Source organism: Acinetobacter sp. BZX-2 (assembly GCF_055179795.1).
On record NZ_CM143686.1, the window covers coordinates 461,371 to 517,848 of the forward strand.

General features: G+C 39.5%; 65 protein-coding genes and 1 pseudogene (2 of these 66 cut by a window edge). 50 read left to right on the top strand and 16 right to left on the bottom strand.

Going from position 1 to position 56,478, the window contains the following annotated elements:
* Positions 1-1,659, top strand: partial view of a hypothetical protein gene (locus ACY45D_RS02080; protein WP_463108249.1) — the 3' portion only. The gene continues 708 nt to the left of window position 1, outside the view; the window shows 1,659 of its 2,367 coding nt (coding positions 709-2,367); its start codon lies off the left edge, out of view; it ends in the stop codon at positions 1,657-1,659.
* A gap of 102 nt (positions 1,660-1,761) precedes the next feature.
* Here the strand turns inward: ACY45D_RS02080 and aroE are convergent, their stop codons facing one another.
* From aroE to hemF, 3 genes are all read right to left on the bottom strand, one after another.
* Complete coding sequence (gene aroE / locus ACY45D_RS02085; RefSeq protein ID WP_463108250.1) at positions 1,762-2,550, bottom strand: shikimate dehydrogenase; 789 nt, start codon at positions 2,548-2,550, stop codon at positions 1,762-1,764.
* Positions 2,551-2,692: 142 nt separating this feature from the next.
* Positions 2,693-2,899, bottom strand: coding sequence for a hypothetical protein (locus tag ACY45D_RS02090; RefSeq protein WP_463108251.1), 207 nt, complete (start codon positions 2,897-2,899; stop codon positions 2,693-2,695).
* 308 nt (positions 2,900-3,207) lie between these two features.
* The gene (gene hemF / locus ACY45D_RS02095) at positions 3,208-4,149 is read right to left on the bottom strand and encodes an oxygen-dependent coproporphyrinogen oxidase (protein ID WP_463108252.1); all 942 of its coding nucleotides are present in this window, start codon (positions 4,147-4,149) and stop codon (positions 3,208-3,210) included.
* A gap of 275 nt (positions 4,150-4,424) precedes the next feature.
* Here hemF and hemN point away from each other — a divergent pair, with 275 nt between their 5' ends.
* Positions 4,425-5,789 (top strand): oxygen-independent coproporphyrinogen III oxidase, encoded by a 1,365-nt coding sequence (hemN, locus tag ACY45D_RS02100; protein WP_463109403.1) that lies wholly within the window; start codon positions 4,425-4,427, stop codon positions 5,787-5,789.
* Between the two features lie 124 nt (positions 5,790-5,913).
* On the opposite strand, the gene ribA is transcribed toward hemN, so the two are convergent.
* Positions 5,914-6,516, bottom strand: a complete 603-nt coding sequence (ribA, locus tag ACY45D_RS02105) for a GTP cyclohydrolase II (RefSeq protein ID WP_463108253.1) — start codon at positions 6,514-6,516, stop codon at positions 5,914-5,916.
* A 317-nt stretch (positions 6,517-6,833) separates the two neighbouring features.
* Here ribA and dxs point away from each other — a divergent pair, with 317 nt between their 5' ends.
* Positions 6,834-8,750: a 1-deoxy-D-xylulose-5-phosphate synthase gene (dxs, locus tag ACY45D_RS02110; RefSeq protein WP_463108254.1), complete on the top strand. Its 1,917-nt coding sequence runs from the start codon at positions 6,834-6,836 to the stop codon at positions 8,748-8,750.
* A gap of 130 nt (positions 8,751-8,880) precedes the next feature.
* Positions 8,881-9,711 (top strand): inositol monophosphatase family protein, encoded by an 831-nt coding sequence (locus ACY45D_RS02115; RefSeq protein ID WP_463108255.1) that lies wholly within the window; start codon positions 8,881-8,883, stop codon positions 9,709-9,711.
* A gap of 61 nt (positions 9,712-9,772) precedes the next feature.
* On the opposite strand, the gene ACY45D_RS02120 is transcribed toward ACY45D_RS02115, so the two are convergent.
* Positions 9,773-10,192, bottom strand: coding sequence for a zinc ABC transporter substrate-binding protein (locus ACY45D_RS02120; RefSeq protein ID WP_463108256.1), 420 nt, complete (start codon positions 10,190-10,192; stop codon positions 9,773-9,775).
* A 755-nt stretch (positions 10,193-10,947) separates the two neighbouring features.
* Here ACY45D_RS02120 and ACY45D_RS02125 point away from each other — a divergent pair.
* From ACY45D_RS02125 to ACY45D_RS02150, 6 genes are all read left to right on the top strand, one after another.
* A complete protein-coding gene (locus ACY45D_RS02125) occupies positions 10,948-12,855 on the top strand; it encodes a DEAD/DEAH box helicase (protein WP_463108257.1) in 1,908 nt (635 codons plus the stop codon).
* Positions 12,856-13,264: 409 nt separating this feature from the next.
* Positions 13,265-14,083: an ABC transporter ATP-binding protein gene (locus tag ACY45D_RS02130; RefSeq protein ID WP_463108258.1), complete on the top strand. Its 819-nt coding sequence runs from the start codon at positions 13,265-13,267 to the stop codon at positions 14,081-14,083.
* Complete coding sequence (gene mlaE / locus ACY45D_RS02135) at positions 14,080-14,859, top strand: lipid asymmetry maintenance ABC transporter permease subunit MlaE (protein ID WP_463108259.1); 780 nt, start codon at positions 14,080-14,082, stop codon at positions 14,857-14,859. Before ACY45D_RS02130 ends, mlaE begins: the two co-directional genes overlap by 4 nt.
* The gene (gene mlaD, locus ACY45D_RS02140) at positions 14,859-15,536 is read left to right on the top strand and encodes an outer membrane lipid asymmetry maintenance protein MlaD (protein ID WP_463108260.1); all 678 of its coding nucleotides are present in this window, start codon (positions 14,859-14,861) and stop codon (positions 15,534-15,536) included. Before mlaE ends, mlaD begins: the two co-directional genes overlap by 1 nt.
* A gap of 20 nt (positions 15,537-15,556) precedes the next feature.
* Positions 15,557-16,180, top strand: coding sequence for an MlaC/ttg2D family ABC transporter substrate-binding protein (locus ACY45D_RS02145; protein ID WP_463108261.1), 624 nt, complete (start codon positions 15,557-15,559; stop codon positions 16,178-16,180).
* A 23-nt stretch (positions 16,181-16,203) separates the two neighbouring features.
* Entirely contained in the window at positions 16,204-16,491 is a 288-nt protein-coding gene (locus ACY45D_RS02150; protein WP_463108262.1) for a toluene tolerance protein, read from the top strand.
* A gap of 164 nt (positions 16,492-16,655) precedes the next feature.
* Here ACY45D_RS02150 and ACY45D_RS02155 read toward each other — a convergent pair whose 3' ends face one another.
* Positions 16,656-17,669, bottom strand: coding sequence for a CorA family divalent cation transporter (locus tag ACY45D_RS02155; RefSeq protein WP_463108263.1), 1,014 nt, complete (start codon positions 17,667-17,669; stop codon positions 16,656-16,658).
* A 156-nt stretch (positions 17,670-17,825) separates the two neighbouring features.
* Here ACY45D_RS02155 and ACY45D_RS02160 point away from each other — a divergent pair, with 156 nt between their 5' ends.
* Positions 17,826-18,443, top strand: a complete 618-nt coding sequence (locus tag ACY45D_RS02160) for an LOG family protein (protein ID WP_463108264.1) — start codon at positions 17,826-17,828, stop codon at positions 18,441-18,443.
* Positions 18,444-18,545: 102 nt separating this feature from the next.
* Positions 18,546-18,938 (top strand): NUDIX hydrolase, encoded by a 393-nt coding sequence (locus ACY45D_RS02165; RefSeq protein WP_463108265.1) that lies wholly within the window; start codon positions 18,546-18,548, stop codon positions 18,936-18,938.
* A 371-nt stretch (positions 18,939-19,309) separates the two neighbouring features.
* On the opposite strand, the gene ACY45D_RS02170 is transcribed toward ACY45D_RS02165, so the two are convergent.
* Together ACY45D_RS02170 and recG are read right to left on the bottom strand one after the other, a co-directional pair.
* On the bottom strand, positions 19,310-19,939 hold the full coding sequence (locus ACY45D_RS02170) for a ComF family protein (protein WP_463108266.1): 630 nt from the start codon (positions 19,937-19,939) through the stop codon (positions 19,310-19,312).
* Positions 19,940-20,174: 235 nt separating this feature from the next.
* Positions 20,175-22,220: an ATP-dependent DNA helicase RecG gene (gene recG / locus ACY45D_RS02175; RefSeq protein ID WP_463108267.1), complete on the bottom strand. Its 2,046-nt coding sequence runs from the start codon at positions 22,218-22,220 to the stop codon at positions 20,175-20,177.
* 60 nt (positions 22,221-22,280) lie between these two features.
* Between recG and ACY45D_RS02180 the strand changes: the two genes are divergently transcribed.
* From ACY45D_RS02180 to ACY45D_RS02190, 3 genes are all read left to right on the top strand, one after another.
* On the top strand, positions 22,281-23,051 hold the full coding sequence (locus ACY45D_RS02180; protein WP_463108268.1) for an NAD(P)H-binding protein: 771 nt from the start codon (positions 22,281-22,283) through the stop codon (positions 23,049-23,051).
* A 111-nt stretch (positions 23,052-23,162) separates the two neighbouring features.
* Positions 23,163-24,245 carry a hypothetical protein gene (locus ACY45D_RS02185; RefSeq protein ID WP_463108269.1) on the top strand — a complete coding sequence of 361 codons (1,083 nt, stop codon included), beginning with the start codon at positions 23,163-23,165 and terminating at the stop codon, positions 24,243-24,245.
* A 105-nt stretch (positions 24,246-24,350) separates the two neighbouring features.
* Entirely contained in the window at positions 24,351-24,659 is a 309-nt protein-coding gene (locus ACY45D_RS02190) for a hypothetical protein (RefSeq protein ID WP_463108270.1), read from the top strand.
* A 115-nt stretch (positions 24,660-24,774) separates the two neighbouring features.
* Here the strand turns inward: ACY45D_RS02190 and plsB are convergent, their stop codons facing one another.
* Entirely contained in the window at positions 24,775-27,357 is a 2,583-nt protein-coding gene (gene plsB, locus ACY45D_RS02195) for a glycerol-3-phosphate 1-O-acyltransferase PlsB (protein WP_463108271.1), read from the bottom strand.
* A 294-nt stretch (positions 27,358-27,651) separates the two neighbouring features.
* Between plsB and ACY45D_RS02200 the strand changes: the two genes are divergently transcribed.
* Both ACY45D_RS02200 and ACY45D_RS02205 read left to right on the top strand, forming a co-directional pair.
* The gene (locus ACY45D_RS02200; RefSeq protein WP_463108272.1) at positions 27,652-28,527 is read left to right on the top strand and encodes an acyl-CoA thioesterase; all 876 of its coding nucleotides are present in this window, start codon (positions 27,652-27,654) and stop codon (positions 28,525-28,527) included.
* Positions 28,528-28,678: 151 nt separating this feature from the next.
* Complete coding sequence (locus ACY45D_RS02205; RefSeq protein WP_463108273.1) at positions 28,679-29,917, top strand: dicarboxylate/amino acid:cation symporter; 1,239 nt, start codon at positions 28,679-28,681, stop codon at positions 29,915-29,917.
* A 93-nt stretch (positions 29,918-30,010) separates the two neighbouring features.
* Here ACY45D_RS02205 and ACY45D_RS02210 read toward each other — a convergent pair whose 3' ends face one another.
* From ACY45D_RS02210 to hmpA, 4 genes are all read right to left on the bottom strand, one after another.
* Positions 30,011-30,955: a metal-dependent hydrolase gene (locus ACY45D_RS02210; protein WP_463108274.1), complete on the bottom strand. Its 945-nt coding sequence runs from the start codon at positions 30,953-30,955 to the stop codon at positions 30,011-30,013.
* A gap of 137 nt (positions 30,956-31,092) precedes the next feature.
* A complete protein-coding gene (gene yihA, locus ACY45D_RS02215) occupies positions 31,093-31,917 on the bottom strand; it encodes a ribosome biogenesis GTP-binding protein YihA/YsxC (RefSeq protein WP_463108275.1) in 825 nt (274 codons plus the stop codon).
* A 138-nt stretch (positions 31,918-32,055) separates the two neighbouring features.
* Positions 32,056-32,499, bottom strand: a complete 444-nt coding sequence (locus tag ACY45D_RS02220; RefSeq protein ID WP_120382595.1) for an RrF2 family transcriptional regulator — start codon at positions 32,497-32,499, stop codon at positions 32,056-32,058.
* A gap of 103 nt (positions 32,500-32,602) precedes the next feature.
* On the bottom strand, positions 32,603-33,811 hold the full coding sequence (hmpA, locus tag ACY45D_RS02225; protein ID WP_463108276.1) for an NO-inducible flavohemoprotein: 1,209 nt from the start codon (positions 33,809-33,811) through the stop codon (positions 32,603-32,605).
* A 327-nt stretch (positions 33,812-34,138) separates the two neighbouring features.
* Here hmpA and ytfE point away from each other — a divergent pair, with 327 nt between their 5' ends.
* Positions 34,139-34,795 carry an iron-sulfur cluster repair protein YtfE gene (gene ytfE / locus ACY45D_RS02230; RefSeq protein WP_463108277.1) on the top strand — a complete coding sequence of 219 codons (657 nt, stop codon included), beginning with the start codon at positions 34,139-34,141 and terminating at the stop codon, positions 34,793-34,795.
* A gap of 104 nt (positions 34,796-34,899) precedes the next feature.
* Here ytfE and ACY45D_RS02235 read toward each other — a convergent pair whose 3' ends face one another.
* On the bottom strand, positions 34,900-36,471 hold the full coding sequence (locus ACY45D_RS02235) for a helicase HerA-like domain-containing protein (protein ID WP_463108278.1): 1,572 nt from the start codon (positions 36,469-36,471) through the stop codon (positions 34,900-34,902).
* 262 nt (positions 36,472-36,733) lie between these two features.
* The gene (locus tag ACY45D_RS02240; RefSeq protein ID WP_463108279.1) at positions 36,734-37,918 is read right to left on the bottom strand and encodes a PLP-dependent transferase; all 1,185 of its coding nucleotides are present in this window, start codon (positions 37,916-37,918) and stop codon (positions 36,734-36,736) included.
* 180 nt (positions 37,919-38,098) lie between these two features.
* Here ACY45D_RS02240 and ACY45D_RS02245 point away from each other — a divergent pair, with 180 nt between their 5' ends.
* The 30 genes and pseudogenes from ACY45D_RS02245 to ACY45D_RS02390 all read left to right on the top strand — a co-directional run bounded on the left by ACY45D_RS02245 (position 38,099) and on the right by ACY45D_RS02390 (position 54,361).
* A complete protein-coding gene (locus tag ACY45D_RS02245; protein WP_463108280.1) occupies positions 38,099-38,824 on the top strand; it encodes a type 1 glutamine amidotransferase in 726 nt (241 codons plus the stop codon).
* A gap of 276 nt (positions 38,825-39,100) precedes the next feature.
* Positions 39,101-39,412, top strand: a complete 312-nt coding sequence (rpsJ, locus tag ACY45D_RS02250) for a 30S ribosomal protein S10 (RefSeq protein ID WP_004725677.1) — start codon at positions 39,101-39,103, stop codon at positions 39,410-39,412.
* A gap of 59 nt (positions 39,413-39,471) precedes the next feature.
* The gene (rplC, locus tag ACY45D_RS02255; protein ID WP_120382589.1) at positions 39,472-40,110 is read left to right on the top strand and encodes a 50S ribosomal protein L3; all 639 of its coding nucleotides are present in this window, start codon (positions 39,472-39,474) and stop codon (positions 40,108-40,110) included.
* Positions 40,111-40,121: 11 nt separating this feature from the next.
* Positions 40,122-40,724, top strand: a complete 603-nt coding sequence (gene rplD, locus ACY45D_RS02260) for a 50S ribosomal protein L4 (RefSeq protein ID WP_004725681.1) — start codon at positions 40,122-40,124, stop codon at positions 40,722-40,724.
* Positions 40,721-41,041 carry a 50S ribosomal protein L23 gene (gene rplW, locus ACY45D_RS02265; protein ID WP_010111913.1) on the top strand — a complete coding sequence of 107 codons (321 nt, stop codon included), beginning with the start codon at positions 40,721-40,723 and terminating at the stop codon, positions 41,039-41,041. Before rplD ends, rplW begins: the two co-directional genes overlap by 4 nt.
* An 11-nt stretch (positions 41,042-41,052) precedes the next feature.
* Positions 41,053-41,877, top strand: a complete 825-nt coding sequence (rplB, locus tag ACY45D_RS02270) for a 50S ribosomal protein L2 (RefSeq protein ID WP_010111915.1) — start codon at positions 41,053-41,055, stop codon at positions 41,875-41,877.
* A gap of 19 nt (positions 41,878-41,896) precedes the next feature.
* Positions 41,897-42,172, top strand: coding sequence for a 30S ribosomal protein S19 (gene rpsS / locus ACY45D_RS02275; protein WP_004281508.1), 276 nt, complete (start codon positions 41,897-41,899; stop codon positions 42,170-42,172).
* A 9-nt stretch (positions 42,173-42,181) separates the two neighbouring features.
* Positions 42,182-42,511 (top strand): 50S ribosomal protein L22, encoded by a 330-nt coding sequence (gene rplV / locus ACY45D_RS02280; RefSeq protein ID WP_004691320.1) that lies wholly within the window; start codon positions 42,182-42,184, stop codon positions 42,509-42,511.
* 1 nt (position 42,512) lies between these two features.
* Positions 42,513-43,329 (top strand): annotated as a pseudogene (gene rpsC / locus ACY45D_RS02285) (30S ribosomal protein S3).
* Positions 43,269-43,682, top strand: a complete 414-nt coding sequence (gene rplP / locus ACY45D_RS02290; protein WP_004725694.1) for a 50S ribosomal protein L16 — start codon at positions 43,269-43,271, stop codon at positions 43,680-43,682. The pseudogene rpsC and the gene rplP overlap by 61 nt, the downstream one beginning before the upstream one ends.
* Positions 43,682-43,879, top strand: coding sequence for a 50S ribosomal protein L29 (gene rpmC / locus ACY45D_RS02295; protein ID WP_463108281.1), 198 nt, complete (start codon positions 43,682-43,684; stop codon positions 43,877-43,879). Before rplP ends, rpmC begins: the two co-directional genes overlap by 1 nt.
* On the top strand, positions 43,876-44,133 hold the full coding sequence (gene rpsQ, locus ACY45D_RS02300; protein ID WP_004725698.1) for a 30S ribosomal protein S17: 258 nt from the start codon (positions 43,876-43,878) through the stop codon (positions 44,131-44,133). The genes rpmC and rpsQ overlap by 4 nt, the downstream gene beginning before the upstream one ends.
* Before the next feature lie 91 nt (positions 44,134-44,224).
* Positions 44,225-44,593 carry a 50S ribosomal protein L14 gene (rplN, locus tag ACY45D_RS02305; protein ID WP_004657680.1) on the top strand — a complete coding sequence of 123 codons (369 nt, stop codon included), beginning with the start codon at positions 44,225-44,227 and terminating at the stop codon, positions 44,591-44,593.
* An 11-nt stretch (positions 44,594-44,604) separates the two neighbouring features.
* Positions 44,605-44,922: a 50S ribosomal protein L24 gene (gene rplX, locus ACY45D_RS02310; protein ID WP_004825187.1), complete on the top strand. Its 318-nt coding sequence runs from the start codon at positions 44,605-44,607 to the stop codon at positions 44,920-44,922.
* Positions 44,923-44,938: 16 nt separating this feature from the next.
* Positions 44,939-45,475: a 50S ribosomal protein L5 gene (rplE, locus tag ACY45D_RS02315; protein WP_004725705.1), complete on the top strand. Its 537-nt coding sequence runs from the start codon at positions 44,939-44,941 to the stop codon at positions 45,473-45,475.
* A 9-nt stretch (positions 45,476-45,484) separates the two neighbouring features.
* Positions 45,485-45,790 carry a 30S ribosomal protein S14 gene (rpsN, locus tag ACY45D_RS02320; RefSeq protein ID WP_004825185.1) on the top strand — a complete coding sequence of 102 codons (306 nt, stop codon included), beginning with the start codon at positions 45,485-45,487 and terminating at the stop codon, positions 45,788-45,790.
* Between the two features lie 13 nt (positions 45,791-45,803).
* Positions 45,804-46,199, top strand: a complete 396-nt coding sequence (gene rpsH / locus ACY45D_RS02325; RefSeq protein ID WP_120382585.1) for a 30S ribosomal protein S8 — start codon at positions 45,804-45,806, stop codon at positions 46,197-46,199.
* Positions 46,200-46,212: 13 nt separating this feature from the next.
* On the top strand, positions 46,213-46,746 hold the full coding sequence (rplF, locus tag ACY45D_RS02330; RefSeq protein ID WP_463108282.1) for a 50S ribosomal protein L6: 534 nt from the start codon (positions 46,213-46,215) through the stop codon (positions 46,744-46,746).
* A gap of 14 nt (positions 46,747-46,760) precedes the next feature.
* Positions 46,761-47,111 carry a 50S ribosomal protein L18 gene (gene rplR, locus ACY45D_RS02335; protein WP_002049741.1) on the top strand — a complete coding sequence of 117 codons (351 nt, stop codon included), beginning with the start codon at positions 46,761-46,763 and terminating at the stop codon, positions 47,109-47,111.
* A 2-nt stretch (positions 47,112-47,113) separates the two neighbouring features.
* Positions 47,114-47,611 carry a 30S ribosomal protein S5 gene (gene rpsE, locus ACY45D_RS02340; protein ID WP_010111943.1) on the top strand — a complete coding sequence of 166 codons (498 nt, stop codon included), beginning with the start codon at positions 47,114-47,116 and terminating at the stop codon, positions 47,609-47,611.
* A 6-nt stretch (positions 47,612-47,617) separates the two neighbouring features.
* The gene (rpmD, locus tag ACY45D_RS02345; RefSeq protein ID WP_089605404.1) at positions 47,618-47,794 is read left to right on the top strand and encodes a 50S ribosomal protein L30; all 177 of its coding nucleotides are present in this window, start codon (positions 47,618-47,620) and stop codon (positions 47,792-47,794) included.
* Between the two features lie 3 nt (positions 47,795-47,797).
* A complete protein-coding gene (rplO, locus tag ACY45D_RS02350) occupies positions 47,798-48,238 on the top strand; it encodes a 50S ribosomal protein L15 (protein WP_463108283.1) in 441 nt (146 codons plus the stop codon).
* 45 nt (positions 48,239-48,283) lie between these two features.
* Positions 48,284-49,603: a preprotein translocase subunit SecY gene (secY, locus tag ACY45D_RS02355; RefSeq protein WP_171407731.1), complete on the top strand. Its 1,320-nt coding sequence runs from the start codon at positions 48,284-48,286 to the stop codon at positions 49,601-49,603.
* 21 nt (positions 49,604-49,624) lie between these two features.
* The gene (gene rpmJ, locus ACY45D_RS02360; protein ID WP_000867907.1) at positions 49,625-49,741 is read left to right on the top strand and encodes a 50S ribosomal protein L36; all 117 of its coding nucleotides are present in this window, start codon (positions 49,625-49,627) and stop codon (positions 49,739-49,741) included.
* A 107-nt stretch (positions 49,742-49,848) separates the two neighbouring features.
* Complete coding sequence (gene rpsM / locus ACY45D_RS02365; protein WP_005012957.1) at positions 49,849-50,205, top strand: 30S ribosomal protein S13; 357 nt, start codon at positions 49,849-49,851, stop codon at positions 50,203-50,205.
* A 19-nt stretch (positions 50,206-50,224) separates the two neighbouring features.
* Entirely contained in the window at positions 50,225-50,611 is a 387-nt protein-coding gene (rpsK, locus tag ACY45D_RS02370; protein WP_001040166.1) for a 30S ribosomal protein S11, read from the top strand.
* A gap of 12 nt (positions 50,612-50,623) precedes the next feature.
* Positions 50,624-51,250, top strand: a complete 627-nt coding sequence (gene rpsD / locus ACY45D_RS02375) for a 30S ribosomal protein S4 (RefSeq protein ID WP_010112125.1) — start codon at positions 50,624-50,626, stop codon at positions 51,248-51,250.
* A gap of 17 nt (positions 51,251-51,267) precedes the next feature.
* Positions 51,268-52,275, top strand: coding sequence for a DNA-directed RNA polymerase subunit alpha (locus tag ACY45D_RS02380; protein WP_004816876.1), 1,008 nt, complete (start codon positions 51,268-51,270; stop codon positions 52,273-52,275).
* Positions 52,276-52,293: 18 nt separating this feature from the next.
* On the top strand, positions 52,294-52,659 hold the full coding sequence (gene rplQ, locus ACY45D_RS02385) for a 50S ribosomal protein L17 (protein WP_004281488.1): 366 nt from the start codon (positions 52,294-52,296) through the stop codon (positions 52,657-52,659).
* 211 nt (positions 52,660-52,870) lie between these two features.
* Entirely contained in the window at positions 52,871-54,361 is a 1,491-nt protein-coding gene (locus ACY45D_RS02390; protein WP_463108284.1) for a flavin-containing monooxygenase, read from the top strand.
* Between the two features lie 179 nt (positions 54,362-54,540).
* Here ACY45D_RS02390 and ACY45D_RS02395 read toward each other — a convergent pair whose 3' ends face one another.
* Complete coding sequence (locus ACY45D_RS02395; protein ID WP_463108285.1) at positions 54,541-55,713, bottom strand: acyl-CoA dehydrogenase family protein; 1,173 nt, start codon at positions 55,711-55,713, stop codon at positions 54,541-54,543.
* A gap of 178 nt (positions 55,714-55,891) precedes the next feature.
* Between ACY45D_RS02395 and ACY45D_RS02400 the strand changes: the two genes are divergently transcribed.
* Together ACY45D_RS02400 and ACY45D_RS02405 are read left to right on the top strand one after the other, a co-directional pair.
* Positions 55,892-56,149, top strand: a complete 258-nt coding sequence (locus ACY45D_RS02400; RefSeq protein ID WP_463108286.1) for an FAD assembly factor SdhE — start codon at positions 55,892-55,894, stop codon at positions 56,147-56,149.
* 76 nt (positions 56,150-56,225) lie between these two features.
* On the top strand, positions 56,226-56,478 hold the 5' portion of the coding sequence (locus ACY45D_RS02405; RefSeq protein ID WP_463108287.1) for a hypothetical protein. Its footprint extends 59 nt past the window's final position; only the first 253 of its 312 coding nucleotides appear in the window; its start codon is at positions 56,226-56,228; its stop codon lies off the right edge, out of view.

Here is a 56,478-nt window from a genome sequence, read left to right on the forward strand (position 1 = left end):
CAAATCGAAACGCTTAAACTGAGTGCGGCTGAAAAACAGCTCGGTGGTGTTGAGAAAATTCGTTTAAATACCTCATTGGAAGAACTACTTTTACAAGCCAATTTGTATTCTTCAATCAATCGTGAATATTTTGTAAATTCAGTATTGGGACTCAATCCTTCGACATTAGAAAAAATTTCTGCGGAATATGAAACAAATACCAAAAAGCGTTCGGGTGGAAGTACTGTCGAAGATACGAGTGTAAGTGGTGCAGAAGATGCTTCTGATGCTATGTATAAGCTTTACGATGCAGTCAACAAAACGGTTTATGGCAGTCATAAAGACGATGATGCTCAATTAGAGGAATCTGAAAAAGACGCTACAGATTATGCAAATCTTGCGACTGATACAGCACAAGCAGATGAATATGAAGATGAAGAAGAAAGTGCAGCAACAGACGATGAATATGACGATAGTGATGTAGATGATGAGTCAGAAGATGCAGAAAAAATATTGACTGAACAGCAATGTCAAGATTTGGCAAAAACCAAGCTCAATACGCGTTTCGGTGATGTGGAATATTGCGACTATCATTACGAGATTGATGTATTAAATGCTCGGCCAGAAAAAAGCTCACCATTTGATGGGAAATACATGAAAAAAAGTGCTGAGCTGAGCACAAAGTTTGCGACTTTGGGCAAAAAAGATCATTTGGTTAATGCCAATGAGTTCAAGCAATTGTGGGGACAACATCAAGCGGATATAGATGCAAGTTTACCACCTAAAGAGCAGAGAAACCCGATGGTTGTTGATCTTACATTGGATGATAAAGGCCGTGCCGTGATGGTGGACTATGATCTAGGGATGGATTTAGGCGAGCTCAATCGCAAATTAAATGTAAAGTTTGATATGCAATTTTTGAATTATGGCAATGCCAGCAAAGTAGACAGCCAAGCACTAAAAGAAGCTAAATCATTTGAAGAAATCTTTAATGGTAGTCTTATCGGCGCGGCGGTGGGTGGTTTTACCAAGAGTCTACCGAATTCATCAGGACAGGGTTATGTCAGTTTGGATGAGCGCTTAGATCGATTGGCAGAGCAAGTTTTTCTACAAACCAATGCTTATGATAAAACCTACAAAGCAGTATTTATTGCTAAATTAACGGCTAAAAAACCGGATTTAGTCAAACTCTATTCCGCTCAAGATTTACAAGAAATTGCTGCAGTCTATGCGTACTCTTACTCGGATGAAGCAATTTATAATCCGAAAGGTGAGGCTTTAAAGCAGATTGAGGCTTTAAAGAAAAAGCATCATTTAGAAGATGATCATCAATATGATGATGTTCTTGGAAATAGTGTGAATAATATTGTGACTGATGCAATGAAGTCGAAACAAAATGTTTTAGATATTCGAAAGTTGCAGAAACAATATAAGACCACAGAGGCTGTTTTTGTTCAATATTATACGCAGCAATTTGAAGCTGAGAATAAGGTTGAAAAAGAGCAACGAGCTGAGTTCGTAAAAACGGTCAATATTTTATCGAAATCTTATACAGCACTTAAGCAAAACAAATTTAATGATCAATTGGTTGCTGGTTTAAATGAAGATTCTGTTGAGTTTATTGATTACGATTTGTTTAAAAAAGTGTATCAAGCGTTAAGTGATGCGCAATTGAAATAAAGAAGTTTTGTCGATTTTAGTATGGTCGATTTTGATATGAATGAAAGAACCTCGAACGAGGTTCTTTTTATTTCTTTGTTCTGTCTTAGATGAAAACTTGATTTAGATAAAATCTTTTAAATTTGGACGTATACCATTCCAAATATAAAAAGCTTCAATCGCTTGTCCAACCAGCATACCAAATCCCTCAGATGTAGCTACACCACGCGCTTTGGCTTGATCGAGAAAACTTGATGGTTTGCCATAAGCCATTTCATAAGCATGCTGAAATTGTAACTGTTCAGGAAGAATCAGTGCATCGCCACTTAAACTTGCAGATGTTGCATTAATCACGATATCGAATTGTCCTTCTAGTGCATCTAAACTACATACAGACAATTCAGCTTCGGGGACAGCGGTTTTTAAATCGTTAAGCAATTGTTCAGCACGTGCTAATGTACGATTGGCTATGACAATTTTTTCTGCACCTGCTTTGACTAAAGGATAAATAACGCCTCGTGTTGCACCGCCTGCACCAATGATGAGAATTTTACTTTGCTTTAAGTTCCAATCTAAGGCTTTGATCGCATCCACTAGACCTTGACCATCGGTGTTATCGCCATGTAGTACACCATTTTCCATCCATAGCGTGTTGACTGCCTTGGCTATTTGGGCACGTTCGGTGAGTTGTTGGCATAAAGCAAAAGCTTGTTCTTTAAAAGGCACAGTAACGTTCATACCCAACCCATTTTGCGCAAAAAACGCTTTTACACTATTTTCAAAACCATCTAAAGGGGCTAGACGTTTGACATAATTTAGATCAACACCTGTTTTGGCTGCAAAGGCATGGTGTAATTCAGGTGAACGAGAATGCTCAATAGGGTTGCCAATGACTGCGAATTGTTTGCTCATGCCACATGTCCATGTATTGATCTAGAATGTGGCAACAATATACGTGAAAATGAAGGGCTCAACAAAAAAAATTGAGTAAAGTCTTTATCATTCTTTTATCAGTTTATTTTAAGTATTTTAATTTATTCAGCGGGTTAATCGGTTAAGGATTACAAATTGACTCTAAGAAGTCTAAGAAAATCATTGCAAAAATGACGAGGAACCCTATAGAAAGTAAAACACTTGAGGTAATCGAAATACTGTCAGAAAGGTTGTCATTGGACATGATGGTCACAGTAATTGAACATACTAATAGAAAAAGAACACTGAGTGACAGCGTGACTTTATGATTTTCTAGTAAATTTCTCATTACTGAACCTCGAGTTGAAGGTGGGAAATCAATTCAATAATTTATAAAATAGAAACTAAATCAAAAAATAGAAACTAAGTAAAAAATTAAGCAAATTTTAAGTTTTGTATAGTAAACAAATTTAAGCTAAAACAAAATTAAAAAGCGTCGTTATTGTGATTTATTCTCATTATTAATTGTGAGTAAATCTTTCCAAAAAAAGAACAGATATGAAAAAGCTAACTTTATTAAAAAGTTAGCTTTGAGAAAAAACCGAGCTTGAATAGCACGAAAATCTGATCATTCCCAATAAATCGGATGCTTTTGTCTTAGGACAGTTCAGAAAGCCAATTTTGAGGTTTGAGATAGTATTCGACTAAACGTTTTTCAGGGCTATTGTCATCCCATTCAGGACGATATGACCACGCTGCAAGTGGTGGCATACTCACTAGAATCGATTCAATACGTCCACCTGTTTGTAGGCCAAACAAGGTGCCACGGTCATAAACCAAATTGTATTCAACATAGCGGCCACGGCGGTACAACTGGAAGTCTCGTTGAGCTTGAGTATGCGGTTTATTCTGATTTTTTTGAAAAATTGGTGTGATGGCTTGTAAATAACCATTTCCGACCGCTTGCATATATTCAAAACATTTTTCAAAGTCCCATTGATTTAGGTCATCAAAAAATAATCCACCTACACCACGTTGTTCATCACGATGTTTTAAATAGAAATAATCATCACACCATTGTTTATGTTTTGCATAAATGTCTTCACCAAAGGGTGCACAAAGATCAGAAGCTGTTTGATGCCATGCCAAGACATCTTCATCATTTGGATAAAAAGGTGTGAGGTCGAAACCACCACCAAACCACCAAATCGGATCTTGTCCTTCAGGTTCAGCAACAAATAAACGAACATTGGCATGCGAGGTTGGCACATTGGGATTACGTGGATGAATCACTAAAGAAACACCCATTGCTTGTGCTTTCGCTCCAGCAATATTGGGATGGCGTTCAGTCGCTGAAGCAGGTAATTTAGAAATATTAATGTGAGAAAACATCACACCACCTTTTTCGATCACCGTGCCGTTTTGTAAGACACGCGAGCGACCACCACCACCTTCGGGGCGTTGCCAGTCATCGATTTCAAAAGTTGCAGTACCACCACCTAATTTTTCTTGTTGTTCTAAGGTTGAACAAATACGTGCTTGTAAATCGACAAGAAATTCACGAACTCGTTGAATATCTGCTGAAGTCGGGTTCTGCATGACAATTCTCTAAATAGGGGCAGGGAAGGCTATATACATCAAAACATAAATTGATAAAAAAATTAAGTGGATTGCTTAAAAGTGGTGGTGTACACGACAACAAATTGAAAATCTATTTCAAAATTTTGAAAATGCCGTTGGAATTCCGATCATTTCGCTAGGTTGAATTCAAACGATAAGCTCAGCACAATAGCTTCATAAGGAATCATTTATTTGATTGCTGATATTTGATTGCTGAAGAAAAACGGATGCTAGTTGAGCCTTAAGTCATGAATATGAGTTGTTCCCTCATACAGAAATACAATGTTGCTGGTCCTCGTTATACCAGTTATCCAACAGTTCCTTATTGGGATGAAGCCTCATTTTCGGTACAACAATGGAAACAAAGTTTAAAGCGTTCATTTGATGAGTCGAATACGACAGAAGGCATTAGCTTATATATTCATTTACCTTTTTGTGAAAGCTTATGTACTTTTTGTGGCTGCCATAAAAAAGTCACGAAACGCCATGAAGTTGAACAACCTTATATTCAGGCGGTATTAAAAGAATGGGAATTATATTGTCAATTATTGGGGGATATTCCCCAAATTAAAGAAATTCATTTGGGTGGTGGCACACCGACATTTTTTTCAGTTGAGCATTTACAGCAACTGATTCAGGGTATTTTAGCCAAAGCAACTATTGCCGAAGGGCATGAGTTCAGCTTTGAAGGGCATCCGAATAATACCACCCAAGCACATTTACAAGCCTTGTATGATCTCGGTTTTCGCCGTGTCAGCTATGGTGTGCAGGATTATAATGAGAAAGTACAGAAGGCTATTCATCGTATCCAACCTTTTGAAAATGTAGAGAATGTGACCAAGTGGGCGAGAGAGGTTGGTTATGAATCCATTTCACATGATTTGGTTTTTGGGTTGCCATTTCAAAGCTTGGAAGATGTGTTAAATACTATTGATTTAACCAACAGTTTATTGCCTGATCGTTTGGCTTTTTATAGCTATGCACATGTGCCTTGGATCAAGGGCAATGGTCAACGTGGTTTCAAAGACCATGATGTTCCAAAGGATGACGTGAAGCGTGCCTTATATGAAGCAGGTAAAAACAAACTTTTAGCGCATGGTTATCATGAGATTGGTATGGATCATTTTGCTTTAGATCGTGATGGGATGTATCAGTCATTTAAAGCGGGTACTTTACATCGTAATTTTATGGGCTATACCTCGTCTAAAACCCAAGTAATGATTGGTTTGGGGGTGTCTTCGATTAGTGATAGTTGGTATAGCTTTGCTCAAAATGAAAAGGTCTTAGAGGATTATTATGCTCGCCTTGAAAATAATGAAATTCCTGTTTTTAAAGGGCATGTTTTAGATGCAGAAGATTTAAAAATCCGTCAGCATATTTTAAATTTGATGTGTACTTTTGAAACATCTTGGAAAGAACCAAGTATGGATTTTCCTGAGCGTGCTGAAGTGATTCAACAGTTGGTTGAGATGCAACAGGATGGTTTATTGCAAATTGAAAAGGATCGTATTGTGATTACAGAACAGGGCAAACCTTTTGTTCGTAATATTTGTATGGCCTTTGATTTGCGATTAAAGCGTAAAAAACCTGAAACACAGATTTTCTCGATGACAGTTTGATTGTATTTTTGGCTGTAGTGAATTCAATTTACTCAGTTGAAGCCCCCTCCTTTGGAAAAGGAGGGTTGGGGAGGATTTAATATTTTCAGATCATTTATTTTTAAACTGTATCGCTCTTTTATTCTCAAAAATCATCTTTTTTATACATATGTGACATACGCTCATGCTTGGTTTTTAAATAATCTTCATTGAATTTATTCAAGCCAACAGTCAAAGGAACACGATCAACAACATCAATACCTAAATCAGTTAAAGCCTTTAATTTTAAAGGATTATTGGTAATAAGCTTGACTTGTTTAACCTGTAATTGATCGAGCATAATCGTACACATATCATAGGTACGTGCATCAGCAGGTAAGTTTAATAATAAATTGGCATCTACAGTATCATGCCCTTGATCTTGCAATGCATAAGCACGGATTTTATTGGTCAAACCAATACCACGCCCTTCTTGACGTAGATACAAAATCACACCTTGACCTGCATCATTCATCATTTTCATGGTGTCGTGTAATTGTGGGCCACAATCACATTTTAACGAACCGAAGGCATCTCCCGTTAGACATTCTGAATGAATACGGACCAGTACAGGTTCTGTAGGGGCAGTTTCCAAACCTTTGGAAAGTGCAACATGCTCTTCACCTGTTTGAGGATCCTGAAATACAGAAATTTTAAACTCACCGTAAGCGGTTGGTAAATTTGAAGTGGCAACAAACGCTATTGACACAGAACCTTCCAATATTTGTTTAGAAATTGGTTAGAGTATAGCGTAATGATCGGGCATTGGTAGAATTGTAAAACAAGTTTTTAAGGATAAGTTTGCTTTAAAAATTTCTTTTTTGTATAAAGCGAACGATAATAGTTGATATATAGATAGATTATTCAGGATAATCTATGCCAAGAGCACACATGTGGCATTGAATATTGTTCAGTGACGCATCGTTATAAATGTGGCTGATTGAATGTGATATGATTCGATTTCACAATCATGCTAACCCGTGTACCTAGCTTAGATTTGCCAGGCTTTAGAAGGCTTTGCCACATATGTTGTATACCGAAATACCTAGTCAACGTCCTGTTACGCCATTGTTGGATGGTATCAATCATCCTCAACAATTACGTCAACTCGAGCAAAGCCAATTGGCACAAGTCGCAGATGAGTTGCGTCAATTTATTTTGTATGCTGCTGGACAAAGTGGCGGGCATTTTGGTGCAAACCTTGGCGTTATCGAACTTACTGTTGCATTACATTATTGTTTTAATACACCTGATGATCGCTTGGTTTGGGATGTGGGTCATCAAGCTTATCCGCATAAAGCCTTAACAGGTCGCCGTGAGCAATTGACAACAATTCGTTCAAAAAATGGTTTAGCTGCTTTTCCTGCACGGGAAGAATCTGAATTTGATACCTTTGGCGTTGGTCATTCTTCTACTGCGATTTCAGCAGGTTTAGGTATGGCATTGGCACGTCGTTATCAACAAAACCCATGCGATGTTGTGGCAATTGTGGGTGATGGTGCAATGACCGCGGGTATGGCTTTTGAGGCAATGAATGACGCAGTTGCGCATGATGCCGATTTGATGGTCGTACTGAATGACAATGATATGTCTATTTCATGCAGTACAGGTGGTTTTGCTAAACATTTGGCTTCGATTTGGGAGCAAGGACAGTTCGTTAATATTGATGAACAAGGTCAAGCTTTTATTCAAGATCATCCTGAGTGGAATTACAACTCACGGTTACATCAATCTGCAACGGATGCTGCGGATAATTTATTTAAAGCCATTGGTTTTGACTATTTTGGCCCGTTTGACGGACATGATGTTGAGCAATTGGTACAAGTATTCAATGCGCTTAAAAAGCGTAAAGGGCCACGCCTGATTCATATCTATACGGTGAAGGGTAAGGGTTTTGCACCTGCTGAAGCAGATCAAATTAAATATCATGCGATTAGCAAATTAAATACTGCACCTACAAAAGCTGAACCTATCAAAACAGCGCCGAAATACTCAGATGTATTTGGGCAATGGCTATGTGATGAAGCCGCACTCGATAATAAGTTGTTAGCCATTACCCCAGCCATGTGCGAAGGTTCTGGAATGGTACAATTTGCAAAACAATACCCTGAACGCTACTTTGATGTTGCTATTGCAGAACAGCATGCGGTGACCTTAGCGGCAGGTATGGCATGTGAAGGCTTAAAACCTGTTGTTGCAATATATTCAACATTCTTACAACGTGGTTATGATCAACTCATTCACGATGTTGCTTTACAAAATCTAGATGTGACTTTTGGTATTGATCGTGCAGGTTTAGTGGGTGAAGATGGCCCAACACATGCGGGTGCATACGATTATGCATTTATGCGAACCGTACCAAATATGGTGATCATGGCGCCTAAAGATGAAAATGAATGTCGTCAAATGTTACACACGGCTTATTTGCATAAAGGGCCAACAGCTGTACGTTACCCACGTGGCAATGGCTTAGGTGTGGAAATTCAACAACAGCTGACTGAACTTGAAATGGGTAAGGCTGAGTTATTGTTAGAGTTGAATATTGAACATGATGAAAGCATTACAATTTTAGCCTTTGGTAGCCGTGTTCAACCTGCATTAGATGCTGCAAAACAACTTGCTTCACAGCTTGATATTGCGATTCGGGTGGTGAATATGCGCTTTGTAAAACCACTTGATGAGCAAATGATTGGGGATTTAGCCGATCGAACCAGTCTATTTGTTACCGTTGAAGAACATGCTGTTATGGCGGGTGCGGGCAGTGCTGTAAATGAATTTCTTGCACAGGCTCAAATTGTAAAACCTATTTTAAATTTGGGTTTAGCTGATGAGTTTTTAGCTCAAGCAAGTCATGCTGAAATGCTAAGAGATTGTGGATTGGATGCAGATGGTATTCAAAATTCAATCGAACAAGCGTGGTTGAAACTTGTTCAGACGGTTTAATTGACTGTAAAAATTCAAATTGTAAAATTTTAGAAACAAAATTTCCCTAAAAGCCTCAATATTTGCTAAAATGTTGGGGCTTTTATGCATTATTCTTTATCAGTATCTTCAAATTTGTAGTGGGTGTTCAATGGAACCTATGGTGGTGATGGCTGCGCGTGCGGCTCAATTAGTTGGTCAAGAGCTTTTAAAAGCGCATCAAAATCGTCATAAACTCGATCTGCAAGTCGAAGAAAAAGGTATTGATGGTCCTGTGACTCGTGTAGATCGTTACATTGAGCAGTTAACTATTGATACGCTTCGTAAAAGTTATAAAAATCACAGCTTCCTTGGTGAAGAATTTGGACTACAAGAAGGTAAAGGTCACGACGCTGATTGGTGTTGGGTGATTGATCCGCTTGATGGTACGTTAAACTTTATCAATGGTTTCCCTCATTTCTGTGTCTCTATTGCTGTTCAACATAAAGGTGTAACTCAACACGGTGTTATTTATGACCCTGTGAAAGATGAGCTATTCTCTGCCAGCCGCGGTCGTGGCGCAATGTTGAATCAACGCCGTATTCGAGTAAATGTTAAAGATAGCCTTGAAAATACGTTTATGGCTGTAGGTCATGCTTACCGTGCAAAACGTAATGGTGAAATTGTTTCTTATGCAAAAAACCATTTTGACTCATTGTTAAATGTGACAGAAGCGGGTGCGCAATACCGTCGTTCTGGTTCAGCAGCATTGGATTTAGCGTATGTTGCAGCAGGACGTTTTGACGCTTATTTTGAACTGGGTTTAAAACCTTGGGATATCGCAGCTGGTGAACTCATTGTAAAAGAAGCGGGCGGTACTGTGGTTGACGCACGTGGTGGTTCTGAGTCAATGGAAAATGGTCAAGTGATTGCATGTTCTATGAAAATGTTAAAACCATTGATGCAAGCCGTTGTTCCTGCTTGGGGTGAAGCTGCGAAGTAATTTATAATTTCAGCAGATTAAGTTTTAAAAAGCCTTCATGTGAATGAGGGCTTTTTTATGTTTATTTGATTTGCTTGTCTCGTCCAAGATAAGTTTGATTGAGTTCAATATCGTGCAGGTCTTTTTCACGTGCATAGCTTTGCTTAAATTCAATGAGAGAATGTAGGTCAATAAATCGGATGTGATCAAAAACATCAGCATGCTTGATGAGCCAAGAGGTCTCTTTTGAAAAAAATTGAGTATTAACATCCAAATAAATTTCTATAAAATCATTATATAATTTAGGCTTCCCGTCGGGTCGCTTTTTAAATAACCAATTTTTTTGTTTGAGTTCTTCAAATAATCGCGCTGTGACAACAATATCGATATCATTGGTATCTCGAATTTCACGAACGGTCAACGCTCCACCCCCGGCAATTAAAAATTCATTTTCTGGAAATTCTAATTTATGTATTTCTATGAGTAGTTGTTGTTTATTCATTTGGGTCTCAATAGTTGTTTTTGTAAGGTTGATAATGAATATACTTTTATCAATGAGTAAATTAAAAGGTCTCAATTTTTAAAGCAAGCCTCTGAATTTCTAAGAGTAAAAATGAGTATGATCAATTAATTTTGAAAATCCCTTCTCCCTCGGGGAGAAGGTTAGGATGAGGGGAATTCTTCATATAAATCCTCTCCCTCTTGCGCGTAATAACGCTCATCCTTTATAAAGGAGAGGGAACTCCCATTATGAATTAATTTTTTCACAAGCTAACATACGTAAGAAGTCTATTTATTCCAATCTCGGTCATATCTTTTTATTTATAAATACTCTACTTTATTCATTAGTAAAATAATTTGATTTATTTTTATAATCAAAATATTGAATTTTAATAAGATAAATTTTTAGTTTGGATGGTTTTTTGAAAATATTTATATAAAACACTAAAACTTAGTGACATTATTAAAAATTCTGCTATACTCCGCCCACGCACTAAATTTCGTTCATTACCTGAACATTTCTCTTCTATATTGTGTATGCGCGTCCGGTCCAAAGAGAGGACATTATTTCGCGCCCCACCCAATCGCTTAAGCGATTCCTTCAGGTTGCGGCTGTAATCAAATGTGCGTTATACGCATCGTCGTTCTCGGATCGCCGCTGATTCTATATTTTCAGCGATTATTGCTGTGCCGCTTTTTGCCGATGTCCATCAGACCATATATTAATGGAGCACCCACATTAGGGTGAATATCTCTATGAGCAAAACTTTTGCTGAATTTTCTTTAGACGAATCACTACAGAAAGCACTTGAATCACTTGGCTTTACTACGCCTACTCCCGTTCAAGAACAATCTATTCCTGCGGCTTTAGAAGGTAAAGACCTTCTTGTATCTAGCCAAACAGGTTCTGGTAAAACTGCTGCATTCTTACTTCCAACGTTAAACGCTTTAGCTGGTCAAGAAACTTTTGTACCTTTTAAAGAACGTATGAAAGCGGTAACTCAACCAAACATTTTAGTTATTTCACCAACTCGTGAACTTGCACAACAAGTATGTCAAGATGCAATTGCATTTGTACGCCATATGAAAGGTGTACGTGTTGCTGCAATCATGGGTGGTATGCCTTTTGGTAAACAAATCCAACAATTAAAAGGTGCACAAGTTGTTGTTGCGACTCCAGGTCGTTTACTTGATCTTGTAAACCGTCGTCAAATCAAACTTGATTTAGTTGATGCTTTGATTGTTGATGAAGCTGACCGTATGCTTGATCTAGGTTTCTCTGAAGACTTAGAAGCGATCAGTGATTTAGCATTAAACCGTAAACAAACATTAATGTTCTCTGCAACATTTGCTCCACGTATTATTAATCTTGCTGAACGCATGATGAATGATCCACAACGTATTGCAATTGAAACAGGTCATTCTACAAATACTGACATTACCCAAACTTTACATTGGACTGATGGTTTTGAGCATAAGAAAAAATTGCTTACGCATTGGTTAAGTGAAGAAGATGTAGATCAGGCTGTTGTATTTGCTTCAACTCAAGAAGATACAGATATGCTTGCTGAAGAGCTTGCAGAAGCAGGTCTTTCAGTTGTAGCACTTCATGGTGCTATGCCACAAACTGTACGTAACCGTCGTTTACGCAGCATTCGTGAAGGCCGTGCAAAAATCCTTGTTGCTACAGACGTAGCAGCTCGTGGTCTTGACGTACCAACGATTTCTCACGTAATTAACTTCGGTCTTCCTATGAAGAATGAAGATTATGTACACCGTATTGGTCGTACAGGTCGTGCGGGCCGTACTGGTAAAGCAATTACTTTAGCGACTTATCGTGAACGCGGTAAAATCCGTGCTTTAGAAGATTATTTAGATGCGCGTTTAAGCGTTTCTGAAATTGAAGGTTTAGAGCCGTCTCCACCTCCAGCTCGTGGTGGTCGTGATGGTGGCGGCCGTGGTCGTAATGGCGGTGGTCGTGGTCGCGATGGCGGTCGTGGCGGTTTCGGTGGTGGTCGTCGTTTTGAAGGTGAATCAAACTTCAAACGCCGTGAAGGTGGTGATGACCGTCCACGTCGCAGCTATGATGACAAGCCTCGTGGTGACCGTCCATCTTATGGTGATGACCGTCCTAAGCGTGACTTTGGTGATCGTCCACCACGCCGTGAAGGTGGTTATGGCGACCGTCCACAACGTTCTTTTGGTGGCGAAGATCGTCCTAAGCGTGATTTCGGTGATCGTCCAGCACGTCGTGAAGGTGGTTTTGAAGACCGTCCTAAACGTTCGTTCGGTGGTGAAGATCGTCCACGTCGCGAGTTCAACAATGATCGCCCACGTCGTGAAGGTGGTTTTAACGACAAGCCGCGTTTTAACTCAAATGATGACAACCGTGGTAATAGCGTAGACTATAAACCACGTCGCGAAGGTAGCTTCGGTGATCGTCCAAAACGTGATTTTGGTGACCGTCCAGCACGTCGTGAAGGTGGTTTTGGTGATCGCCCACAACGTTCTTTTGGCGATGATCGTCCAAAACGTACTTTTGGAGAAGATCGTCCTAAGCGTACTTTTGGTGGTGAAGACCGTCCTAAGCGCACATTTGGCGGCGAAGATCGTCCAAAGCGTGAGTTTAACGCTGACCGCCCACGTCGTAAATTTAACGATTAATTCAATAAAATGAAATAAAAACCAGTCTTCGGACTGGTTTTTTATTGCAAGTTCAAAAATATTTGTTAAAATAAAAATGTGTAATTGATCAAACTTTTAAGCTAAATAGAGAAATATGAGTTATAAAAACATGAATTCACATCAGGAAAATTTAACGCTTGGCGTGGTGATGTCATACATCTTTTCGATTTTGGTCGTCTCTAACATTGGCTACTTAATCTATGGCTTAATCTCGGGTTAAGTGTTTTTGTTATTTGAGCTAAAAAAATATAAAAGAAAAACTATAAAACAATAACTTTATGATCCTATAAGTAATGAATTTCATCTATTCCATTATCTTTTAATTACATAAATATACGTATTTAAGAGTATAGTATGTGGGCTGATAAATGCAGGAAAATGTTCAGCTATGAATAAGCAAAATCATGCCGAAACAGAAGCTTTAATTGAGGTTGAGAATTTAAGCTTTAACAGAGGTGAACGCATTATTTATGATAATGTGAATTTACAGATTCGTCGTGGACAGATTACCGCAATTATGGGGCCATCTGGAACAGGTAAAACAACCTTACTACGATTGATTGGTGGTCAACTCACTCCAGACGCTGGTCAAGTGATGCTTGATGGCAAAAATATAGCGTCGATGTCACGTAGTGAATTGTTTGCAGCTCGTGCCCGTATGGGAATGTTATTTCAAAGCGGTGCATTATTTACAGACATGTCTGTTTATGAAAATGTGGCATTTCCGATTCGTGCGCATACCAAACTACCTGAAAATTTAATTGCAGAACTGGTGGCTTTAAAACTGGAGTCTGTTGGGTTACGTGGTGCTGAAAAATTAATGCCAGCTGAGCTTTCTGGTGGTATGAATCGACGTGTTGCATTGGCTAGAGCGATTGCCTTAGATCCAGATTTAATCATGTATGATGAGCCATTTGCAGGTCAAGATCCAATTGTGATGGGAGTCTTATCTCGCTTAATTCGTTCATTACGTGAAGCTTTAGATTTGACAACAATTATTGTATCGCATGATGTTGATGAAACACTTTCAATTGCTGATTACATCTACGTGGTTGCAGAAGGTAAAGTTCAGGGTGAGGGTACACCTGAACAATTAAGAAACCATGCATCGCCATTTGTTCGTCAGTTTTTAACAGGTTCTATAGAAGGTCCTGTAGATTATCAATTTAGTCATCAAGCCTATTTAACAAATGAGGTTGGTTCATGAATGCTATTGCCTCATTAGGTAGACGCGTTCTAGAGCGTGTTCAGGGAATTGGCGTTGCGACAACAATGTTGCTTCGTATTTTATTTTCAATGCCTACGATTTTAGGCGTGAAATTGTTTATATATCAAATGTATCGAGTTGGTGTGTTATCACTACTAATCATTGCGGTGTCTGGATTGTTTATTGGTGCAGTACTCGGACTACAGATGTATAACATTTTGGTCACGTTTGGTAGTGAAGCCATGTTAGGCGCAGCAGTTGCTTTAACATTATTACGAGAACTTGCGCCTGTAGTTGCAGCGTTACTTTTCGCTGGTCGAGCTGGATCAGCCTTAACTGCTGAAATTGGTTTAATGAAAGCCACTGAGCAACTTTCCAGCATGGAAATGATAGGTGTTGATCCATTAAAACGTGTGGTTTCACCACGCTTATGGGCGGGCATTATTAGTTTACCGATGCTATCTGTGATTTTTGCTGCTATTGGTATTATGGGCGGTAAAATGGTTGGTGTTGATTTTCTTGGCGCTGACGAAGGTTCTTATTGGAGTGGTATTCTCAGCAGTACACAGTTTATGAAAGATGTACTGAATGGGACGATCATTAAAAGTTTTGTTTTTGCTTTAATTTGTACTTGGATTGCGGTGTATCAAGGCTATGCCTGTGAACCGACATCTGAAGGTATCGCAACATCTACGACACGTACTGTTGTGTATTCATCGTTATGTGTTTTAGGTTTTGATTTCGTGTTGACTGCGGTCATGTTCGGAGGTGTTTAATGAAATCACGTACAAGTGAGCTGGCCGTAGGTATTTTTGTCATCATTTTCGGTATTGCTTTATTTTTCTTGGCAATGAAAGTGAGTGGATTGGTCGGTACGAATCTTAAAGACAGCTATGAAATGTCTGCGACCTTTGACAATGTCAATGGTTTGAAACCGCGTGCTAAAGTGACCATGAGTGGCGTGAAAATTGGACAAGTTGAATCGATTACACTTGATCCAGTAACACGCCAAGCAACGGTTCACTTTGATTTAGATGGTTCTTTGACTTCTTTTAATGCAGAACAGTTGAAGAAAGTAAAAGAGAATACTTTGGGTGATTTGCGTTACAGTGCGGATTATCAAGCGGCAACACCTCAGAAACAAAAAGAAATGGAACAGCAACTGTTGGGTAACATGAAATCCATCACCAATATTGATGAAGATGCTTACATAATGGTTGCTACAAATGGTCTTTTGGGCGAGAAGTATTTAAAAATTGTACCAGGTGGTGGAATCAGTTACATCAAGCGTGGTGAGAGTATTGCCAATACTCAAGGTACAATGGATCTTGAAGACTTAATTACCAAATTTATTACGGGTGGCGCAGGAAAATCATCTTCTGATTCTTCAAAAACTCAAGATGAAGCTGCAACGACCGAAGCAACTGATGCTCAGACATCATTTGTCGAATAAGCATTAGAGGAGTGATTTAAATGAATATGCTTTTTAAACAAACTTTCGCTGCAAGTGTATTGGCAACAATGGTTGTAACAGCAGCTCAAGCTGCGCCAGCAGAAGCACCACCAGTATTTGTTAAGCGTGTAGCAGATGGTTTAATTGGCCGTTTAAAAGCTGATCAAGGTAAATTACAAAATCCTGCAACGATCAAAGCCATTGTACGTCAAAATCTTGACCCTTATGTAGATGGTCAGGCATTTACTCGTATTGTCATGGGTACTTATGCAAATGCAAGTACACCTGCACAACGTGCTCAGTTTGAACAAAACTTCCGTAATACTTTGATTGAAAATTATGGCTCTGCTTTTGCAAAGTATTCAAGCCAGACTTATACAATGCGCCCGTATAAAGCGACCAATAGTAAATTTCCTGTAGTTACGATTGACTTTAATAACAAAGGCGAGAAGATTCCTGTATCTTTCCAATTGTCTGATGTAGGCAACCAATGGAAAGTACGTAATTTGAATGTATCAGGTATCGATTTAGGTCTACAGTTCCGTAACCAGTTTGCTGCTAACGTACAGCGTAATGGCGGTAATATTGACAAAGCAATTGCGACATTTAAACCTGATGCAGATGCTGCGGTAAACAAAAAATAAGATAACTGGATAGGTGACAGTGAATGATTGAGTTTAGAGATCAGGAATTACATGTGAGCGGTAAGATTGCTTATGAGAATGCTGAAAACTATTATTTAAATGGTTTAAAGGTCATTCGAAATGAAAAGAATTTCCCAATCACTGTAAATCTGGCTCAGCTTGAAAATGGTAGTACCTTGGCTTTATCTGTATTGGTGCAATGGTTGCGTCATACTCCAAATACGCAAGGTCTACAATTTAAAGCCGTTCCTGAAAAGATGATGAAAATCATTCAAGCCTGTCATTTACAAGATGATTTAAAAATCATATAAATCATTGATGTAGAAAAAAGAAAGCACCTAAGGGTGCTTTTTTTTATATCTGTCAAATTTTGAAATTAGCAATATTCAATATATGCAAAAATACTCAGACACGATTGTAGATGTGGTGCGTTTCTTGCGCTTTGCTTTGAAGCAGTACTTCAAAACCTTGCTCATTAAATCCATTTTTTCCATCTAAAGTAAACCAGTGGCCCAACAAAGAATGCAATAAGTATGGTAATCACAATATAAAAACTGGTTGTACCATGTGCAAAAGGCAATACTTCGGTATTCATGCCATAGATACTGGCAATTAACATTGGCGGCGCAAGCATACTAGGTAAAATAGAGAATCGACGAATCGTATCGTTCTGTTCGGTGTTAATAAACCCAGAGGTTGTATCCAATAAGAATCGAACCTTTTGGAATAAGAATGCATCGTGTTCTACAAGTGAACGTACATCTTCACTGAGCTCTCGAATATCTGCATCGTAGATATGACTTCCCAAAGCACGTGGGCGTGATAGGAATGTTAAAACACGACGTAAATCAATTAAACACAGTTGTGCTTTTCCTAGAACATCTTCCTTTTGCGCTAAACGGGTAATCATGTCATCTAAGTCTAGAATCATTTCACGATGGCGAACGTTCAGCACTTCTGTTGAGTACAATTCCAAGTCCTTGTGGATATCTTCCAAGATATCCGCAAGCTCATCCAGTTTTGCTTCAAGTAGACCTAAAAGAATCCATGTGGGGTCTTTATATTCAATATCGTAGTCATTGCGTCGAGCACGTGCTCGAAAGGCACGGAAAGCAACCAGTTTTTCACCACGAAGTGTGAATAAGCGTTCTTTATGTAAAATGAATGCAACAGTTTGCACGGTTGCCAACATATTTGAAGAATCTTCAGCGTCGCCTTCAACTTGATAGTTTTTATTTTTCGTTAAAAAATACGTACTGATATGTAAAATACCATCATCATCACGGTAAAATCGTGCAGATGAGGAAATGTCTTCTAGAGATTTGAGGGTTGGTAAGTTTTGCTCATAAGCATCCAATACCCACTCTTGTTCTTCTTGTGAAGGTGCAATGAGATCAATCCACACCAACTCTGGGTGTAGGTCAAATCCTCCATTAATAGTTGCATCTTCCAAGCTACCGCGCTCAGTGGCGTAAAAGGCTTCAAGCATAGTGTCTTTTCTCCCTTGCGCTGTAGTGTTCAATCGATGTGTGTATTTTAGACAAGGATTTCAGGAAAAACACTGATTACATCGTTCTTTTGCAAAAAAAATCTTAATTGGTCGTGTGTCACTGTAGCATGACAAAATTAAAATTAGGTTAAATTTATGAATTCTATTGCTATTTTTTGTGGTTCTTCTTTAGGTTCAGATCCAATCTTTGCCGATATCGCTCAACTGACTGGTGAAACTATCGCCAAACAAGGCAAAACCTTGGTTTATGGTGGTGGTCGTTCTGGCTTAATGGGCATTGTTGCAGACAGTGCATTGGCTGCAGGTGGTCAAGTTTTAGGTGTAATTCCTCAAGGTCTGGTCGATCGTGAGCTGGCTCATCCTGATTTAACGGAATTGTATATTGTCAAAAATATGCATGAACGAAAAACTAAAATGTCAGAGTTGTCTGATGGATTCATCGCTTTGCCCGGCGGTGCAGGGACGATAGAAGAGATTTTTGAACAATGGACTTGGGCGCAATTGGGTATTCACTTGAAGCCGTGTGCATTTTTAAATGTTGACGGTTTTTATGATGATTTGCTTAAATTTATTCAACTCACTACGGATAAAGGTTTCTCTAAGGCACGTTTTACCGATCAACTGATTCATTCTGCATCTATTGAAGAGATTTTAAATAGATTTGAAAATTATCAAGCGCCTGAACCGAAATGGGGCGTCAAAGATCGCGAAGAATTGGTCAAGTTAGATCAAGTGGATCAGAAGTTTGGCTAAATCATCTGAATCTGATATGGATACTTAAGATGAACACTATATATTGTTTTTTATTTTATTAATGGCACAATATGTTGTGTTTGGATTTATTCCTCATAAAATATGAATGTGATTACCGTTGCCGCTGCCGTGATTTTGAATGAACAAAATCAATTGTTATTGGTGAGAAAGAAAAATACTCAATTTTTTATGCAAGTGGGTGGAAAACTTGAAGTGAATGAATTGCCTGAACAGACCATGCTTCGTGAAATCCATGAAGAAATTGGTGTTCAAGCTAAAATTCAACAATTTATTGGTCGTTTTGAAACACAGGCTGCCAATGAAGCCAATCATAAATTGGTGAGTTATATTTACCAAGTTGATTTAGATCAAGTACCTAAAATTGATGCTGAAATTGCTGAGATGAAGTGGATTAACTTAGATGATGATCAGACTTTACTTGCGCCATTAACGAAAGAAGTGGTGATACCGTGGTGTAAGCAAATTTTTGCATAATAGCCCTCTCTCGGTCTCTCCCAGAGGGAGAGAAGTATTTAAAATCCTCTCTCGGTCTCTCCCAGAGGGAGAGAAGTATTTAAAACCCTCTCTCAATCTCTCCCAAAGGGGGAGAAGTATTTAAACCCTCTCTCGGTCTCTCCCAAAGGTAGAGAAGTATTTAAAATCCTCTCTTAGTCTCTCCCAGAGGGAGAGAGGTATTTAAAATCCTCTCTCGGTCTCTCCTAGAGGGAGAGAAGTATTTAAGATCCTCCCTCAATCTCTCCGAGGGAGAAAAGTATTTAAAAATCCTCTCTCAGTCTCTCCCAAAGGTAGAGAAGTATTTAAAAATCCTCTCTTAGTCTCTCCTATAGGGAGAGAAGTATGGCGGATTATTCCGCAGCTGCGATACAAGCGGTATGTACTTGCTGACAGCCTAAGTTTTCGAGTGCCAGCTTTAAGGCATGAATTGAGCTTCCTGTCGTTACGACATCGTCAATTATTAAAACTTTTTTATATTTTCTTCGTTCAGTTCGGATGATTTGAAATTGTTGTTCGATATTTTCCAGTCGCTCTATACGGCTTAAGCCTTTTTGTGAATGTTGTGCTGCACGAATCACGGGTTGCCATACAGGTATTTTGAGTTCTCTCGCCATAATTTTGGCAATAATCAACATTTGGTTATAGCCACGTTCTTTTAAGCGTTCTGTGGAAATCGGCATTGGGACGATGGCTTGAACTTTGGAAAGTCTTAAATTTAACAAGCTGTAGGCAAGTAGATTTTGATATTGCAGTTGTTGTTCGTATTTATAGGTTTGAATGACTCGATCGATCGGAAAGCGATAGTGATGTGCGCATAAAATATTTTGCTCATGTCGTTCGATGTGCTGTTTGTACCACGGTAAATGGTTCCAACAATCTGTGCAAAGTGAATGCTGTTGTTGTTTGTCGATTCCACAAAGTAGACAAGGAGATATACTTTGCACACTTTTATGGAGAAGTTGGCTGATAAATTGGAGCATAGAATTCGCTTTATTATTGTTTTTATTGAGCGTTAATTTTGCATAGTTGTGATTTGAGTGCAATGTTATTTATCGCTATTTAAATCGAAAATACAAATCCGTATTATTTTAAATGATGTTTATTTTGTATTTTTATAGATGTAATCCTTCCCAACCTCCCTTTTTCAAAGGGAGGAGCTTTTTATATTTTTATGATTGGAAAATGTATTTACTCAAAACTGATAGAATTAAAATACTACACATACGCATATCGTGGTGCTTCAGGTAACCATCGTTTGAGTAAAGCTTCTGCATTTTCAGGATAATCTTTTAAGACCTGAGCAGCGATATAATGTGCTTGATTGAGTAAATGATCATCACGTTCTAACTTTGCAACACGAAAACCCATATCACCCGTTTGTTTCGTGCCGAGTAGTTCACCTGGCCCTCGAATTTCTAAATCTTTTTCTGCAATAATAAAGCCATCATTGGTTTCACGCATGATGCGTAAACGTTCTTGCCCATTTTGTGACAACGGATTTTTATAGAGTAGGGCGCAGAAACTTGCTGTCGCACCTCGGCCAACTCGACCACGTAATTGGTGCAGTTGTGAAAGCCCTAAGCGTTCAGCATTTTCAATCACCATAATGGATGCATTAGGAACGTCTACACCGACTTCAATCACAGTCGTTGCAATTAAGAGTTGTAACTCATCATCTTTAAACTGTTGCATGACGGTTTGTTTTTCATCCGCTTTCATCTTGCCGTGAACTAAGCCAATATTGAGCTGTGGAAAGCGTTGTTTAATTTCCTGATAGGTTGCTTCGGCAGCTTGAGCATCCAAGGTTTCTGACTGTTCAACTAGCGTGCAAACCCAATAGGCTTGTTTACCTTCAGCACAATTGGTCACAATACGATTTAATACTTCTTCTCGTCGATCAAGTGGAATCGTCACAGTTTGAATGGGTGTACGCCCCGGTGGAAGTTCATCAATCACAGAAGTATCCAAATCACCATAAGCAGACATGGCGAGGGTGCGGGGAATTGGTGTTGCTGTCATGACCAATTGATGTGGCGTGGTATTGTCCACACCTTTATTGCGCAGTGCTAAGCGTTGATCCACACCAAAACGGTGTTGTTCGTCAATAATCACTAAACCAAGTTTGGCAAATTCAACATTGTCCTGAAATAAAGCATGCGTTCCAACGATCACATTGGCCGTGCCATCTTTTAAGGCTAATTCCGCAGCTGTGCGAGCTTTGCCTTTTTGTTTGCCTGAAAGCCAAGATACATTTAAACCTAAAGGTTCAAACCATTTTTTAAAATTTAAATAATGTTGTTCGGCTAAGATTTCAGTCGGTGCCATTAAAGCAACTTGCCAACCTTCTTCTAGGGCATGACATGCTGCAATACCTGCGACTAAAGTTTTTCCAGCACCGACATCACCTTGAACTAGACGTAGCATCGGTTTGTTTTGTTTTAAATCTTTGGATATTTCATTTGAAACACGTTTTTGGGCATTGGTCATTTCAAAAGGTAAACTGGCTAAAAGTTGTTTAGCAAAAGTTTTACTGGGAGAAAATGAAGGCGCTGCAATTTGCTGAATAAAAGCGCGTCGTGTTAGTAAACTAATTTGGTGTGCGACCAATTCTTCAAAAATCAAACGTTGCTGTGCAGGGTGCGAACCTTGCGAAAGTTGCAACATATTGGCATTTACAGGGGGATGATGAATATATTCCAGTGCTTGATTTAACGCATAACCATTGGTGAATTTTTCAGGAAGTAATTCAGGTAAATCATCGGCATGATGTTTTAAAGCTTGTTTAACATACTCACGGAGTTTCGGTTGTGTTAAACCCTCAGTTGCAGGATAGATTGCTGTGAGCTGTGTCTGAGGGAGTGGAGTGTGCTCTGTAATCAGTTGTATTTCAGGGTGATACAATTCTAAACCACGTGCGCCAACACGAACTTCACCGAATATTCTTAAACGATTGCCTGCTTTGGCGCGGTCCATCAATGCTTTATAAATATGGTAGAAACGTAAAGTGACTTTGCCAAAATCGTCTTGCAATAAAATGGCCATCGATTTGCGTTTACCGGGTGGCATATCAATGGATTTGACTACACCTTCAAGCAGGTAGCTGCGACCAACTTGCAATTGGTTCATGGGAATGATCGTGCTACGATCTTCATAATCACGTGGCAAATGAAACAGCAAATCATCTGTGCTGAAAATATTGAGCTTTTCAAGTAAGGCAGCGGCGGCATTGCCAAGCCCTTGTAATTGGTGGACGGCAGCCATGTCCCCTCAACTTAGGTTAAATTGATTTTTAAAAATCGGTTTTGAAGAATAGGTCACTTGATGCATATTCTATTTATTGGTTATGGTAAAACATCACAGCGTGTTGCTAAACAATTATTTCAACAAGATCACCAAATTACCACAGTGAGTCGGAGTCCGAAAGATGATGATTTTGCTCAACATCTAACGCAGGATATTCAACAACTGGATTTGTCGCAAGTTCAAGCGATTGACGCGGTTTATGTATTACTTGCGCCTTCACGTAACAATTCTCAAAGCCCAATTGAAAATTATCAGCAGACCTATGTCGATTCGGTTCAGCCTATTGTTCAAGCTTTAAAAGATCATCCTGTAAAACGAATTATTGTCGTGTCGTCAACACGTGTTTATGGTGAAAGTCATGGAGAGCGTATTGATGATGATTCTGAAATTATTCCAAGTGATGAGCAAGGTCGATTGTTATTGAAAATGGAGCAGTTATGGCAACAGGCTTATCCTAAAGAATGTGTCATCGTCAGACCGACTGGAATTTACGGCACTTCAGTTGCCCGTATGCAAAAACTTGCTGAAACGACAAAAACTTACCCCAATATTCATTGGTCAAATCGAATTCATATTGATGATTTGGCTCGTTTCCTCGTGCATTTGCTTCACGTGGAACGTGCTAAAAAATCGTATATTTGTACGAATAACCAACCGATTCCTTTGCATGAAATGATTTTAAAAATTCAACGTGAGTTGGGTTTGCCTGAGTTGGTTTTGGAAGGTGAGAGGGAGATGGGGAAAAGGATTTTTGCGAGAAGGATGGTTGGGAGTGGGTTTGAGTTGTAGTATGCAAAATGTAAGTTTTTATAAAAAAGGTTTTTGACTTTAATGAAAGAAAACAGATAAAATCTTTAAAAATAAATACTTTTAAAGAAAAAAAATACTATGTCTCTTCAAGTGCCTGAGCGTGAAATTTTAAATTTTCAACCTCGCCTATTTAAAATCACAGCCTTTGCTTCAGTTGTACTACTCATAATTCGTATTATATTTGACTGGAAATTCATAATTGAAGGCGATTTTTCTAAAGTTGATTTTATTCCACTTTTTATTATCCTACTTGTATTCATCATTACAAGTAGTACAAGAATCATCCTTTCAACACATAGTATTAAGCAAAAAGTTGGTCCATTTTTTCGATACGAAATTCAAAGATCACAAGTTGAAGCCATAAAAATCACGCCGACTGCTCAATACTTGCAGCAAAAAGCGCATCCGATTTTATTTAAAAAGTTATTTAGCAAAAAAGATAAAGAATTTAGTGCAGAGCACTGGGATACACATGGTGTATTGCATTTTATCCATTCAGAGAAAATTTATACATTGTTTAAAATGAGCCTAACGAATATTTCACTATCACAGCTTTCTGATGAGCAAGCCAAGCAACTCATTCAGCATTTAGTCCAAGATTGGCAATTAGAAAAACTTCCAATAAACGATGAGTTTCCCTCCAAACTTCCACCAATTGTACAAAATGATATTGGCAAATATGCACTTGTTCTTTTAGTTATAAGTCTATTCGTTTTTCTGATCGCCTTCTTTACTCCAATATTTGTACTGAAATCTCTACATTTTGGTGTTGAATCCTATTTTTGGATGATTCCTTTTTTTATGATTGCGATGGGGCTAAGCTTTTTTATAATTCGCCAAGAAGCAAAAAGTTATCCATTGGTTACTTCTATTTTAGTTGGGTTTATATTGGGGGCATCTCTATACTTTTTAGCATTACAAATCAATCGGTTTTATAGTGAGTCAGCACCACAAAATACTTGGACAGTAGAACTTAAACTCATTGAACAGAATCAAAGTTATCAAACTTGGCAACTTCCAAAAGAATTTATAAATAAAACTGGCTTAACTAAAATTTATATTGCAAAGAAATGGCAAAATACTCATACACATTTGGAGTTGAACCACAGTTATTCAATCACAATACATCAAGGTTTATTTCAAGATTATTGGTTAACCCCACAGGATTTCTAATTTAATGCTTGTTGCATAAGGGGAGAGTATAGATTCCGATTTTAAGCTTAACAGAAGAAATTTTAATATTAATTTTAGGAAATTTTTATATTTTGAGGTTGACCATTGAACAATAATAAATTTTTTTTAATTTTTATGGTTTGTTTGGGTATCTATGTTGCTGTATCAGATTTTTTTATCTATCAGATAACTAAATATCAGTTTAACCATGCCCAAGTGTATAAATCATGTGGAGTTTTTGATCATTACAATGAAATTAATGAGTCTCGTTCAGGCAGAATTGAGTTGATTACAACATACATAAATATAAACAATGATACGGATATTACTTATAGTTTTATGTACCATGGTAGATTACATAAAAATATTTTAAATTTAAAAAAATTACAAGCTGGCGATAAAGTATTGCTTTGAATACATTAAACCTTATTTTAAAAAATATGGTGAAAATTTTATTAAGTCTATACAACTAAAATAATGAAAACGCCCACTTGAATTAGATCTAATTTAAGCGGGCGAATGGAAGTGCTTACTTCTTCTTACGAATCAAACGTTTCTTGGCTTGCTGTGCTGCAACAGCATCTAAAGCTTCTTTTAACTCTTCATCGGTAAATGAAGTGATGTGCTGAAGCATTTGCAAAGTCACGTCATCTAAAACAAGGTTTGCATATTGCGCAACATTACGGAATTGCTCATCAAAAACAATAGCGCCTTCTTCATTTTTGCCAATATAGCCTTGCTCAGTCAGTACTTTGATAAAGCTTTGGAATAAGGCTTTATCAAAGAATTCAGGTGAATTGAATTCATACAATACAGAAAGACGTTGTCCCAACAAGTGGCTTAATACTTCAACTTGGTTGGTTGAAATATTTCCAGAACCACGTTGTGTAATCAGCGCTAAAGTCATGTAATAACGCTCAAGGCTTTGACGAACTGGAGCAGCTAAAACAGCAAGCTGGTTATGATCTTCTGAGTTTGGTGCTGGACTGTAAATAAACTCTTCGTCATCAACAAAAATTAAATTGGCTTGAGCTAATGCTTTCACATATTCACAAACTTGATCTTTAATTTCTTCATCTTTCCATTTTAAGAACAATTCTGCTTTTAAGAATGGGTAAAGTGTGCGAATGACATTAATTAAATCAGCCAGATTGATTTTACCGTTATGTTCAACTAACGCTGCGACCAATGATGGTAAAACAAAGGCATGTAAAATATTATTACGGAAATAAGTCAGTAAAACGGCTTGATTATCTTCGATGGCAATAATATCGCCCAATACATGCTGAACGCGTTTGATCAGTTTTAACTTCAAGCCATAAGCAATAATTTCTTTGCCTGAAAGAGGCGTTACTTGAGTGCGACTGTCATATGGTAACGCAGTCAATAATTTGCGATAAGTATCGAGCTGTTTAATGCAGATTTCTTCGTCAAGGGTATGTTTCGGTGTTGCCAATAAAATCAGCGACAATAACGAAACAGGGTTGATCACCACTGCACGGTTAATATTTTCTAAAATTGCATTGGCAGAACTGCTGACCGCATTGGAAACTTCTTGAGGAATTGGATCATCATTGTGTTCAATTTTGATTTTATCCGCGCCATGTTCTTTGAGTAAATCATCCAAGAAGACAGGTTCACCAAAATTCACATGCACTTTACCAAAAATGCGTTCAATCTTTTTCAGCGTTTGAACGATGCCCCAAATAGATTCTGATTCTTTCGGTTTACCATTCATTTCCCCTACATAGGTTGCGCCTTCCATTAAGCGTTCATAACCGATATACGTTGGAATGAATACGATTGGCTTGGCACGACCACGCAAGTGCCCATGTACCGTCATCGCAAGCATACCTGTTTTAGGCGGAAGCAAGCGACCTGTACGAGAGCGACCACCTTCAATAAAGTATTCAAGTGGTGTGTTGCGAGATAAAATGCTAAATAAATATTCTTTAAATACAGAAGTATAAAGTGCATTACCACGGAATGAACGGCGAATAAAGAACGCACCACCACCACGCAATAACTGACCGACAAACGGCATATTTAAATTATCACCCGCAGCAATATACGGCACCATCAAGCCACGTTTATAAATCACATAAGACAATAATAAATAATCAATATGGCTACGATGACATGGGGTATAAATCACCTCATAGTCTTTGACCAACTCTCGAACCGTACTAAAGTTATGAACTTCAACACCATCATAAAGCTGAGTCCATAAACGAGTCAGTGCCATATCGGCAAAACGTACTGCGGAAGCAGAGTAGTCGGAAGCAATTTCATTGACAAAACCAATCGCTTTACGCTCAGATTCGATCATGCTGGTTTTAGAGCGAATACTTTCTTTGCGAATAGCATCCTGAACATCAGGTGCTTTGATTAAAGACTGCATCACATTACGGCGATCTGATAAATCAGGCCCGAGAATGACTTCTCGTTGACGGTCTAAATAATCATTTAAATTGTTGGCAATGTATGTTGCTGGTGAAATGTTCGGGTGGTGAATTTTGGCGTATTGCACCAATTCACGCAGCGATTTGGTTTCATGGAATTCTAAAAAGGATTGACGACCATGTACGCCGATATTCATCAATTGTTTAACTTTACTCGGCGTTGCCCAAGTATCTGTAAACAATAATTTAAATAAAGAATCTTCCTTATCTGGCGAGCGACCCCAAAGTACAGTGACAGGGATCAATTCAATATCTAAGTCTGGATTTTGATCTAAAACATCGATCAGTCTGAGCAGTCGCGGAGGAAATGTATGTATTGGAGCGTGTAATAAATTGCTTTCATCTTGTTGCTGTAAGAATACAACTGCTGCTTTTTCTGTGTGATTGCCAATATGCAATGGGTCTAAAGCAGGTGTAATCTTTAAACGGCGAGTTTCACTATCAACAACCAAAGCATTACTACGTGAATAGTTTTGCAGAACATAACAGGTAATTTTATGTGTATTTTCTGAAGATGAAGTCTCTTGAGTTTCATTTTCAGACGTTTGGTTTTCTGTAGGAACTTCTCCAAGAACATGTGGTGTTACCACAAGGTCAAGTAGCTTACTCGAAAGCCGACGATACATTTGACCAAAGCCACTCTTGGACATACATACTCCTAGCGAATGATGAATATCGCATTATTAGTCAATGAAAGAAGCGATATTTTCTATAATTTAAAGACAAAACAATAGGTCATTTTCAGACATTTTGCATGAAAAACGGTTGTTTTAATCATTTTAAAACGTATTTGGGCAGAGTATAGCAAACTCGATATGTGACAATATAGTCTATGAAACTTTAGCGAATCACTCAGAATTTATGGCAATATAGAGTTAACCCTCTAAAGTACATATATTTTACGGCATTTATGATGACGTAAATTGGAATAAAAAAGGTCTTTTATGAATACTTTAACCCAAGAGCTTGTTGAGCTATTAACGCTTGAAAAATTAGAAGAGCACATTTTTCGTGGTCAAAGTCGAAACTTGGTTGGTAAGCGTGTTTTCGGTGGACAAGTTCTCGGGCAAGCGCTGATGGCAGCCTCATATACGGCAGATCGACCTGTACATTCATTACATGCCTACTTTTTATATGGTGGTGATGTTAATGCGCCGATTATTTATGAAGTTGATCGTTTGCGTGATGGTAAAAGCTTTTTAAGTCGACAAGTTCGTGCCATTCAACATGGGCGTACCATATTTTCAGCAATGGTGTCATTTGCTTCACCTGAAGAAGGTTTGAATTATCAAATCAGTGAGCCAGAATATCCTGCGCCAGATGAGTTGAAGTCTGAGCAAGAATTAAAAGAAAACTTGATTAATTTTATCCCTGAAAATATTCGTGCGGCATTTATGCGCCCACGTCAGGTGGATATCAAGCCGATCAATATTGGTAATCCATTTCAACCACAGCCTGAAGCGCCATCCAATGCGCTGTATATGAAAACCTATGGTGAATTGCCTAAACATTTGGCTGATAATATTGCTTTGAACCAAGCAATTGTGGCGTTCTATTCAGATTATTCATTTATGGTGACAGCATTACGCCCACACGGGATCAACTATCTGACACCAAGTGTTCAAATTGCCAGTATAGATCATGCAATGTATTTCCATAAGCCAGTGAAAGCAGATGAATGGATGCTCTATGATATGGATGCAACCGTAACGGCAAGTTCTCGTGGGCTCAGTCATGGACGGATGTGGCAGAATGGAGAGCTGGTGTGTAGCACGGTACAAGAGGGTTTGATGCGTATGCGTGAGATTGAAACGCAATAAATTTGAATGAAAGCATTAAAGACACGATATAAAGCCATCTAAACCAGATGGCTTTTTTATTTTTGAGCTAAGCTGATCACAAAATAATGCTCGATTCTATGTAACTTCAATGGCATATTGCAAAATACTCGAAATAAAACAGTAAGCAAAAATGAGCCTAAATACGCAAATTTTAATTGCCGCCATTCTCGGGGTTGGGTTTGGATTTTTACTCAATCAATTTCCCAATACTCAGTTTTTTGAAGCCAGTATTTATGGCCTAAGCATTGCCAGTAGTATTTTTATTGGCTTGTTGAAGATGCTTCTTGTTCCCTTGATTTTTAGTTCGATTGTGGTAGGGGTTTCGAATTTACAAGCAGGTGGGCAGCTGAGTCGCACTTGGAAAATTACCTTAGCTTGCTGCGTTACGACAACGACATTGGCACTGATTTTAGGGATAAGTTGTGCGCATCTATTCGATGTTGGAAAGGGCGTTGATATTACGCTTTTTCAGGATGCAATGAATCAACATCAAAGTCCCGATACGCTGACAGCTTCATCATTCTTTACCAATTTTATTCAAAATACACTCATTAACCCATTCAAGGCTTTTGCTGAAGGGAATGTACTGGCTGTTGTGGTTTTTGCCTTATTGCTTGGTGTGGCATTGGTCAAAGGTGGTGAGCGGTTTAGGAGTATTCGTAAACTCAGTACGCAATTTTTTGAAGTGATGATGATGATGGTTGGCTGGGTGATGAAACTCGCACCGATCGGTATTTTTGCATTACTGGCAAAACTCATTTCGACAGAAGATATTTCTATTCTGAGTCGTTTGGCTGAGTTTGCTGCTGTCGTCACAGGGACAACCATTTTCCACGGGGCTGTGGTTTTACCTTTATTGTTGTGGATTTTTGGGCGAATGAGTCCAATCACCTTTTTTAGAGGGACGAGAGCAGCTTTAATTACGGCTTTTGCAACCAGTTCTAGTTCAGCAACCATGCCACTTTCGATGAAGTGTGCGCAGGAAAATTTAGGTGTACGTCCCCAAACGGCAGGTTTTGTTATTCCATTGGGTACGCAATTGAATATGGATGGTACAGCACTTTATGAAGCTGCTGCGGCACTGTTTATTGCAAATTTGATGGGACTTGATTTGAGTTTAGGGCAGCAAGTGATTGTATGTTTGACCGCAATGATTGCGTCATTGGGTGCGCCAGGAATTCCAAGTGCAGGTATGGTGACTATGATTATGGTTTTACAATCTGTGGGCTTACCTGCGGAAGCGATTGCGATTCTATTACCAATTGATCGCTTGCTTGATACTGTACGTACAGTAGTTAATGTTCAAGGGGATATGATGATTAGTGTGGTGGTGGATCGTTATACCAAAGACATGGGATCGCCGAGTTAGTTTTTATTTATTCGTTAAAATATGGCGAGGCTATAAAAAAGATCAATGTAAAAAAGCAGGATTATTGATCCTGCTTTTTTTAAAATAAATGATTTAAGCAACTTTAGGTAATGCACGTTTTGCAGCAGGGGAGCTGTCTAAATAAGCAATTGCATCTTCAGTTTTGGCTTCATGTACTGGATCATACCACGGCATTAAATAGCCAAGCTGTTGTGAAACTAACCACAATGGATGAGGCATTAAGCGATTATCCGTTTGGGCAATGCTCGCCCATTCACGCCATATCCACGGTTTATAAAAGGCAGGTTTTTTATCGGCAAAGCGTGGGTCTTGTCCCATGATATGCGCTGCGCCATCAACCCATAGACCCAATACAGCGATAATCACAATCACGCTTTGATAATAACGTGAGATATAACCACCACCAAGATGGCGATATAAATCAAATGCAACAGTACGATGTTCGATTTCTTCTGCGCCGTGCCATTTGACCAAATCTAACATATTGGGATCTGCACCAAGTTCAGCCCATTTTTTGTTATAAAGTGCATATTTACCCAGTACACAAGTCATGTGCTCAACAGTTGCAACGATACCTAAACGAAATAAATCCCATTGATGATCTAAGGCTTTAGGAACTTTCATACCGAGCGGTTGGTCTGCGAGTAATTTGCCAAATAGAAAATCCATGATCTCTAAATTACGTTGAATATCAATATTTCGTACCGTTAAATATTCTTTATTTGCAGAAACATGCGCTTGAGCATGCATCGCTTCTTGGCGAATAAAAGCACGCACATCTTGTGCTAATTTTTCATCGGTAATTTTAGGCAGCACACGGTTGTATAGTCGACAGAACCAGAACTCGCCAGCAGGAAGGATGTTATTAATTTCGTTAATAAAATAGCTGACAAAGGGTTGATTGGGAATCCAATCAATCGGTGTTTCTTGCCATTCAAATTTGACTTTACGCGGTTTGATTTGATACTGAATGGAAGATCCAATTTTACTGTTTTTTAATCGAGATAATAATTTCATCACATTGTCCTGATTTATATTTGTAAATATCACAATTTATGTCATCAGTATAAAAAAATGTCCTAAATAGTTATTAGCAATTTAGGACATTCCAATATCAATTGGTGATGAATTTGGTCAGACAATTTGATGAGGCTTTAATTTTCTAAGTCTTTTTGATCATTATCCTGTTCTAGTTCATCTGCATCATCAAAGTCTGCTTCAGAAGCTTCTGGAATAGCATCCATATCAAAATCTAACGTTTTGTCTAAGGTGTAATTTAAACGACCAGCCATGATCGATGCCAATTCTTCAAGCCCTTGTTTATTCAATGAAGAGAACAATTGAATCGAGAAGTTGAGCTTCATTTTGTGTAGTTGTTGTTGCACATCGAGCAGAACTTTACTTGCAGGCCCGCGATTGAGTTTGTCTGATTTGGTTAATAGCACATGGACAAACAGATGGCGTGAATAAGCCCATTCCAACATCATCACATCAAAATGTTGTAAAGGATGGCGAATATCCATGAGTAAAACTAAGCCTTGTAAGCTTTTACGATGAATAAGGTAATTCTCAAGTTCTTTTTGCCAAACGATTTTCATCGCCTCAGGTACGGCTGCATAGCCATAACCGGGTAAATCCACCAAACGTTGGTCAGGATTGCCTAAGCTAAAGAAGTTAATCATCTGCGTACGTCCCGGTCTTTTAGACGCACGAGCCAATTGCTTTTGATTTGTTAAGGCATTAATTGCACTGGATTTTCCAGCATTTGAGCGTCCAGCAAATGCAACTTCATAACCTGTGTCTTCTACACATAAGTTGAGTTTTGGCGCACTCATTAAGAATTCAGCTTTGCGCAACCAATTTAAAGACGAGGTTGAGTACTCTGAAATCGCAGGGTCAGCTTTTTTCTCATAGCTAATTTTTTGCTTAGGGGCATTTGAGGTCTTACTGTTTTTAGACTTTCCACTGCTGCGATGCATACTTCAACTTCAATAAACGGATGAACAAAGTGCATTATAAAGGAAGTCGATCTTTCAAGCGAATTTTGACGGCTTTTTATTACGTAACTAAGCTTGGATGTTCTTTTTGCTTAGCTTAGATTTCTAGATAACACAGGTTTATAGATTGAGATTTGGGATAGGTGAAAGAACCGCTTTTTGATAACTTACTGGCGCAGTTAATACGTCGGCAACCGTGTATTGGTCTAGGCTTTGGTAAAACTGTACGACAGCATGATCCAAAATACCTTTTAAACCGCATTGAGGGCGCAGAACACATGGTGGTGTATTGCATTCTACAATTTCTGTATCGCCTTGAAGCGCACGTACAATTTTGCCTAATCTGAAATTTAGAATTTCTTGATTTAAGCGAATACCGCCACCTTTACCGCGGCTGGTAATTAGCCAACCTTGTTTGCCCATGAAATGTACAATTTTAACAAGGTGGTTTTGTGAAACCTGTAAATCTTCGGCAATTTCAGAAATTGTATAGGGTAGATCACGTGGTCTAGAGATATACATGAGAATGCGAAGTGCATAATCGGTAAATTTGTTCAGTTGCATGTAAGCTGCTCATCTATTTAAAAAAAAGATGTGTTGGGTATTAAAATGAATAAGGCCAGTCTAACATAGACTAGCCTTATAAAGAATGAAAGAGAAATTTGGTTTAAATACCAGTGCCACCTGTACCAAATGCTTCACTATGAATTTGCTCAGGTTGAATACCGCGTGCAACCAATGCTTGATGCTGTTGTTGCATAAATGGTATTGGACCGCAAAGGTAGTAGTCTGCATTGGCTGGTAACAATGCAGCATCAACTGTAGCTAAGTCTAAACGACCCGCAACATCATAATCTTCACCTAAAACATCGCCTGTATGTGGGAACTCGTAAGCAGTAAATGTGCTTAGACGAGGGAATTTAGATTTTTGCTCATGAATATGTTGTTTCATGGCATGTACTTGGCTACTACGACATGCATGAATAAAGCTAACAGGTTGCGGCATATCTAAAGTGACCAATTGATTCAACATGGCAATCATTGGTGTTAAACCAACACCACCACTAATGAATACATTACGTTTACTACTATCAATCAGGTAGAAGTTACCTGTTGGTGCAGACACTTCAATTTCAGCGCCTTCTGCCAAGCTGTGTAAAGTGCTTGAAACCCAACCACCTGCTAAATCCCCTTTTTCATCTTCACGTTTTACTGAAATACGTAAATAGTCAGCTTGTGGGCTTGTTGAAAGGGTGTATTGGCGTGGTTGTTTTAAACCAAGTTCTTCAACAAAAACACGTACTGAAATATATTGGCCGGCTTCATATTTAGGTAATGCGCCACCATCTACTGGTGCAAGATAGAAAGAAGTAATCTCATCACTTTCTACAACTTTTTTCGCGATTTTAAAATTACGCCAACCTAACCAACTGCCTTGAGTTTGTTGATGTTGATCATAAATCGCTTTTTCAGTACTGATAAATAGATCTGCCAATTGTCCATAAGCTGCAGCCCATGCACCAATCAATGGATCTTCCATCGAGATGCTTAATACTTCACTGATCGAGTGCAAAAGATTCTCACCAACAATATTGTAGTCCGGTGATTGAATGTTCAGACTGACATGCTTATGTGCAATCAGTTCAACAACAGGCAATAGCACGGATGGATCTTCAATATTTTCAGCATATGCTAAAACTGCACCAGCCAACGCTTGAGCTTGTGCGCCACTACGTTGATGACCCATGTTAAAGGTTTCTTTTAACTCAGGATTGTTGCCTAGCATACGGTTATAAAAATAACCAGTTAGTGCTACACCATTTTCACGAAGAACAGGAACAGTTGCTTTTACAAGGTCAATTTGCTGCGGAGTCATTGTTGATCTCTCTTGGCTATCATTTATAAGATGTATTTAAAATATACCTTTTAAAATTTATTTGCAATATATTTTTAACATAAAACCATAAAAATTCTATGTGATTCTTTAGTCTAGTGTATTTCTTTTAAGTTAAATCGGTGTGAATTGTTTTGTAAGAATGTATTGAAAAGCAATTTAACAGGAAAACTTTGTGGGTTCACTCAGCCTAATGGGGGATTTTTCTCAGGCCGTTTGGGGGATTTATTCGTGATATGAATAGGGCTAACGTGGGTCTCATGCAACATAATTTATTAAATACAATACGTAACAATGGAGATTTAAGCCATGAGTATGAATCAGCAAAGCGTAGGAGAAATTGCGAGAAGCATCGCCGGTGCAACAGCGGTATTTCATAAATATAAGCTAGATTTTTGTTGTAATGGACATCTTACATTGGCAGATGCTTGTGTAAAAAAGAACGTGGAGATTGATGGTGTAATCAATGATTTACAAACACTGATTGATGATCAAAAACAACATTTAGATCGCGTAGAAACATTACAAACGGACGAGCTCATTGAACATATCTTGGCACGTTATCATGAAGTACATCGTCATCAGCTTCCTGAACTTATTCGATTGGCTGAGCGTGTTGAAAAAGTACATAAGACTCACCCTGACTGTCCGACAGGGCTGGCAAGCGTATTGATTGAGATGCAACAAGAGTTACTTAGTCATATGATGAAAGAGGAGCAGATTCTATTTCCAATGATTCGAGCGCAGCAACCTCAAGCAGTACATCCGATCGAGATGATGCGATATGAGCATACACTACATGGTGAGAGCTTGGAGGTGTTAGAAAAGTTGACGCATGATATTACGCCACCTGCGGGTGCATGTAATACTTGGCAAGCGTTATATATCGGACTGAATACGTTTAAGCTTGATCTGATGCAACACATCCATTTGGAAAATAATGAATTGTTTATGCGAGTATCTTAACGCGTATATTTGACTTGGCTAAGGTATTGGTTAAATTTGATCATTCTGCTGAAAATGTAGTACATCACCAGCAGAATGTTGAGGTTCATTTTAGTTCTTCGTTATTAACGTTTCCCAAACAATGAGCCTAATAAACCTCGTACAATTTTTTGTCCTGTAGACCCACCTAGACTACGTGCTGCACTTTTAGCAAAAGTACCAATCACATCTTGAGTCATTTTGGCGCGAGCAGCTGCGGCTTTTTCTTCTTCTTTTTGTTGTGCTTTGGCAGCACGTTCTTGTTCTTTATTTAAAGCCTCTTGTTGTTTGGCCTGAAACTTTGCCATTTCCTCAAGTTGCTTGGCTTGTTGTGCAGCCGCTTCAAAGGCAATCTGTTGTTGTGCGCTATCGGAGACTTTACGTTGTAGCATTTCATATGCACTGTCACGATCGACTTCTTTGTCATATACACCTGCCACAATACTCTGTGCCATCAATGTTTTACGTTCATCTAATGTGATTGGATTAAATGCGGAGTAAGGCGGCATTACCATGGCACGTTCTACAATTTGTGGCGTACCTTGCTCATCTAGGCAACTGATCAATGCTTCACCGACAGCCAATTCAGTAATTGCTTGGTCAACTTTAAACTCAGGATTAGCGCGGAAAGTATCGGCAGCAGTTTTTACTGCTTTTTGGTCTTTTGGGGTAAATGCACGTAAAGCATGTTGCACACGATTACCCAATTGCCCAAGCACATCTTCAGGAATATCCAATGGGCTTTGGCTAATAAAATAGATGCCCACGCCTTTTGAGCGAATTAAACGAACAACTTGTTGGATTTTGTCTTGTAAAGCAGGGCTTGCATTATCAAACAATAAATGTGCTTCATCAAAGAAGAACACCAGTTTCGGTTTATCCATATCACCGACTTCAGGCAGCTTTTCAAACAGTTCTGAAAGCATCCAAAGCAGGAATGTTGCATAAAGTTTAGGGGTATTCATTAACTTATCAGCAGCGAGTAGGTTGATATAACCATGACCATTAGAATCTGTTTGAATAAAATCCATGATGTCTAAACTTGGCTCACCAAAGAAGCGTTCGCCACCTTGATCACCTAAAGCCAGTAAATTACGTTGAATTGCACCTAAACTCGCTGGAGAAAGGTTGCCATATTCTGCTTTTAAATCAGCCGCATTTTCACTGACATAAGTCAGCATGGCTTTTAAATCTTTAAAGTCAATCAGCAGTAAGCCTTGGTCATCTGCAACACGGAATACTGCGGAAAGCACACCTTCTTGGGTGTCATTCAAATTGAGCATTTGCGCTAGAAGCAAAGGTCCAATTTCTGAAATTGTGGTGCGAATAGGATGTCCTTGTTCGCCAAATAAATCCCAAAATATCGTTGGTGAGGCTGCAAAAGGAACGCTTTCAACCCCTAAGCTTTTAATGCGTTCATCAAACTTAGGATTGCTTGAACCTGCTTTGGCAATACTGGATACATCACCTTTAGCATCGGCTAAAAAAACAGGAACACCAATACGTGAAAAACTTTCTGCAAGTACTTTTAGGGTAATGGTTTTCCCTGTTCCTGTTGCACCTGCAATTAAACCATGACGATTGGCAAATTGTGAATGTAAGACAATATCTTGTGTTGTATCTGAAGTTTTTTTTGCAATGACGATTGGTGTACCCATTTTTATTCCTATAGCTTTAATTCGAGTGCTTTTGTTTGAGTGAAGCATACTCAGTTTTTATATCATGTTCGTTATACAAAATTGCATGAAATGATAGTGTTGTAAATCTGTTTTCATTGTTGAAATTTTGGATTCAGTTAAACAGCGTTATTGGCTTAAAAGTGCTTGGCTAAAAAGATCCATATTTGAGTAAATCTCCACATAGCAATCTTATAAGTGTTGCTATGTGAAGACTTTTTACGCAGTTCCCAATGACTTAAACTTAAAGTGCTTTTAATGCATTTTCAATGTCTTGAATCAAATCATCAGCATCTTCCAAGCCGATACAGAAGCGAACCAATAAGCCTTGTTTTAAGTGCGATGGTTCAGCGTGACGCATCTCTTTCAGATTGTATAACATCACTAAACTGACTGGGCCGCCCCAGCTAAAACCGAGTTTAAAGAGTTCTAAATGATCACAAAATTGACGAATCGCTGCTAAATCATATTCCGCTTTGAAAATGACACTGACTAAACCTGCACTTTGTTCTGTTTGGCAAGTTTGTTTCCAAAAAGTATGGCTAATATTGTCAGGATCAGCAGGGTGTAAGACCTGCGCAAAGGCGTCTTGGGTTTTGAGCCAGTTTAAAATTTTCAAAGTGCTTTGAGATTGATGTTGATAGCGGATTTGCATACTGGCTAGGCTGCGTTGCACTTGAGCAGCGTCATCACCTGAAATGGCAATGCCTTGAATGGCATGCATGCGCAATAACTGCTGGTGTAAACTTTTATGATTGGTGACTACTGAACCCATTAAAATATCACCACCACCACTTGGATATTTAGTCAGTGCGTGTGCGGAAATATCTACAGCTAAGTGTTCAGCACTAAAATCAAATGGATTAAAAGCTAAACCTGCTCCCCAAGTATTGTCCAAAGCTGTGAGCATATCGTGCGCTTTAGCTTTCTTCACTAAATTGATTAAATCGGGGAATTCTAAGGTGATTGAACCCGCGGCTTCTAACCAAATCAATTTCGCATGTTCTGAAGGTTGAAAAGAGTCTACATCAATTGGATTATAAACTTTAACAGTAATTCCGTAGCGCTTTTCAAGATTACGTAGATGTTCCATGTTTGGGCTATAAATATTCTCAGCAACCCAGACTTCATCGCCGTGACTTAAACAACATGAATTCACCAAATTAATTGCAGATAAGCCGCTCGGTGTGAGTAGACAATACTTTCCACCTTCAATCTGCGCAATGCTGTCACCTAAGGTATAGGTGGTTGGTGTGCCGTGTGTACCATAACTATAGTCATAATCATCCGTCCAATGGCGATTAAATAGTGCATTTGTATTTTCAAAAATGATCGTTGATGCACGAAATAAGGGAGCCTGAACCGTATTTATATATTGAGGTGCTTTTCGGGGTGCATGAATTAACGCAGTTTGCGGATTTAATTTCACAAGATTACTCAAAAAGGGGCAATAAAGAGTTGTTATAAGCAAACCATAATCATTGAAAGGCGAAAAGCAATAATTTGTGAAAATTCATAACTAAAATTGATATTGGCTTCATTTTTGCATTTGCATCTCTGTAATTTGTAGATTTTTAGCGTAAGCGATACAACAAGAATAGGTGAAAAGATGAAAAAACTTAAAGTGCATTATTTTCAACATATTGCAGGTGAAGGTTTTGGAAGTTGTTTTGAACATTTAAAAGCAATGGATGCTGAAATTACCGCGACAGAATTTTTTGCTTTACCAACGGATTCACAACTGGATATAGAAGCCTTACCCCATGTGAATGATGTAGATTTGCTCATTATCATGGGCGGAGAGATGAGTGTGAATGATGAAGCGAACTATCCGTGGTTGAAAGTAGAAAAACGATGGATTAGACGTTATTTAGCACAAGAGAAACCTGCGATAGGATTGTGCTTAGGTGGGCAACTGATCGCCAATGCCTTGGGAGCCAATGTTAGACGAAACCCTATGCAAGAGTTGGGGTGGACTTTGGTCAATAAAAGCGATTATGTGCCTGATGAATACTTTCAACTTCCAGAGGAATTTAAAGTTATGCAATGGCATAGTGAAACCTTTGATATTCCAAAAGGTGCGATTCGTTTAGCAGAAAATCAGGTCTGCCCAAATCAGCTTTATCAAATTGGTAAAAATGTATTGGGTTTTCAATTTCATCCAGAAATTACGCCGCATAGCTTAAAAATATTTATAGAGCATGAAGAAGACGATATGGTGTTTAGTGAAAACCATGCCCAATCTTTAAATAAGCTCAAAATGACACAAAAATCGGATTACTTATGTGGAAATCAGCTGTTAAACAATGCGATTGATTATGTACTCAGCGTGTAAATAGTCGTTTAAAAGATAAACATCTTGATTAACAATAAATTATTTAAAAATAGATGAAAAGGCTTAAATTCATTTGCTTAACTGTTAAACAATCGTTATAATGAGCGACCCTTCGATATGAAGGGGATGGATGGCGAAGAAAGTCATCCAGATCGTTACAGTCGTGGCATCGATCATGACCTTAGTGATTTTCACTGCCTTTGACACTTGCCTTATTTAGTGGGGTGAGATGCGTCAAGGGTGATTCTTTATATATTTGGCTTGGAGTTAACTGGTATGTCTAACCAGAGAATTCGTATCCGTCTTAAGTCTTTTGATCACCGTTTAATTGATCAATCTTCTCAAGAGATCGTAGAAACAGCAAAACGTACTGGCGCACAAGTTTGTGGTCCTATCCCGATGCCTACTCGCATCGAACGTTTTAACGTTTTGACATCACCACACGTAAACAAAGATGCGCGTGACCAATATGAAATCCGCACATACAAACGTTTGATCGATATCGTTCAGCCTACAGACAAAACTGTAGATGCATTGATGAAATTGGATCTTGCAGCTGGTGTTGATGTTCAGATCGCATTGGGTTAAGGCTTTCGGTTAATTAACGCTCTAAGTTAATTAGGCCGCTTTTTTAGAGGTTTATGCACATGGCTATTGGTTTAGTCGGTCGCAAGTGCGGTATGACACGTATCTTTACAGATGCTGGTGTTTCTGTACCTGTAACAGTGATTGAGGTTGATCCTAACCGTATCACTCAAATCAAAACGCTTGAAACTGATGGTTATCAAGCGATTCAAATCACTACTGGTGAACGTCGCGAATCTCGCGTAACAAATGCTCAGAAAGGTCACTTTGCGAAAGCTGGTGTTGCTGCTGGTCGTTTAGTTAGCGAATTCCGTGCAACAGAAGCTGATCTTGAAGGTCGTGAAATTGGTGGAACTATCGGTGTAGATTTGTTCACAGTAGGTCAAATTGTTGACGTAACTGGACAATCAAAAGGTAAAGGTTTCCAAGGTGGTGTTAAGCGTTGGAATTTCCGTACGCAAGATGCTACACATGGTAACTCTGTATCTCACCGTGTTTTAGGTTCTACAGGTCAAAACCAGACTCCTGGTCGCGTTTTCAAAGGCAAAAAAATGGCTGGCCATTTAGGTGCTGAACGCGTAACAGTACAAGGTCTTGAAATTGTATCTATCGACGCAGAACGTTCAGTTCTTGTTGTTAAAGGTGCGATTCCTGGTGCTACTGGTGGCGACGTTATCGTTCGTCCTACGATCAAGGCCTGAGGGGAAATAACGTGAATTTAAAAACTGTTTCCGGCTCTGCTGTTGAATTATCAGAAGTAGCTTTCGGTCGTGATTTTAATGAAGCTCTTGTACACCAAGTTGTTACAGCTTATTTAGCTGGTGGTCGTCAAGGTTCTAAAGCTCAAAAATCACGTGCAGACGTTTCTGGCGGTGGTAAAAAACCATTCCGTCAAAAAGGTACTGGCCGAGCTCGTGCGGGTTCTATTCGTAGCCCAATCTGGGTTGGTGGTGGTAAAACTTTTGCTGCTCGTCCACAAGATTGGTCTCAAAAAGTTAACCGTAAAATGTACCGCGGTGCAATGCAATGTATCTTAGCTGAACTTGTTCGCCAAGATCGTCTTGTATTAGTTGAAGAGTTTGCTGTTGAAGCGCCTAAGACTAAAGAATTGCTTGCAAAACTTAACGGCTTGAACGCTACTCGCGCATTAATCGTTACAGAAGCTGTAGATGAAAATCTATATTTAGCTGCTCGTAACCTTCCACACGTTGATGTGGTTGATGCTGCTGGGATCGATCCTGTTGGTTTGATCGCGTTCGATAAAGTTGTTATGTCTGTTGCTGCTGCTAAGAAAATTGAGGTAGAACTCGGATGAACAACGAACGTATCTATCAAGTCCTTCAAGGACCTGTTTTTTCAGAAAAAGCACAAGTTTTAGGTGAAACTGCTGGTGTTCAAGTTTTTAAAGTTGCTATCAATGCAAACAAACTTGAAATCAAAAAAGCAGTAGAACAATTATTTGGTGTAGAAGTTGTTAAAGTTAACACGACTATCACTAAAGGTAAGACTAAACGCTTTGGTAAAACATTAGGACGTCGTTCTGATGTTAAAAAAGCATACGTCACCCTGAAAGCTGGCCAAGATGTTGAAATGGCTGACTTGGGCGATACCGCTGAAAGCGCAGCGGAATAAGGACGAAAATTATGCCAATTCAAAAATGTAAGCCAACGTCTCCAGGACGTCGCTTTGTAGAGAAAGTCGTTCACGACCATCTTCACAAAGGTGCGCCTTATTCGCCGTTGGTTGAAGCTAAAAAACGTACTGGTGGTCGTAATAATAACGGTCACATTACTACTCGTCACGTTGGTGGTGGTCATAAGCAACACTATCGTATCGTTGACTTCAAACGTAACAAAGATGGCATTCCTGCTGTAGTTGAGCGTATTGAATACGATCCTAACCGTACATCGCATATTGCATTAGTTCTTTATGCTGATGGTGAGCGTCGTTATATCATTGCTCCTAAAGGTTTACGTGCTGGTGATAAAGTACAATCTGGTAACGATGCTCCAATTCGTCCAGGTAACTGCTTGCCACTTCGTAATATGCCAATCGGTTCTACACTACATAACATCGAGCTTAAAATTGGTAAGGGTGCACAATTAGTGCGTTCTGCTGGTACTTCTGCTCAATTGTTGGGTCGTGACGGTTCTTACGCTATCGTTCGTTTACGTTCTGGTGAAATGCGTAAAGTACACGTTGAATGCCGTGCTGTGTTAGGTGAAGTATCTAACTCAGAAAGCAACCTTCGTTCACTTGGTAAAGCAGGTGCATCTCGCTGGCGTGGCGTTCGTCCTACCGTTCGTGGTATGGCGATGAACCCAGTAGACCATCCACATGGTGGTGGTGAAGGGCGTAACAAAGGTATTCAACCTGTAAGCCCATGGGGTCAAAAAGCTAAAGGGTACAAGACTCGTACCAACAAGCGTACGACTAAGATGATCATTCGCGACCGTCGCGTTAAGTAACAAGTAAAGGAATCTGACAATGCCTCGTTCTCTGAAAAAAGGCCCATTCGTCGATGCGCACTTGTTCGCTAAGGTTGAAGCGGCTATCGCGGCTAATAACCGTAAGCCGATCAAAACTTGGTCGCGTCGTTCGATGATCCTCCCAGATTTTGTTGGTCTAACAATTTCTGTACACAATGGCCGTAACCATGTTCCAGTGATCGTATCTGAACATATGGTTGGTCACAAACTTGGTGAATTCGCGCCAACTCGTACCTATCGTGGTCACGGTGTTGACAAGAAGTCTAAACGTTAAGGTGCTATGATGGAAGTTACTGCTAAATTACGCGGTGCCGCTATCTCGGCACAAAAAACTCGTTTGGTTGCAGACCTAATCCGTGGCAAATCTGTTGCTCACGCGCTTAATATTCTTAACTTCAGCAACAAAAAAGCTGCAGTTTTGGTTAAAAAAGCATTGGAATCTGCAATTGCAAACGCTGAACACAATAACAGTTTAGATGTAGACGACCTTAAGGTTACTACGATTTACGTTGACGAAGGCACTAGCCTTAAACGTATTATGCCACGTGCTAAAGGCCGTGCAGATCGTATTACTAAGCGTACTTGTCACATTACCGTTAAGGTAGGGGTTTGATATGGGTCAGAAGGTTCATCCAATCGGTATCCGCCTTGGTGTTGTAAAACGTCATAACGCCAACTGGTATGCGAGTCCGAAACAATACGCTGAATATTTGCTTAAAGATCTTCAAGTTCGTGAGTTTTTAACTAAAAAACTTAAGAGCGCGATGGTGAGCAAAATTCTTATCGAACGCCCTACAGGCGCTGCTAAAGTAACAATTAGCACTGCTCGTCCAGGTATCGTAATCGGTAAAAAAGGCGAAGATATTGAAAAATTACAGCGCGAACTTACTCAAATTATGGGTGTTCCAGCGCAAGTAAGCATCAACGAAATCGATCGCCCAGACTTAGACGCTCGTTTAGTTGCTGAAGCAATTGCTTCTCAATTAGAAAAACGTGTAATGTTCCGTCGTGCTATGAAGCGTGCGGTACAGAACTCTATGCGTGCTGGTGCTAAAGGTATCAAAGTTGAAGTATCTGGTCGTTTAGGTGGTGCAGAGATTGCACGTACTGAATGGTATCGTGAAGGTCGTGTACCTTTACATACACTTCGTGCTGACATCGACTATGCAACTATGCGTGCAGAGACTACTTACGGTACGATCGGTGTTAAAGTTTGGATTTTCCGTGGTGAGATTTTAGGTGGCATGAAACAAGTCATGAACCCTGCTCCTGCTGAAGAACGTCCAGCTAAACGTGGTCGCGGTCGTGGTGAAGGTCAAGAGCGCCGTGGTCGTCGCAACGATCGTTCTGCTGAAAAAGGAGAATAATCCATGTTGCAACCTAAGCGTACAAAATTCCGTAAAGTGCAAAAAGGCCGTAATACTGGTCTAGCACATCGCGGTAGCACTGTATCTTTCGGTACGATTGCACTTAAATCTGTTGAGCGTGGTCAAATGACTGCTCGTCAAATTGAAGCTGCTCGTCGTACAATCAGCCGTCGTGTAAAACGTGGTGGTAAGATCTTTATCCGTGTTTTCCCGGACAAACCAATTACTGAAAAACCATTAGAAGTTCGTATGGGTAAAGGTAAAGGTTCTGTGGAATACTGGGTTTGCCAAATCAAACCAGGTAAGATCTTGTACGAAATGGATGGTGTTAGTGAAGAATTGGCACGCGAAGCGTTTACGCTTGCTGCGGCTAAGCTTCCATTTAAAACCACTATCGTTACTAAGACGGTGATGTAATGAAAACTAAAGATCTACGTGAAAAATCGGTAGAAGAGTTGGCAGCTTTGCTTGATGAGCAACAGCTAAACCAATTCCGTCTTCGTATGGCGAAAGCAACTGGTCAATTGGGTAAATCGCATGAAGTTGCGCTTACTCGTAAGACGATTGCTCGTATCAAGACCCTCCTTACCGAAAAACAGGGGAACGGACAATGAGTGAGCAAACAGTTCGCACGTTAACAGGCAAAGTCGTAAGTGACAAAATGGACAAGTCTATTGTTGTACTTATTGAACGCCGCGTTCAACACCCGTTGTATGGCAAATCAATCCGCCGTTCAACTAAATTACATGCTCATGATGAAAACAACACAGCTAAAACTGGTGATGTTGTAACCATCAAAGAAAGCCGCCCAATCTCAAAAACTAAAGCTTGGACTTTAGTGGAAGTTATTGAAGCTGCTGCTGAGTAATTAACGTTCTTGTTGCATCATCGGTCAATTTCGAGTACTCTTTGAGCCTTTCGAAATTGCGACCGGTGATGCTCGGTTTTGGAGTAGGGCAATGATTCAGACCGAAAGTATGCTAGACGTAGCAGACAACAGTGGTGCTCGCCGCGTACAATGTATTAAAGTACTTGGTGGTTCACATCGTCGTTATGCTTCTGTTGGCGACATTATTAAAGTTACTGTAAAAGAAGCTATTCCACGCGCACGTGTTAAAAAAGGTGACGTGATGAATGCTGTTGTTGTACGTACAAAATTCGGCATCCGTCGTCCAGATGGTTCTGTTATTCGTTTCGACGATAATGCAGCTGTTATTTTGAACAACAACAAAGCACCGATTGCAACTCGTATTTTCGGACCAGTGACTCGTGAACTTCGTACTGAACAGTTCATGAAAATCATTTCATTGGCTCCTGAAGTTCTATAATAGAGGCAATCATGGCTAAGATTAGAAAAGGCGATCAAGTAATTGTGATCGCAGGTAAAGAAAAAGGCAAACAGGGAACTGTTTTGTCTGTTTCAAATGACCAAGTTAAGGTTGAAGGCCTTAACTTAGTGAAGAAGCATCAAAAGCCGAACCGTGCAACAGGTGCTGAAGGCGCTATTGTTACACAAGAAGCTTCGCTTCATATTTCAAACGTGGCAATTTTAAATGCTACAACCCAAAAGGCTGACCGTGTTGGTTACCAAGTGATTGAAGGCGTGAAAACTCGCGTTTACAAGTCAAATGGTGAATCAGTGGCGGTAGCGAAGTAATAGGTTGAAATAGGCTATGGCCAGACTTAAAACACGTTATAACGACGAAATCCGAGCTAAGTTAAAAGAAGAACTTGGTTTGGGTAATGTGATGGAGATTCCTCGCATCACTAAAATCACCATCAACATGGGTGTTGGTGCAGCTTCAGCTGACAAGAAATTGTTAGATGGCGCTTTGGCTGATATGCAAGCTATTGCTGGTCAAAAACCAGTGCTTACATTAGCTCGTAAATCAATCGCTGGTTTTAAAATCCGTGATGGTTGGCCGATTGGTTGTAAAGTAACTTTACGCGGCGAACAAATGTACGAATTCTTAGACCGTTTGATCTCTATTGCGATCCCTCGTATTCGTGACTTCCGCGGTTTTTCTGCGAAATCATTCGATGGTCGTGGTAACTATTCAATGGGTCTCAAGGAACAAATTATGTTCCCTGAAATCGATTTTGATAAGATCGATCGTATTCGTGGTATGGATATTACTATCACTACGACTGCTCGCACCGATGACGAAGGCCGTGCGCTAATCCGTGCATTTGGCTTCCCGTTCAAATAAGAGGTCGATATGGCTAAGAAAGGTATGATTAATCGCGAATTGAAACGCGAAGCTACAGTTGCAAAATATGCTGCAAAACGTGCTGAATTAAAAGCAACGATTGCAAACGTAAATGCATCTGATGAAGAACGTTTCGAAGCGATGATGAAGTTACAAGCATTACCACGTAATGCGTCTCCAGTGCGTCTTCGTAACCGTTGTGGTTTAACTGGTCGTCCTCATGGTTACTTCCGTAAGTTCGGCTTAAGCCGTAACAAATTACGCGATACAGTAATGCAAGGTGATGTACCGGGCGTTGTTAAGGCAAGCTGGTAAGGAGCGACTATAAATGAGTATGCAAGATACCGTTGCCGACATGTTAACTCGTGTTCGTAACGCACAAATGGCAAAGAAACAAACTGTTTCTATGCCTAATTCTAAGTTGAAAGTTGCAATTGCAAACGTACTTCAACAAGAAGGTTACATTTCAAATGTAGACGTTGCTGATTCTGAAGGCAAAGCTACTTTGACAATTACTTTAAAATATTTTGAAGGCAAGCCAGTTATTGAAACTGTGAAGCGTGTAAGCCGTCCAGGTCTACGCCAATATCGCGGTAAAGATAGCTTACCGAGCGTTAAGCAAGGTTTAGGTATTGCAATTGTTTCTACAAGCAAAGGCATCATGACTGATCGCGCTGCACGTGCTGCGGGCATCGGTGGTGAAGTTATTGCTTTTGTTTCTTAATAGGTGATTCCTCATGTCTCGTGTGGCTAAAGCCCCAGTAGCTGTACCTAACGGTGTAACAGTTACTCAGAACGGCCGGCAGGTCGAAGTGAAAGGCAGTAAAGGTACTTTGTCTTTCAACCTGCATGCGCTGGTCGAGCTTAAACAGGAAGAAGGTCAACTTCATATTGCTCCAGTTAAAGAATCTCGCGATTCTTGGATGCAAGCTGGTACTGCTCGCGCTGTTCTTAACAACCTTGTTAAAGGTGTTAACGAAGGCTTCGAACGTAAGTTACAACTGATCGGTGTTGGTTATAAAGCTGCGGTTAAAGGTACTATTGTTAACCTTAACCTTGGTTATTCTCATCCTATCGATTACTCTCTTCCAGAAGGCGTAACTGCAGAAACTCCAACTGCTACTGAAATCATTTTGAAATCAGCTAACAAGCAATTGTTAGGACAGGTGGCTGCAGAAATCCGTGCATATCGTTCTCCAGAGCCGTATAAAGGTAAAGGTGTTCGTTATTCGGATGAAGTTGTGCTTCGTAAAGAAGCTAAGAAGAAATAAGGCGCGAGGTTCTTATGAACGAAAAGAAACAATCCCGTTTGCGTCGTGCCAAAAGCACACGCTTGCACATCCGTGCATTGGGTGCGACTCGTTTGTGTGTAAACCGCACTCCGCGTCACATCTATGCACAAGTTATTTCAGCAGATGGTGGCAAAGTATTAGCGCAAGCTTCTACTTTGGATGCATCTTTGCGTAGCGGTACTACTGGTAACGTTGATGCGGCTACTAAAGTAGGTGCTTTAATCGCAGAGCGTGCTAAAGCAGCTGGTGTTACTAAAGTTGCATTTGACCGTTCTGGTTTCAAATATCATGGTCGTATCAAAGCCTTGGCTGATGCTGCTCGTGAAAACGGCTTGGAGTTCTAATCATGGCTAAAGTTGAACAAAACGAAGGTCTTGTTGAAAAGCTGGTTGCCGTTGATCGTGTAGCCAAAGTTGTTAAGGGTGGTCGTATCTTCTCTTTCACAGCATTGACTGTGGTTGGTGATGGTAATGGTCGCGTAGGTTTTGGTCGTGGTAAAGCACGTGAAGTTCCAGCTGCTATTTCTAAAGCACTTGAAGCTGCACGTCGTAACATGATTACTGTTGATCTTGTTGACGGTACTGTTCAGCATCCTATCAATGCTCGTCACGGTGCAAGCCGCGTTTACATGCAACCTGCTTCTGAAGGTACTGGTGTAATTGCTGGTGGTGCTATGCGTGCAGTGTTAGAAGCTGTAGGTGTACGTAACGTATTGACTAAATGTTATGGTTCTACAAACGCTGCTAACGTAGTAAACGCAACTTTCAACGGTTTGCGTGATATGACTTCTCCTGAGAAAGTTGCTGCGAAACGTGGTCTTTCAGTAGAACAAATTTTAGGGTAATCAATCATGAAAACGATTAAAGTTACCCAGACTAAATCTTCTGCGCATCGTTTGAAAAATCACAAACTTTGCCTACAAGGTTTAGGTCTGCGTCGTATTGGTCATACAGTAGAAGTGGTGGATACACCTTCTAACCGTGGTATGATCAACAAAGTCTACTATATGGTTAGTGTAGAGGAATAAGCCATGACTCTGCGTTTAAATGAGCTTGCACCTGCTGAAGGTGCAAAACGTGAAAACCGTCGTTTAGGCCGTGGTATCGGTTCTGGCGTTGGTAAGACCGGTGGCCGTGGTGTCAAAGGTCAAAAATCACGTAAAAGTGGTGGCGTTCGTCCAGGTTTTGAAGGTGGTCAAACTGCGTTATACCGTCGTTTGCCTAAATTCGGTTTCACAAGCCAATTGGCTTTGAAAACTGCTGAAGTACGTTTGTCTGAACTTGCTAAAGTTGAAGGTGATGTTATTTCACTTGAAACTTTAAAAGCTGCGAATGTCGTACGTAAAGATATGGTGCGTGCTCGTATCGTTCTTTCTGGTGAAATCACTCGTGCATTCACTGTACAAGGTGTTGCATTGACTAAAGGCGCTAAAGCTGCTGTTGAAGCTGCTGGCGGTAAAGTCGAGGAGTAATCGCGAGTGACTATGTCTCCTAGTTCTTCAGGTCATGTGAACATGATGAAAGGTCAACCATTTCATGTGAAATATCGTGAAATTATTCACCGATTAATGTTTTTAATTGGTGCATTAGTTGTCTTTCGACTAGGAGCGCATATTCCGCTGCCAGGTATTGATAACGTCGCTCTAGAACGTTTTTTCAAAGCTAATGAAGGTACTTTTTTAGGTTTGTTTAATATGTTCTCGGGCGGGGCATTAGAGCGAATGTCTATTCTTGCGCTAGGAATTATGCCTTACATTTCTGCATCTATTATTGTGCAGTTAATGTCCACGGTTGTTCCTTCGCTAGAGGCATTAAAAAAGGAAGGCGAGCAGGGTAAGCGTAAGATTAATCAATATACGCGTTACGGCACCCTATTACTTGCATTAGTTCAAGGTATTGGAATGTGTGCTGGTCTGATCAGTCAAGGGATTACTTTGACGTCAGGGCTAGCTTTTTACGTTCCAGCACTAACTTCGTTAGTTGCAGGTACTATGTTCTTAATGTGGTTAGGTGAGCAAATTACTGAACGTGGTGTTGGTAATGGTATCTCAATGATTATCTTTGCAGGTATTGTTGCTGGTTTACCAAACTTAGTGATTCAAGCATTTACATCTGTAGATAATGGTCAATCAAGCTTGATTGGTTTGGCTATATTTGGATTGCTATCAATTGCTGTATTAGCAGCAATTGTGTTTATTGAAAAAGCTCAACGTCGCATACCTGTTAACTATGCTCAAAAGCAGCAAGGGCGTCGCGTATTTACTGCACAGCAGACACATTTGCCATTGAAAATTAACATGGCAGGGGTAATTCCAGCAATTTTCGCGAGTTCGTTATTGTTGTTCCCTGCAAGTTTAGGTCAATGGTTGGGTAGTGCTGATCCAAATGCAGGATTCGTGAAGCGTGCGCTACAAGATTTGGCATTAGTATTATCGCCTGGACAACCTTTGTATTTGGTGCTCTTCGGTGCGTTAATTATCTTTTTCTGTTATTTCTATACGGCACTGGTTTTCAGTCCAAAAGAAGTTTCGGAAAACTTGAAACGCAGCGGAGCTTACGTACCTGGTATTCGCCCAGGTGAGCAAACTGCTCGTTACTTAGATCATATTCTTAATCGTTTGACATTTATTGGTGCAATCTACATCACTGTTATCTGCTTAATGCCGATGATTTTACAAAGTTCTTTTGGTATTCCGTTCCACTTGGGCGGTACCTCATTACTTATTGTGGTTGTAGTGGTTATGGACTTTATGGCTCAGCTTCAAGCCCACTTAACATCGCATCAGTATGATAATCAATCGTTAATGAGAAAAACGACTGCTCATCCTAAGGGATAAGCGCACTTAGAAGGTTTCATCATGAAAGTACAAGCTTCTGTAAAAAAAATTTGTGGTAGCTGTAAAGTTATCCGTCGTAATGGGGTTATTCGCGTAATTTGCAGCGCAGAACCTCGTCATAAGCAGCGTCAAGGTTAATTTAATTAAGACCTGTTGATTTCAGTAGGCTAATTAGGTTATTATCCGCCCCTCAAGATTTTTGTGGGGCGGTTGATTATCTCTACTGCCTTTTTGGAGAAATTTGAATGGCTCGTATTGCCGGTGTAAACATTCCGGATAACAAGCATGCTGTTATCTCTCTCACGTATATTTTTGGTATTGGCCGTCACACTGCTAAAAACATTTTAGCTGCTGCAGGCATTGCTACTACTACTAAAATCCGTGAATTAGATGATGCTCAGCTTGATGCGATTCGTGCAGAAGTTGCTAAGGTTCCGACCGAAGGTGATTTACGTCGCGAAATTTCCATGAACATTAAACGTTTAATGGATTTAGGCTGCTATCGTGGTCTTCGTCATCGTCGCAGCTTGCCTGTTCGCGGACAACGCACCAAAACTAACGCACGTACCCGTAAAGGTCCGCGCAAACCTATTAAGAAATAAGATTTCTGGAAGCTAAAAGATGGCTAAAGATACTCGCACACGCAAGAAGGTCACTCGTACCGTCTCTGAAGGTGTTGCACACATTCACGCTTCTTTTAATAACACCATTGTGACTATTACCGATCGTCAAGGTAATGCACTGGCTTGGGCTACCTCTGGTGGACAAGGCTTCCGTGGATCACGTAAATCAACTCCGTTTGCTGCTCAGGTAGCTGCTGAAGTTGCTGGTAAAGCTGCTTTAGACTACGGTTTGAAAAACTTGGACGTCCTTGTAAAAGGTCCTGGTCCTGGTCGTGAATCTGCGGTTCGTGCTTTAGGTGCAGTGGGTTATAAAATTAACAGCATTACCGATGTGACGCCAATCCCGCACAACGGTTGCCGTCCACCTAAAAAACGTCGCGTGTAAGGAGAAACATTCATGGCTCGTTATATTGGTCCAAAATGCAAACTCTCTCGCCGCGAAGGGACAGACCTGCAATTAAAATCTGGCGTTAAACCATTTGACGTCAAAACTAAAAAAGCTGCTAAAGCTCCTGGCCAACATGGCGGAGCTCGTGGTGGTAAACAATCTGAGTACTCACTACAATTACGTGAAAAACAAAAAGTACGTCGTATGTACGGTGTTTTAGAGCGTCAATTTAGTAATTACTATAAAGAAGCTGCTCGTGTTAAAGGCGCAACTGGTGAAAACTTGTTGAAATTGCTTGAAAGCCGCCTCGATAACGTTGTTTATCGCATGGGTTTTGGTTCTACACGTGCAGAAGCTCGTCAGCTAGTATCTCACCGTTCAATCACTTTAAATGGTCGTCGCGTTAACATCGCGTCAATCCAAGTTAAAGCGGGTGACGTGATCGCAGTTCACGAAGGCGCTAAACAACAATTACGTATTAAAAACGCAATTGAATTGGCTGCTCAACGTGGTACAGCTTCTTGGATTGAAGTAGATCATTCAAAACTTGAAGGTACATTTAAAGCTGCACCAGATCGTTCTGATTTACCTGCTGAAATCAACGAAAGCTTGATTGTAGAATTGTATTCTAAATAATCCTTGAGGTAGCAATAATGACGCGTACTGCAAACGAGTTTCTAACTCCGCAAGCGATCAAGGTCGAAGCGGCAAGCGGGACCTCGGCAAAAGTGATTCTTGAACCGTTAGAGCGTGGTTTCGGCCATACTCTTGGTAATGCTTTACGTCGCATCCTATTATCTTCTCTACCTGGCGCTGCCGTGGTAGAAGTTGAGATAGAAGGTGTCGAGCACGAGTACAGTACTTTAGAAGGCTTGCAGCAGGACATCGTCGAGCTCTTGCTGAACCTAAAAGGATTGTCTATTAAGCTGTTCGATCAAAACGAAGCATATTTAACATTAGAGAAACAAGGACCTGGCGACGTAACTGCTGCTGATCTTCGTTTACCTCATAATGTTGAAGTGGTTAACCCTGAACATTTGATTGGTACTTTAAGTGCTTCTGGCTCATTGAAAATGCGCCTGAAAGTTTCTCAAGGCCGTGGTTATGAAACATCTGACTCTCGTTTCCCTGAAGGTGAAACACGTCCTGTTGGTCGTTTACAGTTAGATGCTTCTTATAGCCCAATCAAGCGCGTGTCTTACACAGTGGAAAACGCTCGTGTAGAACAACGTACTGACCTTGATAAGCTCGTCATTGATCTTGAAACAAATGGTACTGTAGATCCTGAAGAAGCGATCCGCAAAGCGGCGACAATCTTGCAACAACAAATTGCAATTTTTGTTGATCTTCAGAAAGATCAAGCTCCAGTTGCTCAAGAACCACGTGAAGAAGTTGATCCAATTTTGCTTCGTCCAGTAGATGATCTAGAGCTTACTGTTCGTTCTGCTAACTGTTTGAAAGCAGAAAATATTTACTACATTGGTGATCTAGTACAGCGCACTGAGGTTGAGTTACTTAAAACGCCTAACCTTGGTAAAAAATCGCTTACAGAGATCAAAGATGTTCTGGCTTCTAAAGGCTTACAACTCGGCATGCGTTTAGAGAACTGGCCACCAGCTAGTCTCCGTATGGACGATCGTTTCGCCTATCGTAGCCGTTAATTAAGTAGGACTATCACCATGCGTCATCGTAATAGTGGTGTGAAATTAGGCCGTACCAGCAGCCATCGTAAAGCGATGTTCCAAAACATGGCTAATTCTTTGTTTGAGCATGAGTTGATCAAAACAACTGTGCCTAAAGCAAAAGAATTACGTCGTGTTGCTGAGCCTTTAATCACTTTAGCTAAAAACGATACTGTAGCAAACCGTCGTTTGGCGTTTGCTCGTACTCGTTCAGCAGCAACAGTTGGTAAATTATTTACCGTTCTTGGCCCTCGTTACAAAGAACGTAACGGCGGTTATCTACGTGTTCTTAAAGCTGGTTTCCGTGCAGGTGATGCTGCGCCGATGGCTTATGTAGAGCTTGTGGATCGTGAAGTAAACTAATTACTTACACGCCATAGAACAATCGGTTGTTCGAAAAAGGTCGGTATTTTACCGACCTTTTTTTATGGCTAAAATTTAGTAATTGTTAGACAAAATATTAATTTGTCCCCAACTGATATGAAATTTGTCAGAAAAATACAAACTTGACATTGCGTATTGTCAAATTTATGATTTAATAAAAATGTACTCTTGAATAGGTTATAAAAAGAACATGGAAAGACAAGTTGATATTCTCATTGTAGGTGCAGGTATTTCTGGTATCGGAATTGCTGCTCATTTATCTAAAAATTCACCACAACGTTCGTTCGAAATTATTGAGCGTCGTGAAAGTTTTGGTGGAACTTGGGATTTATTTAAATATCCGGGTATTCGTTCAGATTCTGATATGTCGACTTTTGGTTTTAACTTTAAACCATGGCAACAAGCCAATGTCTTGGCAGATGGCGCTTCAATCAAAGGTTATGTGGCTGAAGTTGTTGAAGAATATAAATTAAAAGATAAAATCCATTTTAATCATCGTGTACGCACAGCAAATTATGATTCTTCGATCAAGAAATGGGTTGTAGAAATTGAAGGTGCAGACCAAAAATTACAAACTTGGGTCGCAAATTTTGTTGTTGGCTGTACAGGCTATTATAATTATGACCAAGGTTATCAACCTGATTTTCCAAATAAAGATGCATTTAAAGGCGAGTTTATCAACCCGCAATTTTGGCCAGAAAAATTAGACTATACTGGCAAAAAAGTGGTTATTATCGGCAGTGGTGCAACCGCAATCACTTTAGTGCCTGCAATGTCTAAAGGTGGAGCAGGGCATGTAACAATGTTGCAACGCTCACCTACCTATATTGCATCTATTCCATCTGTTGATTTTGTTTATGACAAGATGCGTAAAGTTCTGCCTGAAGATGTTGCATATAAATTAACTCGTGCACGTAATATTGGAATGCAACGCGGGATTTATGCACTTGCTCAGAAGCAACCAAAATTACTGCGCAAATTCCTTTTGAAATCAATTGAAATGCAGCTAAAAGGTAAAGTGGATATGAAGCATTTTACTCCAACTTATAATCCTTGGGATCAACGTTTATGTGTCGTTCCAGATGGTGATCTATTTAAGATTCTGCGTTCAGGCAAGGCCAGTGTTGAAACAGATCAAATAGAAAAAATGACTGAAACTGGAATTCAATTAAAGTCAGGTAAGCATCTAGATGCAGATATTATTGTATCTGCAACAGGTCTTGAAATTCAGATTCTAGGTGGAATTAAGGCGACAATTGACGGCAAGCCAATGAATACTTCACAACATATGCTTTATCAAGGTGTAATGGTCAGTGATGTGCCGAATATGGCGATGATTATTGGATATATTAATGCTTCATGGACACTTAAAGTGGATATTGCAGCAGACTATATTTGCCGTCTTGTGAATTATATGGATCAAAAAGGCTTTGATGAAGTGATTCCACAAGGTGATGCGACTGAATTAATGGAAGATACAGTAATGGGTAGCCTCAGTTCTGGCTATATTGCTCGCGCAGCTAATGTCATGCCGAAACAAGGTAAGCATGCACCATGGAAAGTGTCGAATAATTATTTAGCAGATCGTAAAGAGCTAAAAAATGCTAGATTTGATGATGGTGTATTAAAATTTTATAAGCGTACAGCCCAAGCAGAAAAGAAGCCTAAACTTGTTTCTTGATTGATGTAAAAAGATGTAAAAAACAGAAAGGAGCGAAAGCTCCTTTTTTTATGTTCACTCTAAAAATAGAAGAAACTTATTCAAGACATAAAATTTTTGAATAACGAAGTTGGTATTTTATATGTAGAAAAGGAGTAAAAAGACTCCTTTTCTTGTTTAGTTGAAAGATGAATTAAAAACTATAAAGAACGTGAAATGAGTTCTTTCATGATTTCATTGGTTCCTGCATAGATACGGTTAGCACGATTGTCAATATATGCACGAGCAATAGGGTATTCAAGCATGTAGCCATAGCCACCATGTAATTGTAAACATTCATCGACAACATTCGAAAATAATTCAGAAATTTTGTATTTTGCTGCTGCCGCTGCTTCTATACCTAAAGTACCTTCAAGTTGCAGTTCCATACAACGATCGAGATAAGCACGACAGAAATCAATTTCTGTACGCATTTCTGCCAGTTTAAAACGGGTATTTTGAAAAGCACCAATCGGCTTGCCAAAAGCTTTACGGTCTTTGGTATATTGCACGGTGTGGGCAAATGCAGCTTCAGCACCTGCTTGGCAAATAATGGCGACCAGCATACGCTCCCAAGCGAGCTCTTTCATTAACATGATAAAGCCCATGCCTTCCATGCCAATTAGATTTTCTTTAGGCACACGGACATCTTCAAAGAATAATTCACAAGTATCTTGCCCTTTCATACCAATTTTGTTTAAAGGTTTACCTTTGCTAAAACCAGCACGATCAGCTTCTACAATGATTAATGACAGATTGGCAGATCCTTTATCCGAGCTACCAGTTTTACACACAACGATGGCCATATCGCATAAATAACCATTGGTAATAAAGATTTTAGAACCATTGATCACGTAATCATCGCCATCTAAAACAGCAGTAGTACGGACACCTTGTAAGTCTGAACCAGTACCCGGTTCAGTCATCGCTATGGCTGTGACGACTTCACCTGACGCCATTTTAGGCAGCCATTTTTTCTTTTGATCTCCATTTGCAAAGTTGTTGAGATAATTAGCAACAATATCTGAATGCAATGAAAAACCTGTTGCAGAATCCATAGCATAGGCTTGTTCTTCGATCAGAATCATACTGTATAAGCGGTCTACACCATAACCGCCATATTCTTCTGGCATGGTTGCACATAAGAGGCCTAAAGCCCCAGCTTTATTCCACAAATCACGATCAACATATTGTTGTTTTTCATATTTTTCGATATTGGGTACAACTTCTTTTTCATAGAATTTACGTACAGTTTCTCGAAATGCTTCATGTTCAGCATTAAATAATTTACGAGGTAGCATGTTTGCTAAAGGTCGAATTGCACCAGATTGCATTTTTATAATATCCAAATAGAATTTTAGTCCTTAGAAATTATGTGAAACTGCAACCCGTCGCAATGAGATGAATGCTCAAAACAAATCCAAAAATGATGAATTTGGTCATTTGGATAAAAGAAGAAAATTTTAAATAGAAATAAGGTAAACTAAGCTTGAATTTAGAAAGGGGAAAATAATGTCTGATGAAATAACATTAGAAGAGCGTAAAGTGATCTATCGTGCTCGACGTGGTTTAAAGGAAATCGACGTTTATTTTGATCCTTATGTAAAGCAGCACTACTTACAAGCAGAAGCTTCTGAAAGAGCTTTATTTAAAGAATTGGTTGATCAAGAAGATCCAGATTTACTTGACTGGTTCATGGAGGTTTCAGAGCCACCACGTTCTGAGCTGCGTGATTTGATCACTAAATTAAAAAAATATGTTCATGGATAGTCAAGCCGTCCATCATTGTTACCATTTAAAACCCAGTCGATTTGCACTGGGTTTTCAATTTTTATGTTTATTATTCATGTTCGTTTTAATCTATTTTGCGATGGGTATTTGGGTAAGTGTAAGCTGTTTTATCATCGCGTATTTGAGCTTAAATTTTTTCCGTCGTCGCAATAGTGCTTATAAATTAGAACAATTGGATTATCAATTGTGGTCAGTACAATACCAATCATCACAAAAAATTCAGCATGTTAAAATTGAGCGATTTATTGATCATACTTTTTATATTGCAGTCAATTTTGAGGATAAAAAATTAAAACCTTTCATCATTT

Bases quoted from the DNA above. Each gene is read 5' to 3' on its own strand.
- mlaE (WP_463108259.1), top strand. From the start codon at position 14,080: ATGAATGCTATTGCCTCATTAGGTAGACGCGTTCTAGAGCGTGTTCAG.
- rplB (WP_010111915.1), top strand. From the start codon at position 41,053: ATGCCAATTCAAAAATGTAAGCCAACGTCTCCAGGACGTCGCTTTGTA.
- rplW (WP_010111913.1), top strand. From the start codon at position 40,721: ATGAACAACGAACGTATCTATCAAGTCCTTCAAGGACCTGTTTTTTCA.
- ACY45D_RS02160 (WP_463108264.1), top strand. From the start codon at position 17,826: ATGAATTCTATTGCTATTTTTTGTGGTTCTTCTTTAGGTTCAGATCCA.
- rpmD (WP_089605404.1), top strand. From the start codon at position 47,618: ATGAAAACGATTAAAGTTACCCAGACTAAATCTTCTGCGCATCGTTTG.
- yihA (WP_463108275.1), bottom strand. From the start codon at position 31,917: ATGCATCGCAGCAGTGGAAAGTCTAAAAACAGTAAGACCTCAAATGCC.
- ACY45D_RS02205 (WP_463108273.1), top strand. From the start codon at position 28,679: ATGAGCCTAAATACGCAAATTTTAATTGCCGCCATTCTCGGGGTTGGG.
- rplE (WP_004725705.1), top strand. From the start codon at position 44,939: ATGGCCAGACTTAAAACACGTTATAACGACGAAATCCGAGCTAAGTTA.
- rpsN (WP_004825185.1), top strand. From the start codon at position 45,485: ATGGCTAAGAAAGGTATGATTAATCGCGAATTGAAACGCGAAGCTACA.
- ACY45D_RS02155 (WP_463108263.1), bottom strand. From the start codon at position 17,669: ATGCTTGAAGCCTTTTACGCCACTGAGCGCGGTAGCTTGGAAGATGCA.
- rplC (WP_120382589.1), top strand. From the start codon at position 39,472: ATGGCTATTGGTTTAGTCGGTCGCAAGTGCGGTATGACACGTATCTTT.
- mlaD (WP_463108260.1), top strand. From the start codon at position 14,859: ATGAAATCACGTACAAGTGAGCTGGCCGTAGGTATTTTTGTCATCATT.
- ytfE (WP_463108277.1), top strand. From the start codon at position 34,139: ATGAGTATGAATCAGCAAAGCGTAGGAGAAATTGCGAGAAGCATCGCC.
- rpmC (WP_463108281.1), top strand. From the start codon at position 43,682: ATGAAAACTAAAGATCTACGTGAAAAATCGGTAGAAGAGTTGGCAGCT.
- rpsM (WP_005012957.1), top strand. From the start codon at position 49,849: ATGGCTCGTATTGCCGGTGTAAACATTCCGGATAACAAGCATGCTGTT.
- rplF (WP_463108282.1), top strand. From the start codon at position 46,213: ATGTCTCGTGTGGCTAAAGCCCCAGTAGCTGTACCTAACGGTGTAACA.
- rpsH (WP_120382585.1), top strand. From the start codon at position 45,804: ATGAGTATGCAAGATACCGTTGCCGACATGTTAACTCGTGTTCGTAAC.
- rplV (WP_004691320.1), top strand. From the start codon at position 42,182: ATGGAAGTTACTGCTAAATTACGCGGTGCCGCTATCTCGGCACAAAAA.
- hemN (WP_463109403.1), top strand. From the start codon at position 4,425: ATGAGTTGTTCCCTCATACAGAAATACAATGTTGCTGGTCCTCGTTAT.
- dxs (WP_463108254.1), top strand. From the start codon at position 6,834: ATGTTGTATACCGAAATACCTAGTCAACGTCCTGTTACGCCATTGTTG.
- ACY45D_RS02170 (WP_463108266.1), bottom strand. From the start codon at position 19,939: ATGCTCCAATTTATCAGCCAACTTCTCCATAAAAGTGTGCAAAGTATA.
- ACY45D_RS02115 (WP_463108255.1), top strand. From the start codon at position 8,881: ATGGAACCTATGGTGGTGATGGCTGCGCGTGCGGCTCAATTAGTTGGT.
- ACY45D_RS02150 (WP_463108262.1), top strand. From the start codon at position 16,204: ATGATTGAGTTTAGAGATCAGGAATTACATGTGAGCGGTAAGATTGCT.
- rplQ (WP_004281488.1), top strand. From the start codon at position 52,294: ATGCGTCATCGTAATAGTGGTGTGAAATTAGGCCGTACCAGCAGCCAT.
- hmpA (WP_463108276.1), bottom strand. From the start codon at position 33,811: ATGACTCCGCAGCAAATTGACCTTGTAAAAGCAACTGTTCCTGTTCTT.
- rplR (WP_002049741.1), top strand. From the start codon at position 46,761: ATGAACGAAAAGAAACAATCCCGTTTGCGTCGTGCCAAAAGCACACGC.
- ACY45D_RS02245 (WP_463108280.1), top strand. From the start codon at position 38,099: ATGAAAAAACTTAAAGTGCATTATTTTCAACATATTGCAGGTGAAGGT.
- rpsE (WP_010111943.1), top strand. From the start codon at position 47,114: ATGGCTAAAGTTGAACAAAACGAAGGTCTTGTTGAAAAGCTGGTTGCC.
- ACY45D_RS02390 (WP_463108284.1), top strand. From the start codon at position 52,871: ATGGAAAGACAAGTTGATATTCTCATTGTAGGTGCAGGTATTTCTGGT.
- rpsK (WP_001040166.1), top strand. From the start codon at position 50,225: ATGGCTAAAGATACTCGCACACGCAAGAAGGTCACTCGTACCGTCTCT.
- secY (WP_171407731.1), top strand. From the start codon at position 48,284: ATGAAAGGTCAACCATTTCATGTGAAATATCGTGAAATTATTCACCGA.
- rplX (WP_004825187.1), top strand. From the start codon at position 44,605: ATGGCTAAGATTAGAAAAGGCGATCAAGTAATTGTGATCGCAGGTAAA.
- aroE (WP_463108250.1), bottom strand. From the start codon at position 2,550: ATGAGCAAACAATTCGCAGTCATTGGCAACCCTATTGAGCATTCTCGT.
- ACY45D_RS02125 (WP_463108257.1), top strand. From the start codon at position 10,948: ATGAGCAAAACTTTTGCTGAATTTTCTTTAGACGAATCACTACAGAAA.
- ACY45D_RS02120 (WP_463108256.1), bottom strand. From the start codon at position 10,192: ATGAATAAACAACAACTACTCATAGAAATACATAAATTAGAATTTCCA.
- ACY45D_RS02180 (WP_463108268.1), top strand. From the start codon at position 22,281: ATGCATATTCTATTTATTGGTTATGGTAAAACATCACAGCGTGTTGCT.
- rpsS (WP_004281508.1), top strand. From the start codon at position 41,897: ATGCCTCGTTCTCTGAAAAAAGGCCCATTCGTCGATGCGCACTTGTTC.
- ACY45D_RS02380 (WP_004816876.1), top strand. From the start codon at position 51,268: ATGACGCGTACTGCAAACGAGTTTCTAACTCCGCAAGCGATCAAGGTC.
- ACY45D_RS02200 (WP_463108272.1), top strand. From the start codon at position 27,652: ATGAATACTTTAACCCAAGAGCTTGTTGAGCTATTAACGCTTGAAAAA.
- ACY45D_RS02400 (WP_463108286.1), top strand. From the start codon at position 55,892: ATGTCTGATGAAATAACATTAGAAGAGCGTAAAGTGATCTATCGTGCT.
- hemF (WP_463108252.1), bottom strand. From the start codon at position 4,149: ATGCAGAACCCGACTTCAGCAGATATTCAACGAGTTCGTGAATTTCTT.
- ACY45D_RS02165 (WP_463108265.1), top strand. From the start codon at position 18,546: ATGAATGTGATTACCGTTGCCGCTGCCGTGATTTTGAATGAACAAAAT.
- rpsD (WP_010112125.1), top strand. From the start codon at position 50,624: ATGGCTCGTTATATTGGTCCAAAATGCAAACTCTCTCGCCGCGAAGGG.
- ACY45D_RS02220 (WP_120382595.1), bottom strand. From the start codon at position 32,499: ATGCAACTGAACAAATTTACCGATTATGCACTTCGCATTCTCATGTAT.
- ACY45D_RS02090 (WP_463108251.1), bottom strand. From the start codon at position 2,899: ATGAGAAATTTACTAGAAAATCATAAAGTCACGCTGTCACTCAGTGTT.
- plsB (WP_463108271.1), bottom strand. From the start codon at position 27,357: ATGTCCAAGAGTGGCTTTGGTCAAATGTATCGTCGGCTTTCGAGTAAG.
- rplN (WP_004657680.1), top strand. From the start codon at position 44,225: ATGATTCAGACCGAAAGTATGCTAGACGTAGCAGACAACAGTGGTGCT.
- ACY45D_RS02235 (WP_463108278.1), bottom strand. From the start codon at position 36,471: ATGGGTACACCAATCGTCATTGCAAAAAAAACTTCAGATACAACACAA.
- ACY45D_RS02145 (WP_463108261.1), top strand. From the start codon at position 15,557: ATGAATATGCTTTTTAAACAAACTTTCGCTGCAAGTGTATTGGCAACA.
- ACY45D_RS02395 (WP_463108285.1), bottom strand. From the start codon at position 55,713: ATGCAATCTGGTGCAATTCGACCTTTAGCAAACATGCTACCTCGTAAA.
- ACY45D_RS02210 (WP_463108274.1), bottom strand. From the start codon at position 30,955: ATGAAATTATTATCTCGATTAAAAAACAGTAAAATTGGATCTTCCATT.
- rplP (WP_004725694.1), top strand. From the start codon at position 43,269: ATGTTGCAACCTAAGCGTACAAAATTCCGTAAAGTGCAAAAAGGCCGT.
- ACY45D_RS02130 (WP_463108258.1), top strand. From the start codon at position 13,265: ATGAATAAGCAAAATCATGCCGAAACAGAAGCTTTAATTGAGGTTGAG.
- rpmJ (WP_000867907.1), top strand. From the start codon at position 49,625: ATGAAAGTACAAGCTTCTGTAAAAAAAATTTGTGGTAGCTGTAAAGTT.
- recG (WP_463108267.1), bottom strand. From the start codon at position 22,220: ATGGCTGCCGTCCACCAATTACAAGGGCTTGGCAATGCCGCCGCTGCC.
- rpsJ (WP_004725677.1), top strand. From the start codon at position 39,101: ATGTCTAACCAGAGAATTCGTATCCGTCTTAAGTCTTTTGATCACCGT.
- rpsQ (WP_004725698.1), top strand. From the start codon at position 43,876: ATGAGTGAGCAAACAGTTCGCACGTTAACAGGCAAAGTCGTAAGTGAC.
- rplO (WP_463108283.1), top strand. From the start codon at position 47,798: ATGACTCTGCGTTTAAATGAGCTTGCACCTGCTGAAGGTGCAAAACGT.